Annotated in this window: 30 protein-coding genes and 5 pseudogenes (1 of these 35 running past the window's edge); 16 read left to right on the forward strand and 19 right to left on the reverse strand. The window is 55.3% G+C overall.

Translation table 11 applies throughout. The features are described 5' to 3' along the window. From R8377_RS06850 to R8377_RS06870, 5 genes are all read right to left on the reverse strand, one after another. Positions 1-354: the beginning of an extracellular solute-binding protein gene (locus R8377_RS06850; protein ID WP_317642755.1), read on the reverse strand. It extends 966 nt beyond the left edge of the window; only the first 354 of its 1,320 coding nucleotides appear in the window; it begins with the start codon at positions 352-354; the stop codon falls past the left edge of the window. A 239-nt stretch (positions 355-593) separates the two neighbouring features. Beyond that, positions 594-1,589 carry a glycoside hydrolase family 43 protein gene (locus tag R8377_RS06855; RefSeq protein ID WP_317642756.1) on the reverse strand — a complete coding sequence of 332 codons (996 nt, stop codon included), beginning with the start codon at positions 1,587-1,589 and terminating at the stop codon, positions 594-596. Positions 1,590-1,759: 170 nt separating this feature from the next. Next, on the reverse strand, positions 1,760-5,152 hold the full coding sequence (locus R8377_RS06860) for a family 43 glycosylhydrolase (protein WP_317642757.1): 3,393 nt from the start codon (positions 5,150-5,152) through the stop codon (positions 1,760-1,762). 179 nt (positions 5,153-5,331) lie between these two features. Beyond that, positions 5,332-6,411, reverse strand: coding sequence for a LacI family DNA-binding transcriptional regulator (locus R8377_RS06865; RefSeq protein WP_317642758.1), 1,080 nt, complete (start codon positions 6,409-6,411; stop codon positions 5,332-5,334). Continuing rightward, positions 6,411-8,597: a family 43 glycosylhydrolase gene (locus tag R8377_RS06870; protein ID WP_317642759.1), complete on the reverse strand. Its 2,187-nt coding sequence runs from the start codon at positions 8,595-8,597 to the stop codon at positions 6,411-6,413. Before R8377_RS06870 ends, R8377_RS06865 begins: the two co-directional genes overlap by 1 nt. A 201-nt stretch (positions 8,598-8,798) precedes the next feature. On the opposite strand from R8377_RS06870, the gene R8377_RS06875 reads away from it, so the two are divergent. Both R8377_RS06875 and R8377_RS06880 read left to right on the forward strand, forming a co-directional pair. After that, complete coding sequence (locus tag R8377_RS06875) at positions 8,799-10,406, forward strand: glycoside hydrolase family 43 protein (protein WP_317642760.1); 1,608 nt, start codon at positions 8,799-8,801, stop codon at positions 10,404-10,406. Between the two features lie 59 nt (positions 10,407-10,465). Continuing rightward, the gene (locus tag R8377_RS06880) at positions 10,466-12,142 is read left to right on the forward strand and encodes a family 43 glycosylhydrolase (protein WP_317642761.1); all 1,677 of its coding nucleotides are present in this window, start codon (positions 10,466-10,468) and stop codon (positions 12,140-12,142) included. A gap of 31 nt (positions 12,143-12,173) precedes the next feature. Here the strand turns inward: R8377_RS06880 and R8377_RS06885 are convergent, their stop codons facing one another. Beyond that, a complete protein-coding gene (locus R8377_RS06885; protein ID WP_317642762.1) occupies positions 12,174-12,638 on the reverse strand; it encodes a holo-ACP synthase in 465 nt (154 codons plus the stop codon). Between the two features lie 612 nt (positions 12,639-13,250). Between R8377_RS06885 and R8377_RS06890 the strand changes: the two genes are divergently transcribed. Both R8377_RS06890 and R8377_RS06895 read left to right on the forward strand, forming a co-directional pair. Next, complete coding sequence (locus R8377_RS06890; RefSeq protein WP_317642763.1) at positions 13,251-15,635, forward strand: InlB B-repeat-containing protein; 2,385 nt, start codon at positions 13,251-13,253, stop codon at positions 15,633-15,635. Positions 15,636-15,739: 104 nt separating this feature from the next. Then, on the forward strand, positions 15,740-16,960 hold the full coding sequence (locus R8377_RS06895; RefSeq protein ID WP_317642764.1) for an ATP-binding protein: 1,221 nt from the start codon (positions 15,740-15,742) through the stop codon (positions 16,958-16,960). Positions 16,961-17,019: 59 nt separating this feature from the next. Here the strand turns inward: R8377_RS06895 and R8377_RS06900 are convergent, their stop codons facing one another. The 3 genes from R8377_RS06900 to R8377_RS06910 form a co-directional block, all read right to left on the reverse strand. Then, the gene (locus R8377_RS06900) at positions 17,020-17,898 is read right to left on the reverse strand and encodes an HNH endonuclease (RefSeq protein ID WP_317642765.1); all 879 of its coding nucleotides are present in this window, start codon (positions 17,896-17,898) and stop codon (positions 17,020-17,022) included. Next, positions 17,885-19,444 (reverse strand): ATP-dependent nuclease, encoded by a 1,560-nt coding sequence (locus tag R8377_RS06905; protein ID WP_317642767.1) that lies wholly within the window; start codon positions 19,442-19,444, stop codon positions 17,885-17,887. Before R8377_RS06905 ends, R8377_RS06900 begins: the two co-directional genes overlap by 14 nt. A 94-nt stretch (positions 19,445-19,538) precedes the next feature. After that, a complete protein-coding gene (locus R8377_RS06910) occupies positions 19,539-20,720 on the reverse strand; it encodes an ATP-binding protein (protein WP_317642768.1) in 1,182 nt (393 codons plus the stop codon). 829 nt (positions 20,721-21,549) lie between these two features. On the opposite strand from R8377_RS06910, the gene R8377_RS06915 reads away from it, so the two are divergent. The 3 genes from R8377_RS06915 (at position 21,550) to R8377_RS06925 (ending at position 24,995) form a co-directional block, all read left to right on the forward strand. Then, positions 21,550-23,952 carry a leucine-rich repeat domain-containing protein gene (locus R8377_RS06915; RefSeq protein ID WP_317642769.1) on the forward strand — a complete coding sequence of 801 codons (2,403 nt, stop codon included), beginning with the start codon at positions 21,550-21,552 and terminating at the stop codon, positions 23,950-23,952. Positions 23,953-24,060: 108 nt separating this feature from the next. After that, positions 24,061-24,585 (forward strand): TetR/AcrR family transcriptional regulator, encoded by a 525-nt coding sequence (locus tag R8377_RS06920; protein WP_317642770.1) that lies wholly within the window; start codon positions 24,061-24,063, stop codon positions 24,583-24,585. A gap of 41 nt (positions 24,586-24,626) precedes the next feature. Continuing rightward, positions 24,627-24,995, forward strand: a complete 369-nt coding sequence (locus R8377_RS06925; RefSeq protein WP_317642771.1) for a hypothetical protein — start codon at positions 24,627-24,629, stop codon at positions 24,993-24,995. Positions 24,996-25,355: 360 nt separating this feature from the next. Here the strand turns inward: R8377_RS06925 and R8377_RS06930 are convergent, their stop codons facing one another. After that, positions 25,356-25,565, reverse strand: coding sequence for a hypothetical protein (locus R8377_RS06930; RefSeq protein ID WP_317642772.1), 210 nt, complete (start codon positions 25,563-25,565; stop codon positions 25,356-25,358). 405 nt (positions 25,566-25,970) lie between these two features. Between R8377_RS06930 and R8377_RS06935 the strand changes: the two genes are divergently transcribed. Next, complete coding sequence (locus tag R8377_RS06935; protein WP_317642773.1) at positions 25,971-26,594, forward strand: type II toxin-antitoxin system RelB/DinJ family antitoxin; 624 nt, start codon at positions 25,971-25,973, stop codon at positions 26,592-26,594. 663 nt (positions 26,595-27,257) lie between these two features. Here the strand turns inward: R8377_RS06935 and R8377_RS06940 are convergent. Then, complete coding sequence (locus R8377_RS06940; protein WP_317642774.1) at positions 27,258-27,482, reverse strand: hypothetical protein; 225 nt, start codon at positions 27,480-27,482, stop codon at positions 27,258-27,260. Here R8377_RS06940 and R8377_RS07850 point away from each other — a divergent pair. After that, positions 27,468-27,521 (forward strand): annotated as a pseudogene (locus R8377_RS07850) (hypothetical protein); the annotation flags it as partial. The gene R8377_RS06940 and the pseudogene R8377_RS07850 overlap by 15 nt on opposite strands. A 78-nt stretch (positions 27,522-27,599) precedes the next feature. Next, positions 27,600-29,120, forward strand: a complete 1,521-nt coding sequence (locus R8377_RS06945) for a leucine-rich repeat domain-containing protein (protein WP_317642775.1) — start codon at positions 27,600-27,602, stop codon at positions 29,118-29,120. Between the two features lie 195 nt (positions 29,121-29,315). On the opposite strand, the gene R8377_RS06950 is transcribed toward R8377_RS06945, so the two are convergent. Further along, entirely contained in the window at positions 29,316-29,912 is a 597-nt protein-coding gene (locus R8377_RS06950) for a type IV toxin-antitoxin system AbiEi family antitoxin domain-containing protein (protein ID WP_317642776.1), read from the reverse strand. 400 nt (positions 29,913-30,312) lie between these two features. Between R8377_RS06950 and R8377_RS06955 the strand changes: the two genes are divergently transcribed. After that, complete coding sequence (locus tag R8377_RS06955; protein ID WP_317642777.1) at positions 30,313-31,911, forward strand: InlB B-repeat-containing protein; 1,599 nt, start codon at positions 30,313-30,315, stop codon at positions 31,909-31,911. Between the two features lie 502 nt (positions 31,912-32,413). Continuing rightward, positions 32,414-34,438: a leucine-rich repeat domain-containing protein gene (locus R8377_RS06960; RefSeq protein ID WP_317642778.1), complete on the forward strand. Its 2,025-nt coding sequence runs from the start codon at positions 32,414-32,416 to the stop codon at positions 34,436-34,438. A gap of 99 nt (positions 34,439-34,537) precedes the next feature. Here the strand turns inward: R8377_RS06960 and R8377_RS07855 are convergent. From R8377_RS07855 to R8377_RS06980, 6 genes and pseudogenes are all read right to left on the reverse strand, one after another. After that, positions 34,538-37,549, reverse strand: a pseudogene (locus R8377_RS07855) (beta-ketoacyl synthase N-terminal-like domain-containing protein); the annotation flags it as partial. A gap of 158 nt (positions 37,550-37,707) precedes the next feature. Further along, positions 37,708-38,590 (reverse strand): annotated as a pseudogene (locus R8377_RS07860) (hypothetical protein); the annotation flags it as partial. Between the two features lie 128 nt (positions 38,591-38,718). Further along, positions 38,719-43,984, reverse strand: a pseudogene (locus R8377_RS07865) (fatty acid synthase subunit beta domain-containing protein); the annotation flags it as partial. A 69-nt stretch (positions 43,985-44,053) separates the two neighbouring features. After that, complete coding sequence (locus R8377_RS06970; protein WP_317642780.1) at positions 44,054-45,685, reverse strand: acyl-CoA carboxylase subunit beta; 1,632 nt, start codon at positions 45,683-45,685, stop codon at positions 44,054-44,056. Further along, positions 45,682-47,640, reverse strand: a complete 1,959-nt coding sequence (locus R8377_RS06975) for an acetyl/propionyl/methylcrotonyl-CoA carboxylase subunit alpha (RefSeq protein ID WP_317642781.1) — start codon at positions 47,638-47,640, stop codon at positions 45,682-45,684. Before R8377_RS06975 ends, R8377_RS06970 begins: the two co-directional genes overlap by 4 nt. A 97-nt stretch (positions 47,641-47,737) precedes the next feature. Further along, the gene (locus tag R8377_RS06980) at positions 47,738-48,742 is read right to left on the reverse strand and encodes a biotin--[acetyl-CoA-carboxylase] ligase (protein WP_317642782.1); all 1,005 of its coding nucleotides are present in this window, start codon (positions 48,740-48,742) and stop codon (positions 47,738-47,740) included. 146 nt (positions 48,743-48,888) lie between these two features. Here R8377_RS06980 and R8377_RS06985 point away from each other — a divergent pair, with 146 nt between their 5' ends. The 4 genes and pseudogenes from R8377_RS06985 (at position 48,889) to R8377_RS06995 (ending at position 56,274) form a co-directional block, all read left to right on the forward strand. Beyond that, positions 48,889-50,307: a PucR family transcriptional regulator gene (locus R8377_RS06985; RefSeq protein WP_317642783.1), complete on the forward strand. Its 1,419-nt coding sequence runs from the start codon at positions 48,889-48,891 to the stop codon at positions 50,305-50,307. A gap of 751 nt (positions 50,308-51,058) precedes the next feature. Beyond that, a pseudogene (locus tag R8377_RS07870) lies at positions 51,059-51,169 on the forward strand (leucine-rich repeat domain-containing protein); the annotation flags it as partial. 42 nt (positions 51,170-51,211) lie between these two features. Beyond that, complete coding sequence (locus R8377_RS06990; protein ID WP_317642784.1) at positions 51,212-53,533, forward strand: leucine-rich repeat domain-containing protein; 2,322 nt, start codon at positions 51,212-51,214, stop codon at positions 53,531-53,533. An 80-nt stretch (positions 53,534-53,613) separates the two neighbouring features. Continuing rightward, complete coding sequence (locus R8377_RS06995; RefSeq protein WP_317642785.1) at positions 53,614-56,274, forward strand: leucine-rich repeat domain-containing protein; 2,661 nt, start codon at positions 53,614-53,616, stop codon at positions 56,272-56,274. Between the two features lie 150 nt (positions 56,275-56,424). Here R8377_RS06995 and R8377_RS07000 read toward each other — a convergent pair whose 3' ends face one another. Then, positions 56,425-57,636 (reverse strand): ATP-binding protein, encoded by a 1,212-nt coding sequence (locus R8377_RS07000; protein ID WP_317642786.1) that lies wholly within the window; start codon positions 57,634-57,636, stop codon positions 56,425-56,427. Positions 57,637-57,671 lie beyond the last annotated feature (35 nt).

The raw sequence follows: 57,671 nt of genomic DNA on the forward strand, positions 1-57,671 counted from the left end.
GCACTGGAAGGTGCCGTCAATGGACCAGCCTTGGCCGTTGTCGGCGCCAGTGGTCACAAAGTCGGGGCCGTCGCCGGAGGTAACCTTGGTGACCATAGTCTCGCCAATGGTTGACCAAGGCTGAAGCTGAGCATCAATGTGATACTGCTTCTGCGAAGCGTTAAAGTTGTCTACAATCTTCTTGAGGGTCTTGCCGTCTGCCTCAGAGAAGCCGTGCCACATCGTAATGTTGGTCACGCCGTCTTTAGAGCCAGAATCGCTACCATTCGAGCTACCGCAGCCCGAAAGCCCCACAGTGCCCAGCGTGGCCAGAGCCACAGCTGCAACAGCTGCTTTCTTGAATACCTTCATCATGTTCCTTTCCTCATTGAGAAAGATTCTCGACAGTTCAGCGTCTTGGTTCGGCTGCAATCTTCGCAGTTCAGCCACTCCGCTAAGTCGGCAACATCTGGTTATGCTTCCTCACACGTCCACGCCGCCAACTGTTTCCAGCCGCGAAACATGTTTGCAACGTTGCAAATCAAATATTACCAAGTTCTTCATCGTTGTACAAATTACCTTTTGGGTCGCCGGAAAAATTACGCGCAATGCCGCTACTGGTGGGAGCCGTCGGGCGGTAGGACCTCGCGTGTCGTCGGAGTCCACTGATTATCGGGCTCGGGCACACCAAAGTCCGGCCCCTGCCCGCTCCAGCTCACCACACCCACTCGGGCATGGCGGTTGGGATCAAAGAGCGGATCGCCCTCAATCTCGGTGTAGTTACGGGCATGGTAAATCATCAAGTCCTGGGAATCATCTTCCGAAACCGTAAAGGAATTATGCCCAGGTCCGTACTGGTGGTTGGCCTCGCAAGTCTTAAAGACAGGCTGAGCGCTCTTGGCCCAAGACTTCGGGTCGAGCAAGTCAGCATCTTCCCGAGCCGTAAGCATTCCCACAGCGTAGGGTACGCCGGTGCCCGAGGCCGAATAGGTGAGATATATCATGCCATCGTGGCGCAAAACTGCCGGGCCTTCGTTGACCTTAAAATCAATGCATTCCCAGTCATATTCGGGCTTGGAAAGCATGACCGGCTCGCTGTCGAGCGTCCAAGGATTCTTCATCCGCGCTATATACAGGTTGGAATTACCCTCGATTGCCGGGTCTTTTTGGGCCCAAATCAGGTATTGCACCCCGCCAATTACCGCGGTTGTGGCATCGAGAGAGAAGGAGTCGATAGGCGTCTCAATCTGCCCTTTCTCCACCCAGTTGCTACTCATAGGGTCTTCGTCGGTGTTTTCCAAGACATACATGCGATGCGTAGGCAAATCTTGGGAACCAAAGTCCTCTTGGGCCGCCGCAAAGTAGATATACCAAGCATTGCCCACCCGGTGAATTTCCGGTGCCCAAATATACCGGCTCATAGGGCCGGACTCGTGCTTGCGCCAGAGAGTCTTCTCTTCAGCCTGCTGCAAATCGTTGATACGCTCCGCTTTGCGCAAGATAATACGGTCGTACTCAGGGTGCGATCCAGTGAAATAGTAGGTGTCCTTATACTTCACTACCCACGGATCTGCCCGCTGTAGCACAATCGGATTGTGATATTGCGTCATATTCCATTCCCATCAAGTCATCATTGAACTACTCACAACTTACAACGTTATAAATATACACCATCACCAGCAATCCACCCGCTTCCCCCAACAGAAAAACAAGGGTGCCGCCCAAAAGCGGCGACACCCTTTATAACGTTATACACCGTAAGCGTATAAAACTTACTGCTCTAGCTGCGAGTTGAAAGTGTACGAACGCACAAAGCAAGGCAGACTACAGCCAAGGCCAGCGAAGTTGCTCCCGCAACAACTACTGGCCCAATGAAGGCTCCAGTCTTAGCCAATTCAGGGTCAGCTATTGCGCCAACCTGAGTTTTTGACAAGTTCTGCGGGTCCACGCGAGAAGCCTTGCTCTTGCCCCCCTTCTCAATCTCCGCTTGAGCAGCACTAGCAAGAGCCGGATCAGCCTCGCTATGTTGTGATGGGCCTGCAACTACCTGTGCCGGATGAGACTCTTCTACAATTACACTCGGCGCAGGCGCAGCAGTAGGGGCACCAGGATCATGCGGCAACATACCACCACCATTGTTGTGCTCAACGGGATCTTGGGCTGGGTCAACAGCATCCCCTGGCTGCGCAGGTTTAGGATTGTCACCATCTTCAGTAGGGCAAACAACGAAAGGACTCGACGAATCACCGAGGACCCTCGAGCCCCAAACTGCTACCGCTCCCCCAGCAGCTGGCACATCAGCACCAGCGTTGGTAAAGACATCGCCGCCCACACCGCTAAAAACAAGCCGCTTCTGCCCGTATTCGTCTACCTGAGTGGCCAGCGCAAGCACGTAATGCCCGTGAATCTTACTAGCCGCAGCAGCATGGTTAGCTTGAATCTCTAGGCTAGAACCGTTGAGTTTCCATGTGCCCCTAGCAATTCCGCCCAAACTACCGTCAGCTTTGAGCTCCAATTTCCGCGCCTGATAGACCCCGGCAGCCGTAGCCGCGCCTCCTGTGTAGAAGCTCGTGGGATCATGCACGGCAATCTCATATTCTCCAGGCAAGAGGTCAGCACTCGGCGCAGCCCCCAGCTCTTGCGAATACTCGTAGGGCGAAGAAACCAACCACCCGTCGGCCGTCGTCATCATCTGGTTGACCCGCACCTGATGCTCTTCCAAATTGCCGGAAGTGCGCACAAAGCGAGAGTGGTACACGTTGTAAACCGCACCGTCATCATCGGTCAGTACAGCATTACCGCCCTGAGCCGTCATGGCTTCATGCTGTCCCGGCTGGTTTACTGAACTCATAATCCGCAAGCCCCTATTCACGATTTTGTCATCGGTGAGCTTGCGGGTATATACAGCCGAATTACCATTTTGGTCGAGATAAGGACCCGTTATTGAGCGGGAGCGGAATTCGCGCATCTGATAGCCACCCGTTTGCGTGAGTCCGCCGTAGGAGAGCATCAGATACCACCACTCTCCCTGCTTCACCAAAGCCGAGCCTTCGCCAGAATTGCCGAAGCCGCCAGCCAATTTGTGACCATAGTATGCATCCGACACATTAGCTTGGGTTGGGTAGTTCGTAGAATAGTCACGCAAACCCGTCGCTGGGTCGAGCTTAATCATCCAGATTCCGCCAAACCAAGAGCCGAAGCTCATCCACATATCGCCGTTGTCGTCATACTTTACACAGGCATCTATCATGTTTAGACCCGTATCTTCCAAGCTGGAGTAGCGAGTTAAGTCTGCGTTGGCACCCAAGACGCGCGGCACATCAGTTTGATTCACGTTGGAAGCTTGGAAACCTGAATAAATAACTGGCCCAACGTACGTCCAATCGCCCTCAATGTCGTCGGCAGTCAAGAGCACCATTACAGACTTTTGGTAGGGGAAGCCACCGCCATTGATGCTCATATACATGCACCACTTGCCCATGCTCTTGTTCCAAATCACCTCAGGAGCCCACATATTACCAGCCACATCTGGGTTGGAGGCTTGCTTAGGCCAAGCATTCCAGATAGCAGCGAAGACGTTCTCATAGTCAGTGCTGAGGTTGTTAGTAAAGGGCTCCCAGTGCTTCAAATCTGTGCTGCGTGCCCAAGCCCGGTGAGAGCCAAACACATAGTACTTGCCGTTGGCTTTCACAATTGATGGGTCGTGCGAAGATACGCGGGTGTGACTCGTGTCAGCTCCGGCGGAGAGCGGCTGCACACTAACATTCACTTGCTTAGTCACTGGCCTGGGCAGGTTGGCAGCGCTCACGGTTGCCGTAAGGGCCACACTGATCGCATCGCCACAGTCAGGGCGCTGTACTTTAACTGCCACATTCTGGGAACCAGCAATAGGCCCCTCCACGCTTAGCGCCTTAGAATTGGCTGATTTCCAAGCAATAGTGCCTTCAATTTGGTAGGCAGGCAAGCTCAGAGTAGTCGGCAGCAGGAAGTCGCCGCGCACATCGTTTGCACCATCTATTTGCACAGCATCGGCAACTTTTGCTGCCAGCCCATCGGCATCTACTCGCTGAGGAATCACAATCTCGAAGGTTCGTGTCACAGCTTGAACCGGCTGAGCCATGCCCGCTAGAGGCTGGGCGCTTACAGTCAGCTCTACACGCTGATCCTGGCTTGATTGGTGCACCCGAGCCTGATGCTGGGCAGAGTCAATAGATACTGCAGCCGGGTTTGATGAAGTCCACTGCAACTGAGAAGCAGCTGTAGAAGCAGGCAGGGCGAAATCAGTCTGCGCAGAAGCAGGCAAGCTTAGCTCCTGCAACTGGCTCGCCAACAGTCGACTCACCCCTTCTGCGGGCAGGCTTTCAGCAACCTGCTCGGGAGTGAGAGCCTGGTCAAATACAGCAAACGATTTGACACTTCCATGAAAGAACCCATCGCCAACTCCGGGATAGCGCGACTGCCCGATGACGTTATGGGTATGGTTGCCAAACTGGGCAGGATTCACCGAAGCTCGCGCGGAACCAACCTTACTGCCGTCCAAGTAGAGCGTTACCTCGTTGGTACTGCCGTCAATGGTAGCAGTAAGCGTTTGGTATTCATCGATAGAAAGATTTTGGGAAGCCGAGAAGAAGGTTTCTCCAGCGCCGTTGCCGTGAGAAGTAATCGACGTATAGAGCGAAGTGTGCGTAGAAGTGGCCCAAGAGCCTTGATTTGCCTGCCCAGTGCCGCCAAGAGACCACAAGTAGGTCCAAGGACCAGAGGCGTTAAAGGTATCGTTTTTCACGACAGTCGAGATAGTCACGCTTGAGCGCTGAGCCAAGAGCCCGTCCGGCAACTTTACGTAATAGTCGCCCTGCATAGCCAAAGCCCCATTTTCCAATACTGCCGAAGCCGCCCCATCTTGCGCATTGAGCAAGCGGGCCGAGCCTATTGCCGCCTCAGAACCGGAATTCGCTAAAGTCTGGTCTCCAGCCCGTAAACTCGCAAAATTATAGTCAACTATAGGGGCTGGCAGTGGTTGCCCGGAGCGCGGCGAGGTCTGCGATGCCAAAGCCGACGGGGCCAACATGGCAAAAGCCAGAGCCAGAGCCAAGCAGCTTGCCCAAGCCAGCATCCATGCCGCTTTGAGCTTGCCCGGGCTTATTCCCTTGCGATAGTTACTTATATGCCTCATTACACATCTCCTCCTTGAACATGTGCCGCATACACGGAGACATCTGTGCACCCCCCGTATATGCGGCTGCTCATCACTGAGCACAACTCATGTTACAACGTTATAAAGATGTGATACAAGAAAGGCGCAAATAGAGGCGATTGCCGCTGCCCTCTGCACCTAAGCTGCAGAAAACTCACCTAGTTCCGTTGAGAGGCTGGGAGCTCGCGTGTGGAGTTGCGGATCACTAGCGTTGAAGTTACCTTGCGGAAGACGTGCTCGTCTGGGGCGATGCCGAGGGGCTGAACGCCATCGATGCGGTCTTTTAAGACGCGCACTGAAAGCCGGGCCACAGCCTCCAAGCCCGGCGAAATTGAAGTGAGCGCGGGAGAAAGATACTGCGAATCCTCGGAATTATCGAAGCCAATGACCGAGATGTCGTCGGGCACCTTCAGGCCGCGCATCTGAATCGCATGAAGGGCGCCGGAGGCCAACATGTCATTGAAAGCCACCACTCCATCGGGCACTAGCCCCGAGTCCAGGAGTTCATTCATGGCATTTTCGCCGTCGAGCCGATGCCACATACGGGCCGGCACTGCTAGACGCGGATCAAACTCAATCCCCGCCTCGTCAAGCGCCTCCTTGTAGCCATTGAAGCGCAGGGCAGCAGAGCCCAATTCTTCGCCCGGATGAGTACCTATTACTGCAATCTTGCGGCAGCCGGAGTTAATCAAATACGTAGTGGCATGCTTAGCACCTTCAACATTTTCCGTTGCCACATGGTCGGTATCAGGCGTAAAAATACGCTCACCCAAGAGCACTAGCGGGTAGGGAACATCGAGCTCGCGCACATCGTCCATCCCCAGCTCAAGCGGACTGTAAATCAAGCCATCAATCATGGAATGCTGGGCGCCGTGAAGGGCCTCCAGTTCGCCCTCGCGTGAGTAGAGCGTTGGCTCAACCAGCACGCGCAGTCCTAGCTTCTTGGCCTCTTCGATGACCAAAGACGATAGCTGAGCAAAGTAGGGCAGGGTCAAGTCGGGGATAGCGAGCGCAATCATGCCCGTGTGCCCTAAGCGCAAGTTGCGAGCGGGAACGTTGATAACGTAGCCCAACTCTTGTATAGCCTTGTTGACTTTCTTCCGCGTGGCTTCTGAAACGAACTCGTAGTTGTTTACAACGTTAGAAACGGTTTTAATCGAAACGGCTGCCCGCTTCGCCACGTCTTTCATCGTTGGCATAGAGCTCTGCTCACTACCCATCTCAGAAGCCTTAGGCATCAGACATTCACCTCCACGAGGATCTGCGCGTTCGCAGGATCAAGTTCTTCACTACATTGCATGTCGAGAACCGGCATCCCCTCTTGAGACCAGTGAATGCGCCTGACTTGCGCATCCCGACCACCGTACTCTCCCCCACTATATTCGGCATTGTGGAAAACATATAACTGGTTGCCATCTTCGTCTTGGCTCCACATGCCGTGGCCTGTACCCAACTGCCAGGAGCCATTGTAAATACTAGACTTTTGCGCCGGATAATCCAGTTTGGTCCACGATGTGGGATTACACAAATCTGCGCCCTGCCCTGCCGGAGCAGTCACCAGGCCAGTTGTGTAGTCAATTCCTACGAGCGAGCCGGAATAAATCAAATACAAGAGGCCATCGTGGGCAATGACGTTGGGCCCCTCGGCAATCATGTTATCCCAAGCAAACTCGGGCACGACAATCTGCCTGGGCTCGCTGGTCAAACGCTCGGGTTGAGCTGGGTCGAAGCGCGCAATCCACACCGATCCCACTTGCTGCCAAGCGTAATACCATGTGCCCGAATCCTCGAAGACAGTCATATCCAAACTGATGCGTTGCACCGGGTTGAGGGGCGAGCCGTCTGCCCTAGTAATCGGCCGTGGAGCATCCCAATTGGCAGGTTCGCGCGGGTCCAAGTCTTGCCCAAGCTCATCTTGTTTGAGCTGCATAATATGACAAGATCCCGTCCACATATCTGGCTTGCCAGCACGTTCGTTGGGCATGCCGTCTGGATTGGCAAGGTCGCCGTCAAAGCAGGGCATAAACAGGATTGAGAGTCGCCCGCCGATGATGTGGAGTTCGGGCGCCCAGAAGCAGCCCGTCATGGGCCGGCCTTCACTGTTGAGATCGCCGCGCTTGAGCAGGTCGATTTCGCGCTCACGGCCGCCAGCTTCGTCACAAAGTCCCGCAATGGTTTCGGCCACACGCAAGGGCATGTGGGTGTTCCCGCCGCGAGGATCTACGCAGTTACCGGCCTCATCTTCGGTTGCAATAAAGAGGAAGAGGCGATGACCCCGCCAAGTGTAGGGGAAAACTGAAGGGTCCGCGCGCTCCCTAGCAAAAGGCACCGGGTATGTCTGCTGGCGAATCTTAGCCCGAAGCAAGCGTCGAGAGCCCGACTCTAGTTTTCCGGCAACTAAGTCTGACTCTAGGGCCGCAACTTGCCCTCTATCTACATCGATGTATCGCCGTGCCGTAGACCCGTCACAATAGCTCAGCTGGGCGCGCACATGGGCTAGTTGTTCGCCAATTGATTTCCCTGCACCGGTCTGCAATTGCACCGGTTCCACACTTACTGTCGTATTGTAGATGCGCCCGAATCGTTCTTTGAGCACCGCAGCCTCGCGCTGGCTGATAGCCATTACATTGCTGGGCTCAACGTCTGCAATTGCAAACTGCGAGGGACTCAAATCTTGACTTGGGTCTAGCGCCGCCAGGGCCTCAGTCATACTGAGCATGACTAGCGGATGCTCACCAGCGGCAGCAATCTCGGGCATGGCAGCGCAAGCGAGGGCACCTTTATCGTTGTTAAAAAACACTAAGTAGCGACTGCTGGCACTATCCCACAAGACGCGCGGTTTATATACGCCTTGGGCTCCATCGATGTAGACCTGCCCCAAGCGGTCAAAGGAACGCAAATCGTACGACACTGCCAGAAGGAAGGAATCCCGCTGGGAGCCATCGAGTACCCCTTCGCGGTCTGTGCGGGTGGCAGCAATACCGAAACGACCATCTGCCAAGCGAAAAAGCCAAGGATCGATGAGGCTTTTCAACGTTATATCTATGCCTGGCATGACCGCATCCCACCCAACCGCAGGTGAAACCGAAGCCGACTCAGAAGCAGCTTGGTCGTGACCGGCAAGACCCGGATTCGTAGCAGCTCGAGTTTTGGGCTCAGGCGGGAAGCGGCGGGCGGCAGAGCAGGCAGCCCGGGCCGAATTCGTGACTCCATCAACGGGCACACCGGCCGCGAAGAAGATGCCGTAATTATCGTTAAGCGGGTGCCAAGCGCCATCGAGAGGCGAACGCAAAGCTAAATGCATACTCAATGCCACGTCCGCATTGTTGGCTTCTTCTCGCGAGGTGGGCCGCCTAGTGTAGCACAGCAATGACCAATTTCGAGCTTCTGAGCCCTGCCATCGTGCTTCCTGAGTTGCTTCCATATCGCATTCCTCCCCGTCTACTCTGACACTCGCGGGCTCATCATACTCGCCCAAACGTTTCTAACGTTATAAACTATACAATGATACTGGTGGGTTAGCTTACATAAACGCCGACGCAGAAGGTCCGTTTTTCGCGATTAACAACGTTGTACACCCTCAAGTATTTGGGAGGCTCACGCTGAGCCGGAAAGAGAGGAAGCCTTGTCTTCACTACGCAGAAAACCACTACGCACGGGGTTCGTGGCCCTCGCAGCCAGCGCTGCCCTACTACTCACAGGCGCATTAGCAGGCTGCGGCAGTACTAATGGCACTAGCAGCAGCGAAAGCAGCAAGACCAAGGCAGCCTCAAGCGCCTCCCTCTCAGAGCCCAAGCGCGCCTCCGTCCACGATCCTTCCATAGTCAAGTCCGGCAACGAATACTACGTATTTGGCTCCCACCGCGCCTACGCCAAGTCCTCCGACATGGTCAACTGGACGCCATTTACCAACAATTTGAGCACCGACTACGAAAAAATCTTTGCAGACATTTGGAAGGATTGGCCCAAGCAGTCCTCCAACCCAGATGTCAAGGGCAATATGTGGGCGCCCGACGTGATCTACAACAAGGCCCTCAAGAAGTGGACCATGTACTTGAGCTTGAACGGGGCCGAATGCCGCTCCGTTATCGTGATGCTCACCGCAGACAAGGTCGACGGCGACTGGACTTACGTAGGCCCCGTGGTCTACTCCGGATTCAATCGCGGCAACTTCTCCTCCACCGACGTAGGCGAAGTCTTGGGCGAAGACGCCGACCTCTCCCGCTACCAGTCCACCACCGACACCGGCATCAACGCCATCGATCCCACAGTCAAATACGATGAAAATGGCGACTTGTGGATGACCTTCGGCTCCTGGTTTGGCGGTATTTGGATGCTGAAACTCGATGCCAACACCGGCTTGCGCGACTACGCCACTACTTACCCCACCGAGCCCAACGCTTCCGACAGCTACTACGGCCACAAGATTGCAGGCGGCTTCGGTAACTCCGGCGAAGGCTCCTATCTGATTCGCGACAAGGACTACTGGTATCTCTTCCTCTCCTACGGCCACCTAGAGCAAAAGGGCGGCTACCAGATTCGCATGTTCCGCTCCAAGTCCATCACCGGCCCCTACCTCGACGAAGCGGGACACCCAGCCGTTTCCACCTCGTCTTCGGCCAACAATTGGACCGACACTACCGGCGTAAAGCTCCTCTCCTCCTACCAATGGTCGGGCAACAAGAAGAACGATATCGAAGTTTCTCAGGGCCACAATTCCGCGCTTGTCGACACGGACGGCAGCATCTACCTCGTTTACCACACGCGTTTTAGCGATAAGGGCGAAGAGCACCAGATTCGCGTGCGCCAGCTCATGCCCACTGCCGACGACTGGCTGGTTGCCGCACCCTACGAATACCGCGGAGCTAAAGCCAATCCCAAGGGTTATAAGGCTGCCCAGGAAGCCGGATCCTATGAGCTCTTGACCCATGAGCAAGACAAGTATTTCAAGGGTCCGCGCAAGGCCACGCAGAAGGATTCCATCGATTACCGCGGCGTCAATAAGCCCCAAAAGATTGAACTCAAGGCCGACGGCTCCATTACGGGCGACGTGCACGGCAGCTGGAAAGCCAGCGAAGGCAGCAATCAGGTAGCTATTGAGCTCACCGACGGCGACCATCCCGGCTCCTACCAAGGCGTTTTTGCCAAGCTCCCGCGCGAAAGTGACGGCAAGCAAGTCATGACCTTCTCTGCTATCGGCTCCAACTTGTGCATCTGGGGCTCCCAATACTGAGGCAAGCAGGTAAACGCTATACACATCGACATGTGCACTAAGAAAGAGAGTGAAGCAGCATGGAAGAGCACGCGGCAGCAGAGGGCGGCAGGGCCTACATCCACGATCCAGCCATTACCAAAGAGGGCGAGCGCTACTACATATTCGGCACCCACCGCCGTTTTGCTTCCAGCTCCGACTTAGTGCACTGGGAACCGCTTGAAAACAACATAACGCGCGACTACGAAGCCATGTTTGCTAAGCTCTGGCAGGCCTGGCCCAAACAGGAAAGCAACCCTAGCATTGCCGGTAATATGTGGGCGCCAGATGTGATTTGGAATCCTGTAATGGGCAAGTGGTGCATGTATATGAGCGTGAATGGCGACCAGTATCGCTCGCTCATTGCCCTACTCACTGCCGACCATCTCGACGGCGACTGGGAGCTGGTTGGACCGGTGATTTACTCGGGTTTTGAGCCGACCAACGTAGAGCGCACCGACGTGCCGCGCGTTTTGGGGGCGGGCGCTGATTTGCAACGTTATCAATCGCTGAGCGACACCCGTATTAACGCCATCGACGCGGGTCTAGAGTTCGACGAGCGCGGCCAGCTGTGGATGAACTTCGGCTCTTGGTTTGGCGGCTGCTGGATGATTCGCCTAGACCCTGCAACCGGCCTGCGCGATTACAAGCAAAGCTATGAGAGCGTGCCCGACGTTTCCGACGCTTACTACGGCATCAAACTGGCCGGCGGATATTGGAACTCGGGCGAAGGCACCTATCTTTTGCATTACGGGGATTGGTGGTATCTCTTCCTATCGTATGGCTGGCTGGGGCGCACCGGAGGCTACCAAATTCGCATCTTCCGATCCCGGAGCATCACTGGGCCCTACCTGGATCAAGATGGCAACCCGGCCGTCTCAACCGCAAAAATGGAGGCCAACTGGGCTTCTGCCACCGGCATCCGCCTACTCTCCACCTATCGCTGGGCTGCCGGACCACGCGAGGCGGCGGGCGTCGAAATCTCCCAGGGCCACAACTCGGCTTTCATCGATGAAGACGGCAGCGCATTCATCGTGTACCACACCCGTTTTGCAGGGCTGGGCGAAGATGACTACCGGACTGAAATACGCCAACTCCTCCCCACCGCCGACGGCTGGCTAACCGCAGCTCCCTTCACCTACCAAGGCGTGCGGGCCGGAGTGGAGAGCGATGCTGTCCGCATAAGAGAATCAGATATCGCCGGAGATTGGGAAATCGTTGTACACCGCCCAGAGACCTTCTTTGATGACGGTCGCGATGAGGCCAAGAACCAGCCCGGAGTAGGTCTGGAAGCAGCGCAAGGCATCAATCAGGCGCTCAAGGCTCAGGTAGGCAGCAATGGCAGATTTGTAATCGAAACTGAGCAGGGAAGCGAAGAGGGGCTTTGGCGAGGGGAAAGCGAGAGCACAGTAAACGAGAGCGAGGTAAAAGAGAGCACAGAAGGCAACGCTGAGAGCAAGGCAGCCGGCAACACTGAAAACAAAGCTGAGGACAGCAAAGCAGAGAGCAGCGCTGAAGGCAGCAAGCGCGCCGATTCTGAAAGCACAGAAGGGAGCCCCCGCACGCAAGGGAACATGGCCCAGATTTGCATCAACTTCCGGGGCATCAGCTACCACACCTGCTTAGCCAGCCTTCCTGACGAAGCCAGCGCCCAGCCCCACTTAACGCTCTCAGGCATTGGCAACAACCAATCCCTCTGGGCAGCCAAACTTAGCTGATAGGAGCCTGACCGAAGGTGCTCGCGCGCTCTCAGTCAGGCAGCCCTAATATCACCACGGCCGCAGCGAGCGGGCCATCGTGGGTGAGCGAAAGCATCCATACCGGGGCCTGCTCCAACTCAAGTGAAGTTATGAGCTCCTTCTCAACTTCCTGAGTCAAATAAACGCTAGGTCGGCCCCGCGAATCGTCTAATATTTCAATACCTGCGTAAGGGAAACGCTCTTGAGAGTAGGGGTCAGGTCTGCTTCCCAAGGCGGAGGACCAGGCTTTCAAAACACTTTCTTTGCCAGCCCAGCGTGCCGCCAAGTGAGGAAGCTCCCCGTCAGCCTTGCTCTGCCCCAGCTGGTCGGCCTGCCGCAGCTCCCGCGCCGAAAAGAGCGACCGTATGCGCGTACCCGTTTGCCCTAGCTGCTCCCCAAAGCCCGCCAGCTCCACCAGGTCGTTGCCCACGCCCAAAACCCGGCCCATACCCTCAAAAGACTCACCATGTTCCATACCCTAAGTATGACCCAACCCCCACACCAACTGCCCAAACCCACTTGCTGGCTGCGGTTTGCGCGATTACGGTTTGCACCGATTGGAGCTCGCATGTTTACAGTTTGCATGCTTGTGGTTTTGGTGGAATGCGGCGGGCTGAGCGGGTGGTAGGATAAGTTTTATAAGCATGCACAAAGTGCTCTACCGCTTGAGGCAAAGGTTGGGGAACCTACAAAAACGCAACGCCTCACACGGCAACACGCAGCACACATATATGAGTTTTGACAGGCCGAGCTCTACGCGGTGCTCACAGGCCTTGCAGAGGGGTTATTATGCGAAACGTACGAGCCATCAGCGCTACCGTACTAGCACTATCCTTGACCATCCTGGGGGGGGGGGTCCGCTAGTTTAACGCACCCAACACTTGCTCACGCAACACCACCCGCGCCCATAACCCCGCCAGCACCGCCAGCCTGTAACATCACGACCGACCCCATATCGCAATGCTTCAGCCCCAGCCTTGGGCGAGCGCTTGCCAGCAGATACACATCCGGCAACACCAGCACGCCACTACCCAGCTATGTAACAACTCTTACAAATTTGGAATTCCGCAGCAGCGCCATCACGGATTTGAACGGAATACAACACCTGACTCAACTCACTCGTTTAGATTTGTGGAACGATCCGAACGCCAGGGGAGAAATCCTCGTTTATAACAATAAACTGACTGACGTAACCCCATTGGCCGCCCTGTCTAATCTCACTTATCTTGACTTGCGAACAACCGGCATCGCCAATCTCAACGGCCTACAGAATCTAACCAATCTTACCGATTTATTGCTTGGCAATATCAGCCATATGAGGCCGTCGCCCTTGGCGTTCAGCGACATCAGCCCGCTCGCAGCGCTCACCAATTTAAAGAGTCTCGACCTGAGCGTCACCACGGAAGACACATACATACTTGATACGCCTAGCAGAATCAGCGATCTGTCGCCGCTGAGCAACATGCCGCGGCTACGCACACTCAAGCTCGTCGGACTCGAACTCACCGACGCAAGCTTCGACCAACTTGCCAGCTATCCAAACCTCGCTAACCTCACGGCCATCACGCTCGGCGGCTACAAAACCGGGAACATACCCAGCAATCTCAACCCCATACGCAAGCTCACCAAGCTGCAAGACATCACCCTCCTCAACTGGAGTATGACTGACTTGAGCCCCATAACCTCAATCACAGGACTCACCCAACTGTCCATCACCAACCTAGGAACAACCCGGGCCAACACATTTGAGCAATTAACCCCACTGTCTGGACTCACCAGCCTAACGAGCCTGAGCATCATCAACGAATACGACAAAGACGAGTCAACCAGCGCGGATATTCAAAGCCCCATTACCGACATAAGACCGCTGCGCAATCTCACAAATCTTCAAAGCCTAACCTTGGACGGGCATAAGATTAGCGACATCAGCCCCTTAAGCGGGCTAACTAGCCTAGGCTTTTTGAACCTAGGCCACAACGGCCCAGGAAATCGTATAAGCGACATCACACCCTTGAGCAACCTCAACAATCTGATGGAATTGTACTTATGTAACAATCAGATTAGCGACATACACGCACTTAGCTCTATACCACGAATGAGGATGCTCGACCTAAGCAATAACCTGCCGAACCGAATGCACTCGCGGCCAGAGTTCAACCCCAATCTTCCCCATAATCAGATTGTCGACATCAGCCCTCTAGCCAGCAATCCTTCTTTAACTCAGCTATGGGCTTCAGACAACCACATTCAAGATGTCACCCCACTGGGCAGCATGAATCAAATAGGACTCGTATGGCTCGAGAATAATCAGATTAGCGACTTAAGCCCCATACAGCATTCGAGCTCCATCTATGGGCTCTTTCTAGCTGGCAACCGTCTTACCGACAGCCAGGTCGGCATAATAGCCCAGATGCCCTTTGCCAGCCACCAGGGCGGCATCAACCAGGTGAGCCTCGGCGACGACATCACCGACATAAGTCCTCTCATCGGCACCTACATCATGTCGCTCACCCTCCAGGGCAGTCATCTCGATGCCGACAAACTCACCAGCACCATAAGCAGTCTGTCTACCTTGAGCGGATTGTACACCCTAAGACTGCGAAACAATGGCTTTACCAACGAGCAATTCCGCCAGATCATGGGCCAAACCAACTTCGGTCCTATGAGCTACTTCGCCGTCACCGGCAGCCATGTCACCGACATCACGCCGGTCATGGATAACGCAGCCAGCCTCAACCGCATGAATCAGATGGATCTATCCGGCAACGAGATCCAAGACATCACCCCCCTCACCAAGAACCTAGGAGCTTTAACGAGCATCACCAATCTCGACATCAGCAATCAGAACGTCCGCCTGCCAGCCAAGCCCGACTTCGATCCGAACAATCCCATGCGCCTAGGGCCAGCCACCATCGACTCGACAGCCACGCCAAAACGCTACGCGCCCATCGACCCCACCAAACCAAGCACGCCGGCAGGCAGCAGCTACGACGCCAACACCGCTACCGTCACATGGCCGGCCACCCTACCCGGCGACTATGCATACAGCTTTAATTACGAGGACAGGCTACCTCACGGCGATTTCAAATTCTCCGGTACCATCGCTCAGGAGGTGCCCGGCATCACCGTCAGCTTCGACCCCGACGGCGGCAGCCCCAGGCCAGCTGACCAGTACCTCCACATTGGAGAAAAAATCGGCATGCCCAGCGGCCCCCACAAACCAGGATTCGTTCTCGGCGGCTGGACCGACAGCGGGACCGGCAGCATGTGGGACTTCGCCAACGATACCGTCAGCGCAAACATCACGCTCAAAGCCTACTGGACCACGCCCATGAACCTGCCCAGCGCAGGCAGCATACCCCTCGCACGGCTCAGCGGCCTCACCATACTCCTCAGCTCCGGAGGAGCCCTCGCCCTCTACACCCACATACCCCGCCGCTCACGAGGCAAACACTTATCCAGCAAACAATAAAATACCCACATAAACAGATTCTTGTATGAAAGAAAATCTCCCCTAATCCTAGAGTTTTCTTTTCATACAAGAAAAACTCTGTAAAAGCGAGTATAATTTCTTGTATGGAAGAAACTGACAAGCAGCTGGTTGATCGCCCTCTCTATGTGGACCGTATCATGGAGTTCGCCGATACGGACTTGATTAAGGTGCTAACCGGGTTACGCCGTAGTGGCAAGTCGGACCTGCTCAAACTCGTACGCCGCCGCCTGATTGCGCAAGGTCGGAGCCGCGAGCAGTTCATCTCCCTCAATTTTGAAGACTACGCCCTAAGCCCCTTACGCGATGCCAGCAAGCTCTACGCGCACTTGGAAGAGCGCATCGCCAAGATTTCCGGCAAGCCTTACATTTTCCTCGACGAAATCCAAGAAGTGCCCGGCTTTGAAAAGCTCGTAAACTCCCTGCGCGTCGCCCACCAAGCCGACGTCTACATCACCGGCTCCAACTCCTCCCTACTCTCCGGCGAGCTCGCCACCTACCTAGCTGGGCGCTATGTACAATTCACCGTTTACCCCTTCGGATTCGCAGAATTCCGCGCAGCCCGCCAATCCCTAGGCGCCGATGACTCCTTCAAGGCCTTCTTGCAGATGGGCGGCATGCCATTCGCTGCCAGCGGCAATCTGAGCGAGGAAAGCCAGCGCACCTACCTTACTGACATCTACCATTCAGTCGTTTTGAAAGACATCGTGCAGCGCTACCGTATCCGCGATATCGCCTTGCTGGAGCGCATTGTCCGCTTCGCACTCAGCAACGTGGGCAATGTCATTTCGGCCAACTCCGTCGCCTCATATTTGAAGTCCGAGCGCATCGAGCTCAGCAGCCAGACCGTGCTCAACTACTTGAGCTACTGCCAGCAGTCCTTCCTCTTGGAGCGCCTGGACCGGGTTGACATCATCGGCAAAAAGCAGCTCAAAACCCTGCAAAAATACTACGTGGCCGACCTCGGACTGCGGCAGGCAATCCTCGGCGACGGGCAGACGCAGATTCAAGGGCTGCTGGAGAACGTGGTCGCACTCGAAGGCCTACGCCGCGGCTACCAAGTGAGCGTAGGCACCGCCGGCAGCCAAGAAGTCGACTTCATCTTCCGCAAAGGCGAGCGCAAACACTACATCCAAGTCGCCTACCTACTAGACTCCCCCGAAACCGCCGACCGCGAATTCGGCGCCTTCGCCCCAATCCGCGACTCCTACCCCAAAACCGTCCTAACCCTAGACCCCATCCCCCAACCCCGCAACGGCATCTCCCACCGCCACATCGAAGAGTTCCTCCTCGGTAATGATTGGTGAACAAACCGCAGGTAACTCCATTTCTATATCTTGCCTATAACTAGATGTGTTGATGTTATTTACTGGCTTATCCCCAGCCATTTAGGCATACTTTCATAACAGAACCAGTCGCTCTTTAGCGCTGCTTTCAGAGCCCATTTTTGATAGTAATTTTTATTGCCGTAATCATCACAATACTTATATTTCCTTTTTAAAATCTTTCTTGCAGGATTTTTTTTGTCACGGTATTTATCCCAGAGTTCGCAGAATGAAGTACTCCAAGAATTGCAATCATCAACCCACAGTTCAGAATATTGCTCGGAAATTTTCAGGGTTGAGAAGCTATGTCGTAATCTCTCAAATTTTTCTTTACTCCAACCACTTGGCTTAACCGCTGTGACCGAAAAGATAAAAGCGGGCAGTTTGCCTTTTTCCGTTGGAGTCTCTGCTATAGAAACTGTGAGCCAACGCTCATCATCAAAATCCTCGATATAGGGGTTAAAAAGGACAGTCTCAGCCTGCTGGGCAGTAAATGCTGTAGCTCGTTTTACACCATTACAGCGTTGGCAACATGGGATTAAATTCAAAGGAGTCACCGACAAGTATTGGTAATCAGCTTTGGGAAGGTAATGATCAAGCTGATTCGCATGATTAACGCCACAATACGGACATCGCATATTCCCTTTAATCTGCTCAAATTCTCCAAGCCTGGATCGTTGACGTTGATATAATGCCTTCGCTACGTCATTGTCGTCTTTCGAACTACCAGAAAAAGAGGCTTTGTTTATTTGACATATTGACGATGCTCCATTGCGGACAACATTCTCGTATGTAGCAGAGGCTGAAAGCATGGGTGCTATCAACCGTTCAGCAGATTTTTTATTACTCTTGCTGCTCCTATCTACGCATTTTCTAATGAGATTTTCTGCCGAAAGAGTCGGCTCATCAATCCTCTTCATCAGACAAGTCCGTTTCTTCTTGCTCCATCAAGGTCAGATACGATAAGGCTTCACTCCCCAATTGCCCGGAAAAATCATCCTTGACTTCAGAGTATCCACGCCCCTTATCTGTCTCCTTTTTGAGAAGACTATAAAAACCAGTCTTCGTAGGATCGTATCTGAAAATCTCTCGAGTTAGTACAGCAAGATTTTCCCCGAAAGTCTCTAAATCTGGTTCCCTTACAGAAGTATGGCCTTCTTGTCGTTCAATTATTTTTACAGATGACGCTGGAATCTCTTGAACCACTATCGGAGAATGCGTGGCAATAATTACCGCACCGTTCATTTCGGTCGCCAAATCAGATAAGGCACGGATCCATGCACTAAGCAAAGGAGGATGCAAGAATGACTCCGGCTCATCAAGAAGAAGCAGCGAACCTTCTCTCATATACCGCGCAGCAACAGTCATAGTCAGCAGTATCGCCTTTTCACCTGTACTAAGAATTTCAAATCGATTTTTTAATCTCTCAGTTATGTCGTTTATGTCCAGCTCATGGCTTCCATTATTATCTGTTTCATCTTCCGGATTATATAATTCCATACCAAACAGATTCCCCCAAAACGGTTCCGATATCGTTTCAAGCATATGTTTTAGACGATCCCTCGAGGAAATAACAACTTGGTCTATTTGGTCGGAGAAATCCTTCAAGTTATTGATTTGCGCAAGAGTGAACTGTGTTATTAAATCCTCTCCCCTCTCTTTATTAAGGCGAACAATCATATCCTTCTCCACGAACTCACCATCGAGACTGCTTGAAGAAACGAGCACTAGATTAGGGAATTCATTATCTTCATCATCACCTGTAAAAGTGAGATCCGCATGTGACTCCCCTACCTGCCACTTGTAATACTGCTCAATTATAGTTTTTAAAATACGAGTTTTACCTACTCCATTCTCTCCGATTAAAGCTTGAACGTTTGTTGGTGGTTTTGAATCATGTTTCAAACTAAACGAAACTGATTTCGTGGAACAACCGTTATCTAAATCTTTACCTTTTCGATTAAATGTTACTGAAAACTCGTAATTAACTTTTTCTTCTTTCCCTATCGCTATCCTGTGATATTGACGTTTAACCGTCGCTAGTGGAATAGTGCGCAATAGTGATGTATGCAAAACATCTTCATCTTGGAAACGGTCAATTAGGGGTTTTTCATATGCAATGTCCCTCAGCGCAGTCATCACTTCCTTTGCAATCCCTGCTCCATGCGCATTTAAATTCTTGTAATACTCGATATCTTGCCCCAAAGAGAAGTAGGAGTCATCCAACACTTCAAATTGGTCAGGGAGCCTAGTTACCATGCCTTTACCAAGCCCCATATTAGACATACCCGATCTTCCAATTTTTACATTTGAAATTGCTATAGAACGTTTATGCTCGACAAGATACAGACAAAACATCGTTACATAGTTGTAGTCATTCCATCCGTCCTTCTCAAGCAGACAATAAGGTTCCTCTACTCCAGGTTCAGGACCCGTTTGCTTTCTCTCGCGCACAAAAAATCGCATAACTCAAACACTTCCATTCAACCGTATTCCCGGTTCTCCTTTATCAATATTTTCTAAGACCCCTCAAATAAGAGTATTTAGTATTTTATTTCACCTATTCCCCCTCCACCAACTGGCCTAGGTCGGAGAGGGTTAGGACTTGGCCGTGGCGGGTGGGGAAGGATTCGGGGCCGCCGTAGACTAGGACGCGCTGCTCGGGGGGGATGCCCATGAGGTCGCCCAGGGAGTTGATGGTGGCGAAAGCGTGGGGATTGTAGGTGGCAGAGGCTTTGACTTCTACTAGGTAGCGAATTTGGCCGCCGTGCTCGATAACGAGGTCGACTTCCTTGCGGTTGGAGTCGCGCCAATAGTAGAGCTGGGGCCGTTTGCCCTGATTGTAGTAGTGCTTGAGCAGCTCGGAAACCACCAGATTCTCGAACAAGTGGCCGCGCAGAGGCTGGTTGAGCAGTAGGTCTTCGCTGGAAGTCAGGCCAAGCAAATGGCAGGCTAGGCCCGTGTCGTAAAAGTAGAGCTTGGGCGTTTTGACTAGGCGCTTGCCAAAGTTGCGATAGTAGGGCCGCAAGCGGAAGGCAACGAACGACGCTTCGAGCAGGGAGAGCCAATCCGACGCCGTGGCAGGGCTGATTCGAGCTTCGACCGCCAGCGTTGAACCAGCGAAAAGCTCACCAATTCGGGTGGCACACAGACTCAGGTAACGCTCAAAATCAGCGATTTTTCTTACTCCCAGCTCGTCTCGAATATCGCGCTCCAAGTATGTCTGAATGTACGCCTGGAAGAAGTCGCTAGACGGCACGCCGCTGGCATATAAACGCGGGTAGCCACCCTTGAACATGTAGTCGTCGACTGAGACAGGCACTTGGCCAGACCGGCTCGCTTCGGCGTAGGAGAAGGGCAGCAGGTGCGCAATCCCCACTCGCCCAGCTAAGGACTGCGAAATCGTCTTGAGCAACAGAAAATTCTGCGAGCCCGTCAGCACGAACTGACCTGGCTCGTTAGTTTCATCTACGATTTCTTGCAAGTAGGAGAACAAAGACGGCACGCGCTGGGCTTCATCGAAAATGACATGACTGCGGTATCGGGCAAGAAAAGCGCGCGGATCGTCGAGCGCCAACTGGCGGGCATCCGGATTTTCTAGCGACACATACTCGAAGTCGCTAAACAGCTGTCGGGTCAACGTTGTTTTACCGCTCTGTCTCGGACCAGTTAAGCTCACCACCGGAAACCACTGCATATACTGAGAGAGCACCGGCCCAATAACCCTTGAAACAAAAGCCATCTCAGCCCCTTACTTACAATTCAGCATAATCCCTATTTACAATTTAGCATAACCTCTACTTACAATTTAACATAACCTCTGCTTACAATTTGGCATAGAAACGAAATGGAAATCCAAATACTCAGCAGGCACTCCAGATGCCGCATCTTTCATGTGACCTACTACACAACAGCTGTGTTCAATTGAAACGCTGAAAACAGGGCAGCAAGTTTGGTAGACTGGCTTGTACAGGCTTTAAGCGCTGTATAGCAGGGATTCCGAATTAACGTTTAAGCGTCATGCAATGGCGTCGGCCCCTGCAGGGGTAGGCTGCCGAAAGACGGCCTACCTTTTACATTAAAGACATTGATTTGACCGTTTGCTCTCCCGCATTTTTACAGCACAGACGAACGAGTCCATAGGATTCAGGCACAGGGGTGCAATTCGGTGGTTGTAGGGTTGGGTTTTAGCGGGGTAGCCTGGTGTGAGGTTTAATGTTTGTTGTGGTGCCTTCGGTTGGGGAATCTTTTGGGCACGATAGTTTGTAGCGATGGAACGCTTGGCTCTTGCCCGTTTCAGAAGAAGGGGTGTTGTATGCGCGGGGTTCGTGGGTTTAACGCTATGGTTCTTGCCCTAGCCTTAACTGTCCTGGGGGGGGGGGTCCGCTAGTCTAGCGAACCCAGTAACTGCCCACGCAACACCACCCGCACCCATAACCCCACCAGCACCACCAGCCTGCAACATCACAAGCGACCCCATATCACAATGCTTCAGCCCCAGCTTGGGCCAAGCTCTCGCATATCTTTATACGGGAAGCAACACCGGTGTTCCGCTGCCCGGAGCCAGCTCCATGACCCGTCTTGAACTCCGATCGCAACACGTCACGGATTTAAGCGGCATCCAACATTTGACTAGTCTTACCAATCTTGACTTCAGCAGCATCGGTGGCACAAGTATGGCTGATTACAACGCAATAACCGACATCACACCTTTGGCAGCTCTAACCCATTTAACTTCTCTGAATCTTTCTGGCACCGCAGCCCTCTACCTGACTAATCTGAACGGTCTGCAAAACCTGACCAAACTCAAGACATTGCAACTTGGCAATAGCTCGATTTGGCGTTTACAACCTCTGGCTTTTACCGACATCAGCCCGCTCGCAGCCCTCACCGATTTGGAAACCCTCGATCTCCATAATCGTTCGGTCTATCTTTTAGATACGCCAAGCCGCATTCAGGATTTATCGCCACTTAGCAACCTTACGAAACTAACCACATTAGATCTCATAGGACTTGAGCTAGACGACACCAGCCTCAACCAAATCGTCAGTTATCCAGCCTTGCACAACATAACCACACTGCGTCTAGGCGGTTACCGAAGCGGCAGAATTCCCACCAACCTCAATTTTCTCAACCGTCTTCCGAATCTGAAAGACTTAACCTTCAATAACTGGGGAATTACCGATTTCAGCATACTGAATTCGCTATCAACATTGACCGACTTGTCCATAATTAACTGGGGAACGGTGCGAGCAAACAATTTCAATTCCCTCGATTTCATCTCCAACCTCACCAACTTGAACAGTCTCCTCATCAGCAATGATAGAGATGCGGATCAGCCAGCGAACTTAGACATAAACGGCAACCTCAGCGATATTTCAGCACTGAGCAGCATGCATAACTTACGGAATCTGACCATTACCGGGCAGAAGGTAAGCGACATAACGGCCCTCACCAACCTCACCAGCCTCACCGAGATCAACTTCGGAACGGGAATAATGAGCACTGTCGGCAATCTGGTAAGCGATCTCACACCGCTCGCAGGACTCACAAACCTAACAACATTACAATTAGACAACAACAATATAAGCGACCTAAGTCCACTGGCAGGACTCACAAACCTACAAGCCCTTTACGTCGGGAATACTCAGCCGGGCCACACCCCTTCTCTGCCAGATTACAATCCTGGACTAGCTCACAATCACGTTAGCGACGTAACCCCGTTAGCAGGACTCATACAGCTCGGACAGCTCTGGCTTCCTGACAATCAAATCACCGACATCACCCCTTTATCCGGACTCAATAATATCTACAACCTTTTCTTGCAAAACAATCAAATCCGAGACCTTACACCGATTGGGAATACACCTGCGGCTCAATTCTGGGTATATGGTAATCCCCTAGACAATGCCCAGATGGGTATTGTCTCTCAAATGCCGAACCTTCACTTTTTAGGAGTGGGAGACGATAGCCTCACCGATATCACCCCGCTCACCAGCATGAATCTCACTCAGCTTACTCTTCAAGGCAGCAATCTCGACATCAGCAGACTATCCAGCAACATCAGCCAATTCCGGACCCTCAGAGATCTAGCCTTGCAAAAGAACAAATTCTCCGATCAACAGTTCTCGCAAATAATCAGCCAAGCAAATCTCAACTATATTACTACTCTGTCGGTCACCGGCAGCCACATAACCGACATCACACCCATAACCGACAATGCCGCCAAGTTCAGCAACATGTCATACCTAACTATGAGCGATAACGAAATAGCAGACATCACGCCACTCACCATTCACATGTCTGATCTGCCAGGAACCATTACCATCGACATCAGTAAGCAACGCATCCGATTGCCAGACAAACCCGACTTCGATCTCAACACTCCCATGAGCTTAGGGCCTGCCACCATCGACTCAGCAAGCACGCCCAAACGCTACGCACCAGCGGACTCAAATGATTTATCAACACCGCTAGGCGGAGGATACAGCCCTGCCACTGGCACTATGACATGGCCTGCAACCCTGCCCGGCACTCACAACTTCAACTTCTACTACGCGGAAGCACTTAGTCTAGGAGGAAACCTCACTTTCTCCGGCACCATAACCCAAGGCGTGCCCGGCATCACTGTCAGTTTCGACCCCGACGGAGGCAGCCCACAACCAGCAGTCCAATACCACCATGTAGGCGAAAAAGTTGACCTGCCCATTAGCCCAAGTAAAAACGGAGTCCTCCTCGGCGGATGGACCAATAGTGAAACCGGCAGCATGTGGAACTTCGGCAGCGACACCGTCAGCAAAGACATCACCCTCAAAGCCTACTGGACCACACCAATGACCCTCCCCACCGCAGGAGCAATACCCCTCACCCGGCTCAGCGGACTCACCATACTCCTCACCTCCGGCGGCGCCCTCGCCCTCTACATACTCATGCCAAAGCGCTCACGCGGCAAACACTTGTCACGTAGGCGATAGGCAAAACTCATACTCATTACACCGTTTTTTGCGGGTAGCGAGCAGTACTTGTCTAACTTGATATTCTATTTTGACTATTTAGTCAAATATTGTGCTAGAGTGCTGAGTATGGGAAGACATAGAAGCTTTGATGAAGGGGCGGTGCTCAAGCAGGCGCGGGCGGTGTTTTGGGCGCATGGGTATGAGGGCAGCTCCGTGGACGACTTGGTGGAGGCCACCGGGCTCTTGCGCGGGAGCTTGTACTCCACCTTTGGCAGCAAGCGCGGCATATTCCTGGCGGTTTTGCGGACAAGCTTACTGCCGGGCGAGACCAGCAGCGAATCGCTGGGCATGGCCCTGGTGGCAATGATGGAGCTCTCAGCGAGCGACCACGAAGTCCATGCCCTGCTCACGGATTACCTTGTCTCACTGCCTGAATCCGAGCAACCCGCAGCCGTGGCCAGACTATTAGGTCAACAATTGCTTGAGCGAGCTGACCTGCAAGCAGTTGGCGCCGCGAAACTGAATACGGAGCGGAACGATGTGTCAGAGACTCCAGCAGTAACGGCAAAGCGCTACGGTGAGCACGCACACGTCAGCAAAACAGCGAATCAGCAGACAATACAGCCGCTCGAAAGCAGCACCAAACTCTAGACATCACCAAATAAGTAATCACAAATCACAAGGAGATTGCCATGAGTTACAGCAACGACGTGGAATTGAGCGAGACGACCCTCGTGGTGGAGCCGCGGGGCATCAACAAAGTGCTCGCCCTCAAGGGTCGGCTCGAAATACCGCTGGAGCATATCCTCGGTGCCACGGAAGATCCGGGCATTCTCGACCAGCCCAAGGGCCTACGCGACCCAGGCACGGCGGTGGGCGGCAAGTGGGCCGGCACCTTCGTGCAAGACGACGAAAAATCTTTCTGGAACGTGACCCGCCCCGAGCGCCCGGTCGTCATCCAACTGGTCGGCGAGCGCTACGCCCGCTTGATCTTAGGTGTAGAGCACCCCCGCGAACTGGTGGACCATATCAACGCCCTTCTCGTCAGCAACCAGCAGTAGCAACAGGAGCCAGCAGGAGTGACCGACAACCGCTACAGCAGTCCGGTCACAATGCCTGCTATTCTGCCGATCCTCAACCTCTACTTGCAATTCAACATAAGGTCTACTGATAATTCAACATAGGCCCTACTTACAATTTGGCATACAGGCACGTCGCCAACCGCTCCGCCCCACTGCACCCGGTATGTGTACCTATCCTGCGCCTTCGTCATCTCTCGCCCCTCAATCTGTCAATGGCCGCTAGAACCCGCCGAACCTGGTAAGCGTTCGTGTCCCCATATTCATTCCGAAATCTCAGCGGCGGAGCACTTTCCTTATAAACGCAATACGCTGCCCAGGAGCTCTTCCACATATTTACACTCATGCGCTGTGCAGCACGTCCTTCATCGCTTGCGCACCGCCAGCGTAATGCACCGGCGATGCCTCGGCCTCCTGCATATCGCGGTCAAGACCCGAGACTCTGGCCTGCAATTCTTCCTCGACTATGTTGTCAAAAAAGGCTCGCGTCTGCTCGGGAGCGAGCGAAACGAGGCCATCATCGGGGCTGTCCTCGTCATTCAAATTATGCATACGTACTTACTCCAGCTCAGTCTTCGTCAGCCCCCCACGCCGAAGGCTCACCTCACCATGTTCCAAATCAGGAGAATCCACCGGAACCGTAGAATCCGCCCTCGCAACGGCAGCGACCATAAGAGCCCCTTCCCACGAATTTCCCATCATTTTACCCGACTTCTCTCCGAGCTGCTACGCACAGAGCACACTTCTTGATCCTCGTTCTTCACGACGAGAGTTCGCTTCTTTTCTCAACAGATAAGCAAAAATAAAAATCGATGCTGAAATTCATAAAATCCTGGTTGAAATCGCGTAATTCATAGTGTTTACGCGCACATTCCCAGTTTTGCGGGCGTAGCAAAAAATCCCAAATCTAAGCGGAGCATCAATTTGGACGCATAGAGATGTTGAAAGGAGTTTAAAATGAACCTCACTCTAGACAACATCCTGCAGGATATAATCTGCTTAGCTCTCATCTTCACAGGTGCGCTGATAGACAAGATCTGTGAACATATCATTGAAAGACTGCTGACATGGTTGGAGCAAGCATGGGAAACCCGACTCACAAAAATCAGACAGCATTTTTTTCATGCCAAGCATGCAAAAAAGAGGATCTCATTATCTGCTGCGTCTACAGAAAAACCTATTCATACCGATAATGACAATCTGGCAGCAAACACAGCTCAAATGCCATACGATCGGCATACAATTGATGGCATGGCTACTACTACTATTCGCATGAATGACGAGCTCAAGGCGCGGGCGAGCGCGGTTCTGGAGTCGATGGGGTTGAACTTTAACACGTTTGTCAACATGGCCAGCGTGCAGTTAGTCAACCAAAAGCGCATCCCTTTTGACATCATCGAACCTGGCAGCACCGCCCCCGCCGTGGGTCACACTGCCGCCAATAGCATCCGCTTCGAGTGCACCAGCGACGACGGCTACCCCATAGTTGCTATCCCTAGCGGCCTAGTTTTCGAACCCCGCCGCAGCAAGGACGGCACAGCAGTACTGCCCAAAGAATGGAAGGACGATGCTGAGCAGTGAATATGCGCTGTTTACATTGGTGTGATTGGTAGCAGGCGCGGGCTTTGCTGGGGCGATGCTAGACTAGTGAACAAAAGTAGGGCTTCTAGAGCCCTGTGCGCGCCGGGTTGGGGAATCTGAGGCGCGAGCATAATACGGTTACGAAGATGAGGAATCGGCGCGGATACGCGGGGTTCCGGGTGAATAAGGGGTAACAGATGCGTCGGGTACGCAACATCAGCGCCATGGTCTTAGCGCTAACCTTAACTGTCCTGGGGGGGGGGGTCCGCTAGTTTAGCGCGGCCCACACTAGCCCACGCTGACCAATCAGCACCCATAACACCACCCGCACCACCAGCCTGCAACGTAGCAACCGACCCCATCAGCCAATGTTTCAGCCCAAGCCTGGGTCAAGCCCTCGCCAACCAATACACATCAGGCAACATCAACACCCCACTGCCCAACACCGCACTCATCACCAGCTCCCTGGATTTTAGTGATTGCGGAATCACCGACCTGAGCGGCATCCAATATTTCAGCAATCTTCAAACGCTCTCTTTAACCAATTCCAACTCGTTCTCAGGAGTTGCGCCCAACCTGCTCCGAGACCTTACGCCGCTAAGCGCACTCACCAACCTCACAGGACTCACGGCATGGAACTGCGGCATCCGCAGCCTCAATGGCTTACAAAACCTCACCAAGCTTAAAGCACTCGACCTGCAAACCAATTACATAAAAAATGCACGCGGCTCTCTTACCTATGAGAATTTCAATGACTACACCGACCTCAGCCCCCTCTCGGCGCTCACCCGACTTGAAAAGCTCGATCTTTCCCGCGAAATCGTCATACACGACGGCGACAGCAGGCCTGGCAACCTCTCCAATATTCAGCCCCTGTCCAGCCTTCATTCACTCGTCGAACTCTTCCTCGGCGGCAATCAAATCAGCGACGTGCGCCCGCTCAGCTCCCTAAGCAATCTGAAAACGCTGCACCTCGGCAGCCTATGGCTAACCACCAGCGGCAATATGGTAAGCGATCTCAGCCCCTTAAGCGCTCTGCCGAATCTCATAAGTCTAAACGTGTCAAACAATCAAATCACGGATCTCAGTCCGTTGTCCTCGATCACGAGCTTATCCATCTTGTTCGCAGGCAACTTATCCGGCAACTACATAAGCGGATCTACTACGAATAAGCCAGGCAATCGCATCACCAGCCTGGCGCCACTTGCCAGCCTCACCAACCTCACCAGACTCTGGTTCAGCAACACGGGCGTCGGGTACGACAAGGCCCAGCCCGGCTATGATCCCAACAAGCCAGGCAACCGCATCACCGATCTCAGCCCACTGACCACGCTCGCCAACCTCAGAGAGATCAGCGTTGACGGACAGCAGACCCTCACCGACCTCAGTCCCCTCGCCGCACTCACCAACCTCACAGCCATAGCGGCGGGGTCGAACAACGTCACCAGCATCACATCCCTGGAACACCTCACCAACCTCACAACACTCTTACTGGACAGCAACCATCTGGGAGACGACGTCTTCGCCACCATCCAGAACATGCCCAATATCACAAGTTTAGGTCTGGGTGATCAGATTACCGACATCAGCCCCATCACCAACCTCAATCTCCAATTTCTAACGCTCTCCGGCAATCACGGCATCACCGACTGGAGCCTGCTCGCCCGCAACATCGGACAATTCCCAAGACTCGAAGGGCTCACTCTCGCAGACGACAGCATCGACACCGCAGCATTCAACACCATCGTCCAGGAAGGCAACTTCAGCAAACTTCATTTCCTCAGCATGCCGAGCAATCAGATCAGCGATGTCACGGCGGTGCGCCAGAACACAGCCAAATTCAGCAACCTCTGGGCATTCAACGTCAGCAACCAGAACTTTAGCCTGCCAGACAAGCCCGACTATGACGAGCACACGCCCATGAGCCTGGGAGCGGCCACCATCAACAGCGCCGTCAGCCCGGCCCAATACGCCCAGCCCAACCCAGACATGCCATCCCGGCCCGCCAAAGGCCAGAGCTTCGATGCCAACACCGGCATCATGACATGGGACAAGACCATGCCAGGCGACCACCAGTTCAACTTCTACCACTCCAGCCCGATGGGCTTCGGCAACTTCGTCTACTCCGGCAACTTCTCCCAACGAGTGCCCGGACATCTGGTCAGCTTCGACCCCAACGGCGGCAGCCCCGCCCCCGAAGACCAGGCCCACCACACCGGAAATCTCGTCACACCACCAAGCCGACCTACGAACGGCAACCAGATCATCGAAGGCTGGTACGACACCGCCACCGCCACCAAATGGAACTTCGCCACCGACACCGTAACGGCCGACATCACCCTCCAAGCCCACTGGATACCAGCAATGAACCTCCCCAGCGCAGGAGCCACGCCACTGGCACGACTCAGCGGCGGCGCCCTACTAGCCAGCAGCGCAGGAGCACTAGTCATCTCACTGCTCTTGCCGCAACGCCGACGCCCAGCACCTGCCCGAAAGAACTACAACCAACGAAAGAGCAAACGCTGACAGAAAGAGATACTGCCTGCCCTAGGACGGAGGGCTTATACCCACTGTACAGACTCCATCACGCCTGCTATGGAGCGGCAGACGTCCTCGAACGATATGTCTTGAGCAAACTCGTTGCTCTTACGATAAGCCTGCCAACGTTTGTGCGCTGCTTCGTCGGGGGGGGGGCATGCTGGCAGACATTGGCAAAAGATTTCATAGGAGTGCCTCTAGGTAGGGCCTTATTTTGGTCTCAACTTTGAGCTCTTTAGCATAGCGCACGAGCTTGGGAATGTTCTTGTCTCGCCGCCGCACGTAAGCGCGCAGAGCACTTGCAGTCACATCGACTGCGGCTGGGCGAGGCGGGCGCAGTATGTCGCACAAGGTTCGCTCCAGGTCGTACGCCTTGACTTCGTGGCCAGCCGGGGTTGCAAGGGTTGTAACGCCCAAACTATAGAGCGTTCGGATTTGATGATAAGCCACCACGCCCAGCTCCCCCGCTGACTGCGCGTGCACACCAGCAGGAAAATTCATCTCCAGACTTGCGGGTGTCAGGTCGGTCATATCATGCAAATACAAGGCCGTCTGCCTGCAAAATACGCCACCCGAAAGCCGCAACTGCACCAGCGCAAAATCATCGTCCAACTCGTTGGGATCACCGTAAATACCAGGCCCCAGGCGCTCAACCAGACCCGCTCGCACCATCCGACTTAAGCTCGTATAGGAAGCAGCACCGCTCGCCACCGCTACCTTAGCCGGAATCAAACCCTCATATTCGCGCAAGAGTGCTGCTGCCTGCTCACTTAGACTCATAGCAACCCCCTCGCTTGTTTGATATGAACTATTTCTATAACTTAAATATAGCTCATTTCAAACAAGAACATGGGTGCAAGCAGTCTAAACGAAGTCTGCGAAGCATTGGTGCTACACTAGCTCACATACTAGGGCATAGTATGTGCCTTACGCGCCGGGTTGGGGAATCTTGAGCGCAAGCATAATACGATTACGAAGACGAGGAATCAGCGCGAATACGCTAGGTTCCGGACGAATAAGGGGTAACAGATGCGTCGGGTACGCAACATCAGCGCCATGGTTCTCGCCCTAGCTTTAACTGTCCTGGGGGGGGGGGTCCGCTAGTTTAGCGAACCCGGCACCAGCCCAAGCCAATTCCAGCCAAACCAGCTCACCCCAAGAAAAATCGGATAAGTCTCACATGGCAGGGCAGAAAAATGCCAAGCAGACGATTACCACGCGCGACAGACCCTGCAATCGAGACAGAGACACGATAGCCCAGTGCTTCCCCGATCCTCAACTCGCCAGCTGCATCGCCAGGTCACAGAACACAACCGTTAACGGCTATCTCACTTCGACCAATCCTGGACCAGACCTGTACTGCAGCGGGGTGAGCTCCTTGAAGGGATTGGAAGCATTTTCTCGCATCTCACGCATTGATCTCTCCAATGGAACGATTACCAGTCTGGAGCCGCTCCGCCACGTCTCGATAACTTTCATCACATTCGATAACAATCTCGTCTCAGACATATCACCCTTGGTATCTATTTTAGACGACTCAACAAAAATGGGACTCAATAAAATATCCGGGGTTAACAATTGCATATACGACATGAGCCCTTTCTATGATCATCGCCCATACGACGGGACGCGTCCATGGGAAATGAACTTCCGCAATCAAAAGGTTGTGCTCCCTGACATCGTACTGCCCACAGGTAGGTATACCCTCCCCCGCGCTAAGTACGCCACCTGGAAAACAGCACAGGGTCCGGGCACCCCTCATAAGAAATACTCGTCGTCGTTTTCTTCGCCGCGCCCCAGCAGTCCGAATACAACAACCGATGATGTTCTAGTGTGGAACAATGCTAGAGCAGGCACCTACTCCTACACCTTTGAAAACCACTACGTAATATCCCACGATTATGACATCCACAGCACCCCACACTGGTGCCACTTCACCGGCACCGTCTCCCAAACGCTCTACACTACCTACGAAGTCAAGCTTGACCCCAACGGCGGAAACCCTGGCACACAGACTATGAATGTACGTTCCAACACTGCCATTGGTAGCATCCCCGTCCTGCCTACTCGCGACCATTATGAGGTGACTGGATGGTCGCTAGACAAATACGGACGCTCACCCTGGAATTTGGCCACTAATATCGTCACCCAACCCATCACCCTATACGCCCAATGGAAGGTACGCACCTATACAGTCACCTTCGACCCCAACGGCGGAAGCCCGACCAGCACCCAGCCAGTTGTTTATAACAACACCATCAGCTCAGTAACGCAGCCTCCCAACCGCAACGGAAATTGGAGGCTGACCGGCTGGGCCAAGGATCGAACAGGCAATCAGCCATGGAACTTAGCATCAAACCGAGTGACAGACGATCTCACTCTTTACGCCCAGTGGATTAAACAATACCACGTCAAGTTCGACGTAAACGGCGGGTCGGCCTTGGCACCCGACATAGCTGAGAGCAACGTCGACACCGGATCAGCACTTGTCGCACCAACAACCGTAAAACAGGGATGGCTCGTGGTCGGCTGGTCGCAACAGGCAGACGGCACTGGCCCCATGTGGAACTTCTCAACCAACCGTGTCCGCGCGGACATCACCCTGTATGCAATATGGGAGAAGATGGTGCCCATGAGTCTACCAAAGGCCGGAGTTTTGCCCATACAACGCCTGACTGCTGGCGGTCTGCTGGCGCTCAGCTCATTAGCAGCCCTGATTTACTCAGGCCACACCATAATCCGTCGGCACCGGCACAACAACCACCTGCCACAGCAGTGATTGCCAGAGGAGTTGGAAGGACGATGCCGAGCGAATACATGACTGTTTACATTGTTGTGTTTGGCGGCAGGACCGAGCTTTGCTGGGGCGATGGTAGACTAGTGGGCAGAGTCGGGCTTTTAATGCCCTGTGCACGCTGGGTTGGGGAATCTGAAGCGCGGACATAATACGCTTACGAAGACGAGGAATCAGCGTGGATGCGCTGGGTTCCGGACGAATAAGGGGTAACAGATGCGTCGGGTACGCAATATGAGCACCATGGTTCTAGCGCTAGCCTTAACTGTCTTGGGGGGGGGGGTCCGCTAGTCTAGCGAACCCGGCACTAGCCCACGCCAACCAATCCGCACCCATAACCCCACCAGCCCCACCAGCCTGCAACATAGCAACCGACCCCATCAGCCAATGCTTCAGCCCCAGCCTCGGCCAAGCCATCGCCAAGCACTACACCCTCGACAACAACATCAACACACCACTTCCCACCTATGCACTCTATTCGAAGAGCATGGATCTTAGAACCGAGGGCATTACTGACCTCAACGGCATCCAATACTTCACCGACCTCATCGACCTCAACCTCAGCAATAACCCAAATCCAACCTCTACGACCACGATGAACTCGCTCACTGACCTCACTCCATTGAGCGCTCTCACCCAACTCAAAATTTTCAACGCGCAGAATGCGAACATTCACAGTCTCAACGGACTGCAAAACCTCACTCAACTCAGCAGTCTTGGCCTCGAGAATATAGGGACTGCCAGTAGAAACACCATCACTGATCTCAGCCCACTCACAGGACTCACCCAACTCACCAGTCTCCGACTTACAGGCAACCAGATCAGCAACATCCAACCACTCGCAGGCCTCACCAACCTCACCAACCTCGAACTCGGCAATCGCAGTTCCTCTGTTGGAGGAAGTATTGGAGGAGGTAATCTTGTTACCAGTCTGGCACCCTTAAGCGGTCTTACCCGACTCACTACTCTTGACGTAAGCAATAATCGAGTCAGCGATCTTACACCCTTGCAAGGCCTCACCAACCTCACATCACTCTCCATTGCCAACTCGATGTCTCACCCCAAAACAGGTGAAGTCAACCACGTCACCGATCTCACCCCCATAGCCAATCTCACTAACCTGAGACGATTAAACCTAGCAAACTATAATTGGGGCACCTACGAATCAGCCTTCCCCAACTACGAACCCAACCTACCCGGCAACAGGGCCAGTAACTTAGCTCCACTCGCCAACCTCACCAACTTAACCCACTTATACCTCGACAACAACGGAATCAGCGACATTAGCGTTCTAGCCAACATGACAAACTTAACCGGCCAACTCTGGCTCAGCGACAACAACATTAGCAACATCACACCACTCGCCGGACTACCCCTCAAAGGAGAACTACTCCTCTTCGGCAATCCAGTCGGCTCAGACTCAGACCTAGCCATCATCGCCAGCATGACCGACCTCTGGGGACTCATGATCGGCAACAAAATCACCGACATCACACCGCTCACAGGCCTCAACAAACTCAACGAACTCTTCCTCGTCGGCTGCCACAACCTCGACATTGATAAAACAGCAGCAGCCATACCCCACTTCCCTGCACTCGCTGACTTCGGTCTCACCGATGACAACATCGACAACGCAAAACTCTCCACCATCATCACCAACACCGACCTCAACAAACTCAAAATCCTCAGTTTCACCTACAACAAAATCACCGATGTCACACCCATACTCCAAAACCCCAGCAAACTCACCCACCTCCAACGTCTCGAAGTGAGTACCCAATACATTCGATTGCCAGATAAACACGACTACAACGTACACAACCCCATGAGCCTAGGACCCGCAACCATCAACGACACGATCACACCACATCAAATTGCGACAGAAGACACTATCAAACCGTCAACACCAACCGCAGGTAAAAGTTTCAACGCCACTACTGGAATCATGACATGGGATAAAACCATGCCCGGCGACCACGAATACAACTTCAACTACCAAGCCACCATCGCCACCAGCCCAGTAACCAACTTCAACTTCACATACTCCGGCACCATCGCACAACGAGTACCAGGCATCACCGTCATCTTCGACACCGACGGAGGCACACCACAACCAGACAACCAAGCCCACCACCAAAATGAAAAAGTCACACCACCAATCCAAGTTAACAAACCCAACTGGCACCTCGACGGCTGGTACAACACCACCACGGGGACCAAATGGGACTTCGACAACGACACTGTTACCGCTGACATCACACTCAAAGCCCACTGGAAAGCCTTCGTTCCTATGACCCTACCCATAGCAGGGGCTATTCCGTTGGCTCGATTGGGCGGGATTACGATACTGAGCAGTAGCGCGGGGGCTTTGGCTTTGTTCTTGTTGTTGCCGCAGCGGCGGCGCAGGGAACATGCCCGGCAGAGTTATAGCTTTGGACGGAACACGGGTGAGGTAGCTCTTAGCGAAGCGGGGAGCTCGGTGGACTTTCCCTCGCATAGGAACATTGAATAAGAGGCATCTATAGAGGTGCAAGAGGCCCCCGAATTCGCGCGCTTATGCGAGTTCGGGGGCCTTTCTTTGGCCACGCTAGCGGCTCAGACTACTGGGAGGTTACACCTCGAAGTAGCCGGAGGGGGATAGGCGGGCGTTGGGGTTGAGGAGCATAGACTTTTCGACTTCGTGGGCGCTGTAGGCGGGGGTATCCTCGTGGAAGCGGCGGTTGTCGATGGGCTCGTAGAGGGCGGCCCGGCCCATGCGGCCTTCTTGCAGGCGGCGCTGACCGGCGGCTAGGCGGGCGTTGGCGCGAGTCCTCCACTCCTCCAGGGCCGCTGAGCCTGCGCTCTTGGCTACTGCCGCCTCGAAAGCACCAGGGTTGACGATGGCACCGATGCCGGAGACGTGGCCGAAACCGAGCGAAGTCACCAAACCGGCCTTAACCGTGCCGACGTGGAGGGGCTGCTCCAACCAGACCATGTGGTCGTCTCGGCGCAGGGCTGGGTCCACGCAGTCGAGGGCCGCGTTGGCCGGAATCACGCCAGACCGGAAGAGCTGAGTCAATCCGTTCACCTGGAAGATGCAAGCACCACCCTTGGCGTGGCCGGTCAGCGTCTTCTGGGAGATCACGTAGAGGGGGTTGCCCTCGGCGCGACCAATAGCGCGGGCCAAGCTGTTGTGGAGCTCGGATTCGTTGGGATCATTGGCATTGGTAGACGTATCATGCTTGGAAACCACCGCAATCTCGTCTGGCGCAACGCCGAGAGCGGCCAGCGAGCGCACCAAGTCCGAATCCTTGCCTCCCATGCCAGCAGCCAGCGCACCCAAGCCCGGAGCGGGGATGGAGGTGTGGGCACCGTCGGCGAAGGAGTGAATATATCCCACTACTCCCGCCACAGGCAGACCCATCTTGAGCGCAATGTCGCCGCGAGTCAAGAGAATCGTGCCGCCTCCTTGAGACTCCAGGAAGCCGCCGCGACGCCTGTCGTTGGCCCGGGAGAAGAAGCGCGGAGCAATTCCCTTGGCATACATCTCGCCGGAATTGGCCGTGGCGTTCATGTTGCCGAAGCCAATGACCGATTCCACGCCGATGTCGTCGATAGCGCCGGTGACCACGAAGTCAGCCTTGCCCAGGGCAATCTTGTCGGCGCCCTCTTCCAGCGAAACCGCTGCCGTGGCGCAGGCTGAGACCGGCTGAACCATGTTGCCATAGCCACCGATGTAAGACTGCATCACGTGAGCCGCTACCACGTTGGGCAGGGCCTCTTGGAGGATGTCGGTCGGGATTTCGCGGCCCAAGTAGCGGTCCAAGTAGAGCTTGCGCATGGAGGCCATACCGCCGAAACCGGTGCCCTGAGTGGACGCCACCTTGGAGGGATGCACGGCTTGCAAAATCTCGGCCGGCGTGAAGCCCGCAGACAGGTAAGCGTCGACGGTCGTTACGATATTCCACAGGGCAATCGGGTCTACATCGCCAACCATCGAAGCAGGAATGCCCCACTTGACAGGGTCGAAGCCCTTGGGGAATTGTCCTCCAACCGTGCGGGTCATGGTTGCCCGGCGGGGCACGCGAATCTTGGAACCGGCCTGGCGGGTAACGTTCCACTCGCCCGATTCCTCATCTTGCGCCACGCTCGTATGGTCCGGGTCGAGCTTGACATACTCCTGAGCCATGTCGGCGCTCGGAACAGAGAAGGTCACATCGTGGTCGAGGAAGACATCAACTTCCTCCTCATCGGTGCCGTCCTTGTAATCCGAGCCCATGCCCTCCTCGAAGGGGCGAATGCCGGAGCGGGCCACCACCTCGGCCTGGTAGCGCTCGGCAATATCTTCCTCGGGAACCAGATTGCCGTCGGCATCGTACCAGCCGGGCTTGGGCGAATCCTGCCACTCGATAAGCCCCATATTCCAAGCCAATTCGAGCACGGCAGCCGCGGAAAGGTCCACTTGGCCGCTGGAATCGATGCCCAGCTCGGCCTCGAAGCGGGTGCGGCCGGAGCCCCAGGGTCCCATCTCGCCAATGGAGACAATCACAATCTGGTCTTCGGGGCGGGTGGTGACACCTTCCCAGAGTGCCAAATCTACCTTGGGCTGGGCGGGCACATGCGGGGTGGGCAGGGCCTTCAGGAGGCGCTCGCTGGAGGCCGCGTTCTGGCCAGCCGCGCTCTCTGCCGCACTTTCTACCGCGCTCTGGACTGCACCTTCCACCGAAACGCCAGAAGCCTGAGCACCGGAAGCCTGGGCATTCTCGGCCTCAGCGTCCTGTGCCGCCTGTGCCTTGAGCGCGCGCAGGTCGATAGGAGCCGAGCCCAAGCCGCCGGTCAAATCAGCAGAAATCGGAGCTTTCGCCGCCTGAGAGCGGGCCTGAGCAGAGCACAAGTCCAGAAGCTGGCCAGCCATCTCCTCGGTGGAGTAGGTCCGCACGCCTTGGCTCTCAACGGCTTTGACGAGCGGATCGTTGCCACCCATGAGGCCAGTGCCGCGCACCCAGCCAATCAGCGGGTGAGCGAAGGTGACCCTGCCGGACCAGTCCGTCTCGCTCTGGGCACGGTTGACGATAGCGTCCATAGCGGCCTTAATCTCGCCGTATGCGCCGTCGCCGCCGAAGGTACCGCGGTTGGGCGAGCCGGGTAGGACTACGTGGAGCTTGTGGTCCACGTCGGTGTCTGCGCTAATCTGGCTGAAGCCTGCAATCATGCGCTCCAAGCCCCAGAGCATGAGCCGGGCCTGAGACTCGAAGAGCCTACCCGAATCAGCCATCGTGCCGTGCATGGGAGGCGCGGCGAAGGGCAGCAAAATACTGGGCTCCAGGGCCGGTTTCAAGATAGTGGTGGAGGCACCGGTGGTCTTCTTTTGCACCGAACCGACCCAGTCCACCAGCGCGTCAACATCGCGGAAGCTCGACAGATTCGCAGGCACAATCCACAACTTGGCACCGGCTACGGCATGCTGACGGTAGAGACCCTTAGCCCACTGGACGGTCTTCTGGTTGAAAGTATGGAAGACAGCCACAACGGTTGCGCCGCCTTCCAGGAGCCCTGCAACCAAGGAGCCAGCGATGGAATGAGCCGAAACGCCAGTCACCACAGCCACGTCGGAGGCAAAGCGGGAGGCGGACTGGCTGCTCGCAGCGGATTGTCCAGCCTCGGCAGCAATGCGGTCGTAGGTTTGAGCCAGTTCGGCCTTGCCCTCCGCTTGAGCCTTGCGTTCGTACCAGAGGGCTTGCGCTTGCACATCTGCCCCGGCCCCAAGGAAGTGAGCGGACTTGCTGGCATCGCTCCCCTCAAAGTAGATGCGGGCCAAGTCCTCGCGGGCGGTGGCCCAACGGTCGTCGAAGAGCACAGCCCGGCGCTCGTCGAACTCAGGCTCCACCTGCTGGGGCCAGTCCGAGCCCAACTCAGCGTCGACCGCAGCCACGACCGCAGCATCTTCATCCGAGCCAGGAACCGAGACGGGCGGCTTCAGGCCGAGCTGGTCCAAAACATAGCGGGCAGTAGAGGCCAGCAGGCCCTGCGAACCAGTGACCTTGGCCGCGAAAGCATCGAGAGCCGCCGAATCGACCACCGAACCGCCAGCAGCTCCACCTGCGCTCGGCAGCGCTACAGAAACGCCATGCGCTTGGGCCACATTTTGCACAGCCTGGTCAATCAGAGCCTTAGCTGCGGCAGCGGAGGAGACCGGCTGCGTAGGCAGCTGAGCTAGGTCGCCACCGCGAGCGGAAGCACCTTCGCGGGTGCCCAAAACTAGCTCGGCAACTACAGCTGCAACCCAACCGGGCCCGAGGAGCCAGTCATTGCTGACGCGATCTTCCACCTGCTTGAGCTTCATACCGGCAGGACCAAAGAGAGCCTTGATGCGGTCGCGGACGATGTCGGACAATACAGGACCGAAGGGCTTGTAGGTCGGGGCTACCTTGTTGACCAGAGCGCCCAAGTCGACCATCGAAGCCTCGGCAGCACCGTCGACCGAAGCCACGCCCAGCTCGGAGGAAATATCCATCAAGAGCTGATTGCGGCGGGAAGATACGCCGTTGGTGAGGGTGTCGGTGGTGTCGGTTGCGCCGATTTGGTCGGTTCGCAGCTTGGCAGAGTAGGCCAAAAGCGCAGCGATAGCGTCCGATGCTTTGAAGGGGATATCTGCTACATCAGCGCCCGAAGCAGCACCGGCTGCGGGAGCAGGAGCGGCAGCAACCGGGGCCTGAGCAGCGGCAGGAGCGGACTCTTGAGCGGTTTGGGCAGATTGAGCAGACTGGGCAGACTGCGCTGAATCGGCAGCAGACTCGGTAGCAGCAGCACTATCCGCCTGCTGACCGGCGGGAGCAGACTGCGCGGGCTCGTCATCTTCAATAGCAGCGATGGGGTCAGAATCAGTAAGATAGACCCGCGCTTCGTCGCGACCCAAGTTGTAGACGCTCACCTGCCGCTCGCGGAAGTCGGGCAGAAGCAAGGTCTTCGCAGCCATGTTGGCCAAAGTAGGCGAATGACCCAAACCAACCTCGACCAGCTGCTCAACGCCCAATCCGCCCTGCTCGCGCGAGCCAAACATGAGCGCCTGCGTTTCAATCCAGCGCACCGGAGAAGCGAACTGCCAAGACAGGAGTTCCGTCAAGAGCAAGCGCCCCAACTTCTGTTTATCAGTCGCATACGAATCCCACAGGGCCGGGTCGTCCAGCGCAGCCTTGATGCGCTCAGAGGGCACCACTTCGAGAATGGAGGCCGCAAATTCGCGGGTCATCTCGAAGGGGCGAGCTACCAGATTAGGAATATAGCGCCCTTCTAAGCGGGAGTAGTCGATGTATTCGGGCAGCAAGGCATCGAGCGTATCGCGGAATTCGGGCACGCCCTTGCGCAAGCGCGAGGAGTGGAAGGGCACGTCGATACCGGGCACATACATGAAGGCTGGCTTGCCGCCCGCTTCCTTGGCCCGGCGGTTGGAATCGCGCTTGAGGAACTCCAGGCCTGCGATAGTTCCGGCAACCGCATACTGCTGGCCCGCCAGATTATAGTTGACAATTTCAAGGAATTCGCCGCACTCGGCAGCCACAGAAGCCACATAATCCCTGACTTCAGCGTCGCCCAGCCCAAACTGGTTGGGGCGCAGAGCTCCCATCCGATAGTTGGAACGGCCCTGCTCGTCGCGCTCAATCAGCGAATGCATGGTGGAGCCGCGGTGGAAGACCAGTTCTAGAGTCGTTTCCAAAGGAATTACCCCTGCAAAAGAGCTCAGCGCGTTGTACTCGCCCAAGGAGTGACCGGCGAAGTAGGCGGGCCAGATGTCGGATCCGGACTCGCGCAGGCGGGAGGTCTGAGCGAAAGCCACCGTTGCCAAGGCCACTTGAGTGAACTGCGTTAAGTTGAGCAGGCCTTCGGGGTGGTGGTAGGTAACGCCCTTAGCCGTGAGTGTCTTGGGGTTATCGCGTACGACTGCCAGTATGGAGAAGCCCAGCTTGGCGCGGGTGAGCGCGTCGGCTCGTTCCCAAGTGTCGCGGGCGGCGGCAGACTTGGCACGCTCGTCTAAGACCATACCCTGCTGCTGAATGCCCTGGCCTGGGTACACATAGGCAGCGCGGGGGGCGCGAGCGATGGATGTTCCACGTGAAACTAATTGGCCATCAATGCGGCAGGTGACTTCCAAAACTAGGCCGCCGTGGTTGACTTTGCCCACTCGCTCAACAGAAATCTCCACCTTGTCGCCCAGCTGCACCATGCCATACATGTTGTAAGTCCAACCAGCAATCTCGTAGTGGTTGCCCTTCTCGTCGCTGGCTTGCGCTGCGTGCTGGGCAGTTGCAGAAAGCCACATGCCGTGCACCAACGGGGCCTTGAGGCCTGAGATGGCAGCACCGCGAACCGAGGTGTGAATGGGGTTGAAATCGCCGGAAGTACGGGCGAAAGCAGTCATATCGCTGGGAGCTGTGACCGTGACTTTGCGCAGCAAGCGGCGGGGAGTATCGACTCGGTCGGCCTCAATCCCACCAAAATCGGGGGCAGGAATAGGCAGTTGATCGGAGTAGGCGCGGCCGCGAATGGCGAAGCGCTCTACTTCGTTGGCCAAAACCTTGCCATTTTGCGTTTCGTGGCGCACGTGAATCGTAACCACGCGGCCCGAAGCGGACTCCTGGTAATTCTCGGCCCAAGAGCTGAGCACAATGCGTTCGCCCGTGTGCGCAAGCAGTTCGTCTTCGCTCACTTCCAACTCAATTAAGTGATCAAGGTGGACGGCGTTGAGTAGACCCTCAATAACAGGGAAGCCCTCAACATATACCGAGCCTAAAGCCGTGTAAATCGCTGGCCAAGCTGGGCCAACCAAAGCATCTGGAGCAATTGCAGAAGGCATCAAACTCGGAGGAAGAGCAGCACCAGTGACAGCCTCGTGGTCGAAGCCCAAGTTGGCAGAAAGCGTATAGGCCGCATGCGCCACACCAAAGGGATAGCTGACTTTGTCATCTATTTGTTCGATGGCTGGCATGGCCGTCAACTGGTCGCCTGTAATAGCAGTGTTGCTAATACCAGCAGTCGCAGCCAGCATAGCGTACACATCTTGGGGCAAGCGCTGGCGATCCACCACCGGGAAGGAACCTGGAGTGCTTGGATCCACCGTCAGTGGCACGACGATATGACGAACTGCATGCTTACTGGCCCCACCGTCGGAATCGTTGTCCCAGAAGGTATCCAAGTGAATATCGAGGTCAAAACGCTCCAAGCCCTGCTCTGAACCAGCCGAGCGAATCTCATAATTGCGATCCCCAAGCTCGGTGCCATAGGCAGGATTATCCATCAAATGGCCCACCCAAGAGACGTGAGGACTACGGCGGATGAACTCCTCAGCAGAGCGAGCACAGGCCAGCTGCGAATAGGCCTCAGCAGGAGCACTCCCCGACTCTTGCGCCACCCGGTTGAGAGCCACTTGTTCAAATCTGCCCAAAATAGAAGCCACCGGCTCGTCGACAGTAGTGATGCCAGCTACCGAGATGGGTCCGGGAATAGCGCGGACAGAATCGGCACTATAGCGCGAATCTTCGGACTGCCAGAGCTGGTCCTGCCCCCACCAGCGCAGGAGGTCGTTGTCGATAATCGGTACGAAAGGCATGGGCTTGGGGTATTCGCGCACCAAAACAGGGAACCAAGCCACATCAGCGGGAGTCACCTTGAGATCGCCAGCCTGCGGGTAGGCCTGACTCAAGCGCTGCAAGGCCTGCTCGGGCTCGCGCACATCCTCGCGGCCCACAAACATAGACTCAAACTCGCCCGTCTCCTTACTGCACACACGAGCTTCCACCCGGCGCAGCAAGTGCAGGAAGCGGTCAACGTAGGTATCATCGGCCCAAGGGCAGGCCAACTCAGCAAAGCGCTGGGCCCACTGGAGGTAGGTCATGGATTCCAAATCACCAAAGTAGGGCTTGGCCGTCTTGCTGAGGGCCGTAATAATCTCCGCCCGGCGGGTTTCCAACTCTTCCGGATGCTTCATCACGCGCACCAGCAGACGTCCGCAGGCAGCCGAAGCATTCTCCAACTCGTAAATATCGGCATGCAAGTGACTTAAGCCGGAGCCCACGCCGCCCACCGACTCACCTGAGGGCACCCAACGCTCGCCAATAGGAGCGAAAGGATCAGGGTCTCGCTGAGTCATATCAATACCGGGAGTGGCCACCAGAGCCTGCTTGACTTCCGGGCTGGTGTGAGCCTCCTTAGCGGTCATAGCCGCAGTACCAATCATGACGGCATCGACTGGCATATCTGGCAGACCATAGGCGCGCGACCAGGAGCCGGAAATATAGTCGGCAGCACGCTCAGGAGTACCAATTCCGCCACCCGCAACCAAGATGATGTTCTCACATTCACGCACTTGGGCATAAGTAGTTGAAAGCAGGTCGTCGAGCGATTCCCAAGAGTGGTGACCGCCCGCAGCGCCACCTTCCACCTGCATCATCACAGGCTTGGGAACTACTTTCTTGGCAATCGCCACTACCTGACGAATTTGATCAACCGTGCCCGGCTTGAAAGCCACGTAGGGGAAGCCGTCCGCGTTGAGCTGGGAGATAAGCTCCTGAGCCTCATCGAGTTCGGGAATGCCGGCGGAGACCACCACACCGTCAATGGGAGCGCCGGACTCGCGCTTTTTCGAGACGATGCGCTGGGAACCAAATTGCAGATTCCACAAGTAGCGGTCCATAAACATAGCGTTAAATTCGACTGTGCGGCCTTCTTCGAGCTCATGCTCCAACTCTTGCATGTGCTTGTCGAAAACTTCAGCGGTCACCTGACCACCGCCAGCCAGCTCGGCCCAATAACCAGCGTTAGCAGCAGCAGCCACGATTTGCGGGTCTACCGTGGTGGGCGTCATGCCAGCCAGCAGCACCGGAGGCTTGCCCGTGAGCCTGCTGAAGGCTGTGGAAATCTTCTGCCCCGCAGGCGTATTGATAAGAGCGGGCTTGAAGTTGGCCCAATTCTGGCTGCGCTCGGGCTGGCCTTCGAGAGTAGACAGGGCCGCGCGCTGAGCGTTTGTGCCAGCTTCAACCACGCCCACGCCCGTGCCTTGCGTCAGGTTACCCACCAATTTGCCCAAGGTCTCCCCCGGCCCAAAGTCCACCAACCACAGCTTGCTAGGCTCACTCTGCGCCAAGACCGCACTCACCTGACCGGCCCAATCAACCGGGCGCACCAAGACTTCATCGGCCAAAAGCCGGGCCCGCTCAGCGTCCAAACCGCAGCTGGTAGCCCAAGCCGTGGCCTCTTCAACCGCGTCTTGCATGAGCGGAGAATGGAAGGGCAGGCTGACTTCCAAATATTCGAGCACCGGAGCGAAGGGGGTGCCGCCGCGCACCTTGCTCTCGCGCAATGCGGCCTGACGCTTGGCTTCTTTGCCCGCTTCGATAGCGAAAGCAGCCAAATCTTCCGGATACCCAGAAAGCACCAAATGACGCTGAGAATTGGTAACCGCTACCGAAATCGGGCCCCGCGGCGAGTTTACGCGGCCCACCAAAATCTCCACCTGCTGAGCAGTCGCCCCGCGCACCGAAAGCATGGGAGTGGCCTGGCCTTGGGCATGAATACCGAGGCGGCGCAACTGCCGAGTACCAGCGGCACCAATAAGCATGGCAGTAGCGAGAATCTGGTCAATTTCGCGGCTGGCAGCGCCTAAAGAACCGGCAGTTTGTATGGCCCGAGCCATGTGTACAGGCAGAACTCCCTGAGAGTGGCCCAGTAGCGCCAGCGGGCGAGAATCTGCCAATCGGTATCCCATCTGGTCCATGTCAATGAGGGCACCCAGCTGGGCGAGCGCAATGCCGGGCACCGAAGCGGAAGCGTCTGCCGCAGCACCCAGTTTTGCCGGATTGGCCTGATAGGAGAAGAGGTCGAGCGGGCGGCCGTTGGTGGCCAGCAGGTCCGCAGACACGGCGCTGAGCAGACGTGAAGCCGACTGCGCATGCTCCTTCAAGAGCCCTTCCATGTTCGGATCGCGCACCAAATCAGATAGAGCCGAGGTCCAGGGCGTGGATTGACCAGCGAAGAGTAGGGCGTGGGGCTCCTGAGCGAGTCGGTCAATGAAGAGTGGGTTTGTCATGATTTCCTTTTTTCTCGAATCTAACTGTTCTGGTCTGGTTTGCTAAGCGTTTCTATGGTTTACCAGCCATCACAAGGGCTGATTTCCGTGGTGTTTGTCCACTAATCGCTTCCTGCGCTTGGAGGCGAGGGTGCGCAAAGCGTCGACGATGGACTCGCGGGTCTGGTCGGGGTCGATCATGGCGTCTATCTCGCCCATTTCCAGCGAAAGATTGGCGTTGACGGTACTGCTCTCATAATCGGCCACCAGCTGCGAGCGCAGAGCGTCTACATCTTGGCCTGCCTCCTTGGCTTTTTGCAGGTCGCGCCGGTGGATAATATTGACGGCTCCCTGAGCACCTAGCACGGCAATTTGCGAGGTGGGCCAAGCGAAATTGATGTCTGCGCCAATCGACTTTGACCCCATCACAATGTAGGAACCGCCGAAAGCCTTGCGCAAGACCACCGTCACCAGCGGCACTTGAGCGTTGGCATAGGCGTATATGACCTTGGCTCCGCGGCGAATAATGCCCGCGTGCTCCTGATCCGAACCAGGCTTGTAGCCGGGCGTATCTACCAAAGTGATTACTGGCAGGTTGAAGGCATCGCACAGGCGCACGAACCGGGCCACTTTTTCGGAAGAGTCTACGTCCAAACTGCCCGCATTTACTAGCGGCTGATTGGCTACTATGCCCACCGGATGCCCCTCCAAGCAGGCAAAACCAACCACTGCTGAAGGGGCAAACAGCTCGTGGACTTGCACAAATTCGCCGTAATCGGCAATGTTGCGCACCACGTCGAGCACGTCGTAAGGCTGGCGGTCGCTCTCGGGCACCACGCTCACCAAGCGCTTAGCAGCCTCGCGCTCAGCATGGCCGGAAGCATAGGCGTAAGTGGGCGCATCCTCGTTAGCATTGGCAGGCAAATAAGCCAGCACCGTGCGCGCGTAGTCGATAGCATCAGCCTCGTCCGCGCCCAAATAGTGGGCCACGCCCGAGGTGGAGGAGTGCACTTGGCCGCCGCCCAGCCCGTCCATGCTAATCACCTCGCCTGTTGCCGCCTTCACCACGTCGGGGCCGGTGACGAACATGTTGGAGTTTTCGCGGGTCATAATAATAAGGTCAGTCAGCGCTGGGCAGTAGACCGCTCCCCCGGCGCAAGGCCCTAGAATTAGGGAAATCTGCGGCACAAAGCCTGAGGCTTGGCAGGTTTTGCGGAAGATGTGCCCGTACTGGGTAAGCGCCGCCACGCCCTCTTGAATGCGTGCGCCGCCCGAGTCAATCAGGGCCACTATCGGCACCCTAATCTCCATAGCCAAGTCCATGAGACGGCAGATTTTTTGCCCTTCTGCCTGCCCTAGTGTGCCGCCGCGCACCGAAAAGTCTTGCGCGTAAACGGCCACTTTACGCCCGTAGACCTGCCCGAAACCGGTGATAACCGCCGAACCAGCTTTGCCGCCTGCGATGTCGCCGCCTGCGAAACGGCCGACTTCTTCGAAGGTGTCCGAGTCAAAGAGCAGGTCGAGGCGCTCTCGGGCGGTGTGCTTGCCCTTGGCGTGCTGGCGGTCGCGGGCCCGCTCTTCGGCTTCTTTAGCGAGGCTGGCTGCTCGGGCTATGGCCTGCCGCACGGGCTGCTTGTTCTCGGAAGCAGGCTCAGCTGCGCCCGGCGCTTGCGTCTTGGGAGTAGGGTTAACGGTTCTTACCGCTGCCGCACTTGCTCTCATTGCTGCCCTCCTTGCTGCTCATCATTCGCGCCGGCCTCGCCGCTTTTGCCCGCCTGCGCTTGCTTGCCCGATTCTCTCGATTCAGCCGACTTACCCGACTCTGCGCCCGCACCACGCTCCTTGTTGCCACTGTGCAAGTCGAGCTCCACCAAGGTTTGGCCAGGATCTACACCGTCGGCGACCCCTACGTTTATCTTGCGTACCCGCCCCTTGGCCGGAGCGTACACATAGTTTTCCATCTTCATCGATTCGAGCACCACCAGCAGGTCGCCCTTGTCGACTTCCTGCCCTTGAGCCACCTGAATACGGGTCACGACCGCCTGCATGGTGGCCACAATCACGCCAGAGCGGGCCGCATCCTCACCCTCGTTGCGACTGCGCCTGTCCTTCATTCCCTGCCCACGCAAGGGTTGCTGCAAACGCAAGTTCGCCCTACTGCCGCCGTTTCCGCTGGCTCGCGCCGCCACGCCGACCGCGCCCGCAATCATCGATTGGGGTAGGGTGAGCGTCACGCGCTTGTTATCAACCTCAATATTGAAGGTCTCAACTGGCTCTTCCTCTTCTTCTGCCCCACTCACCGAAGCTGGCTGGCCCGCCTTGACTGCTTGCGGCTCCATAGTGAGATAGTTGCGCTCCACCCATTTGGTTGAAATATCAAAGGAATGGCCGTGCTCGGCAGTAAATTCCGGGTTGGCGAATATCTGTTTGAAAAGGCTAATTGGCGTGGGCACACCCTCCACGCTTATCTCTTTCAAAGCCCGGCGCACGCGAGCCACGGCGGCCTCGCGGGTCTGTGCGCTCACAATGAGCTTGCCCATCATCGAATCGTCTCGCGGAGAGACCGTATTGCCTACGTCCACGCCCGAATCGATGCGAATACCAGGGCCGGAGGGCCAGTGCAGGGCTTCAATCGTGCCCGAGCTGGGAGTCAGATTCGTAGCCGGATCCTCGGAGGTAATACGTAGCTCGAAGGAGTGCCCACGCGGTGCGGGAGCTGGGGTGAGCGGCCCTCCCGAAGCGATGACCAGCTGCTCGCGCACCAAGTCCAGTCCACTCACTTCCTCGCTGACCGTGTGCTCCACTTGCAAGCGCGGGTTGACCTCTAAAAAGTAGATTTTCTCTAGCGGAGTCACCAAAAATTCGCAGGTACCCAATCCCACGTAGCCCACCGCTTCGAAGAGCCTGCGCGAGTACTCCTCCAACTTGGAGGCCACCACATACGACAGATAGGGCGCGGGGGCTTCCTCTACCAGCTTTTGGTTGCGGCGCTGGAGGGAGCAGTCGCGGGTGGAGTAGACCGTGAAGGAGCCGTTGCGGTCGCGGCCAGACTGCGTTTCCACATGCCGGGCCCTATCCACAAACTTCTCGATGAAATAGTCGCCCAAATCCCCGCCCTGCAAGGCATCGTGGTTCATGTAAAAGGTGCGCAGCTCGTCGTCGTCGTGAATGAGCGTAATGCCTCGCCCGCCGCCACCGTCCGCCTTCTTCATCATGACCGGATAGCCCGCGCTCTGAGCAAAGTCGAGCAGGGTACGAATGTCGGTCACGGGCTCGCTAATGCCCGGAACGGTAGGCACTTTGGCGCGCTCAGCCACTTTGCAGGCTTGTATCTTATCGCCCAAATCGACCAAGACTTGAGCCGAAGGCCCCACCCAAGCAATGCCCACTTCGGCTACTTTACGGGCAAAAGAGGGCACTTCGGAGAGGAAACCATAGCCAGGATGGACCGCGTCAGCCCCCGAACGCTTGACAAGGTCGAGGATGGCATCTTCGTTCAAATAGGTCTGATTGTTGGTTTCACCGGGAAGCAGGTATGCCTCGTCGGCCATACGCACGTAGGCAGCGTCGCGGTCCTGATTGGCATAGACGGCAACGGTAGCGATGCCCATTTCTTGGGCCGTACGCACCACGCGCAGCGCAATCTCGCCCCTATTCGCAATAAGCAGCTTCTTCATGGAACCTCCCGCAGTCAACCATTTGTATAACGTTTCTTGGGCTTATTTTTGAGGGTTAACCGCCCACCCCACCCGCGCCGGGATCAAAGCAAGCACCCTACGTTTGCTTCATATCCGAACCTTGGGTAGGCAAACTCGGCAGCACGCCCACATCCGCAGTAGACACCGAGACCCGCTCGCCGCTGCCATCTTCAACCAGCAGCGTGGCATCCGCCGCAATCTGCACGGCCGTACCCTTCAAGTTCGGCCCAGCAACCGGGCGCACTTCCACCGGCTTGCCCAAAGTCCAAGACCGCTCAACCACGCGCTCATGCAAATCGCAAAAGGCCTGCTGCGCCTCATCCCCGCTCTGAGCAAGCGCAGTCAACTCCCGGCTAATATGCTCGCTTACGCTTACTGCCAGCTGGTTTCTTAAGGATTCATACCCAGACAGCGGCCAATAGTGATATTGCAAAGAAGTTGACTCAGCAGTCGGCAGCGAATCGGCAGGAACGAAAAGGTTCAGCCCTACTCCCGCCACAAGTACGGACCACTGCGGCCCCACCGGCAGCGCCTCGCAGAGCACGCCAGCCAGCTTGCGACCCGAGCAGAATAAGTCATTGGGCCACTTCAACCGCAAGGCTTGGTCAAAGCGCTTTCCGGTCAGGTTGCGAGCGCCGCAAGCGGTCAAAGTCTGCTCAAGTCCGCCTGCAACAGCCATGCCCACAGCCATCGGAAGCCAGCCAGCAGTGGGCCCGGTAAGCAAGTCAGTCGGCACCGCAACCGCCCAAGACGCCAGGAAGGACTGCCCAGATTGGTTGTACCAAACGCGGTCTAAGCGCCCCCGGCAGCGAGTCTGCTGGTCAGCAATTGCTAGAGCGAGGGGAAGAACTGGCGGCGCACCTACACCTACTTGGTTGGGCTCTTGCAAGGACTGCCAGCCCGGCTCTAAGCCCAGTTGGCGCAGGCGCTCGCGGGCATCATCGCCCGGCAAAGCAGCAAGCGTGCGCGCAAGGTAAGTATTGGTGGAATCCACGCTTTCCATAAGGCGCAATGAGCTGAGCGCGGGTGTCGATATGCCCCACGCCCCCTCCTGATTCACCTCTTGCGCTTGTTGGTTCACAAGTCACCAACCTAATCAGCTGGAGCGCTGCCCAAAAGCCAGCCAGCTACAAAACCGGCCGGCATGTTTTGTATATTCCCACAAATTCGGTTCCACCTTTTGGTCAATTCTTTACCTCTTCCAGCGAAGGTGGCTATGCTAAGGGCATGGGTAAATCTGGGGCATCACCGAGCCGCTCGAATAGTCGCAAACCGGCTAAGAGCAAGAGCCGGGGCGGTAGCGGTTCTGTGGTCGAGCACAACTTGTGGCATGTCTTGCAATGGCATACTAAGGCCAAAAACAGCACCGCTGACAGTACTAGCATGCTGGGCGAAAGCACCCATCGCAATCTGCCCAAGCGCGATGCCCCCAGCCAGCAGCCCTTGCCCGCTCCGGTCCAGCAGATTTTGCAGCAGGCGCAGGAGCATCTGAGCGAAACCCTGCCTTGGTACCAATCCTTGGCAGACGACGACAAGGCTACGCTCAACGTTGTTATTGAGACGGCAGTAGCGAATTTTGTCTCTTGGCTCGACGAGTTGGAGGCCAACTCGGCCGCCGAAGACGCGCCCCGCCCCTCTCTCGACCACATTTTCTTTATTGCACCGCTCGAATTCACGCAAGTAGTGAGCCTGCGCCAAACCCTCGACGTGACGCGCGTAATTGTGGACCTGCTCGAAGGCAATGTTGCCACCTTCGCCAAGCCGGGCCGCGAGCGCCAAACCCTCGACGCTATCTTGTATTACGCGCGCGAAGTGGCCTTCTCCGCTGCCGCGATTTATGCGGACACCGCCGAGATGCGCGAAAACTGGAACGTGCGCACCGAGACTTTCGCCATGGAGAGCCTGGCTCAGGGCACGGCAGATAGCAAAGTCGCCTCGCAAATGGCAGTTTTAGGATGGCCTAACACATACTCCTGCTTTGCATTAGTGGGCAAACTCAGCCGCAGCGGCAAGCTCAGCTCCTCCGCTATCGCCAGCCGCATCCGCCGCAAGGTGCAGTCTACCGGCGGCCAGTGCTTGGTTTCAGACCACAACGATTTAACTATCGTGCTGGTAAACCCGCGAGATCAAAGCAGCCCCGAAGAAGCAAGCATCGGCCTCCTCCACTTCTTCTCCCAAAGCGCGCCCGTCTGCTTAGGCCCCCTGCGCCAAAATGTGGAAGGAGCAGCCGAAACAATCCAAGCCGCACTCACCACTTACCAAGTGGCACCAGCTGCCGAAGATGCTACTTTCGCCGGTGGAGCGATGCGCCCCCTGCATGCCGACGACGTATTGCCCGAGCGAGCGTTAGTGGGCGACCAGTTCGCCGTTGACCAGCTCTACCGCGAAGCCTACTTGCGCCTCAAGCAGGGCGACCCGCACGGCATCATGCTCGCCACCTTAAGCGCCTTCCTCACCTGCGGCCGCTCCCTAGAACTGACCGCCAACAAGCTGAGCGTGCACCCCAACACCGTGCGCTACCGCCTCAAGCGCTCCATCGAAGTAACCAACTGGGATCCCACCAACCCCCGAGAAGCCTTCACCCTACAAATAGCCCTAAAACTAGGCCAAATCCGAGACATCAGCGGCAGTGACGCAGACGAATAAAAGTCTTGCAATTGCCTTGGTTTGCTTCCCAAAAGTACGGTTTACACCGATCCACAGAACTGCATGGCAACGCCATCAGCTAAGAATCGGAAGCTAAGCAAAGGAAACTACGCATGCGTCAGCTGGGTGTGAGACACGTCGAACGGGCATACTGGGCAACGCTTTTGGGGTATTTGCTGGTTGTGAATTGTGGTGATTTGCACGGTTGTAGTTTTGGGGGGAGGTGGGGGGATGAGCGGATGGTAGGATAAGGTCTTAAAGCGTGCAATGAGTGGTTTTGCGAGTGTGGGTTGGGAAACTTGCAAAAGTGCCGCGCCTTATTGGGCTACGCACAGCGCAAATGTATGAGATTTGATAGGCCGGGCACTACGCAGCGCTCACAGGCCTTGCGGAGGGGTTTTTATGCGTACCGTACAAGCCATTAGTGCTACCGTACTTGGGCTGTCCTTGAGCATCCTGGGGGGGGGGGTACGCTAGTTTAGCGGCTCCCACCCCGGCCTACGCCAACCCCGCATCCGATAACGCTCAACCTGCACCCAGCGAAGACGCTCCCGCACACGATTCACAACCAGCACCAGCACCAACTCCGGCGCCCGCACCAGCTCATTCGGCCCCTCACTTAAGCCCCCGCGGCGGCAACTGCACCATCGACAGCAGCAGCATCGCCACCTGCGTTCCCGACCCTAAGCTCGCCGCAAAAATCGCCACAGCACTCGGCACCACTAGCTCGGCAACGCTCACCAGCACTCTCATCGACAGTCTCACCAACCTCAGCGCATCTCGTGGCGGCATAACAAACATTGAGGGCATACAACACTTCACCAAACTCCAAACACTCACCATAAACAATAACCAAATCACCGACCTCAGCCCAGTCACCGACCTACCCAGCCTCACCAGCATTATGGCAGTCTCCAATCAGATCACGAACGCAGGCAACCTCAACAACCCCAACCTCACGTCGATCAACTTGGGCAGTAATAGCCTCACCAGCGTAACCAGCGTCAACTGGGCTAGCCTCACCAAACTCCAAACACTCACCATAAACAATAACCAAATCACCAATTTCAGCCCAGTCACCGCACTACCCAGCCTCACCAGCATAGATGCATCCAGCAATCAGATCACAAGCGCAGGCGACCTCAACAACCCCAATCTCACCACCCTCAACCTCAGCAGCAATAGCCTCACCAGCGTAACCAGCATCAACTGGGCCAACCTCACCAAACTCCAAACACTCAGCCTCATCAATAATCAAATAACTAACCTCAGCCCGGTCACCGGACTACCCCGCCTCACCAGCTTGACAGCAAGCGCTAATCAGATTACAAACGCAGGCAACCTCAACAACCCCAACCTCACCACCCTCAACCTCAGCAACAATAGCCTCACCAGCATAGGCAGCATCAACTGGCCCGCCCTCACCAAACTCCAAAGTCTCGACCTAGGCACTAATCAAATAACAGACCTCAGCCCCGCCACTGGACTGCCCCGCCTTATCAAATTAGTGGCGGTTAGCAATCAGATCTCAAGCGTGGGCAACCTCAACAACCCCAACCTCACCACCCTCAGCTTAGGCAACAATAATCTCGCCAGCATAGGCAGCATCAACTGGCCCGCCCTCACCAAACTCCAAACACTGACCATCAACGTTAATCAAATAACTGACATCAGCCCCATCACTGAACTACCCAGCCTCACCAGTTTGAACGCTTCCAACAACCAAATCACAAGCGTAGGCAACCTCAACAACCCCAAACTTCTGAATTTGGCTCTGTCTTACAATACAATCCCCAGCATAACCAGCATCAACTGGACCAACCTCACCAAACTCCAAAACCTCAGCCTCAACAACAATCAAATAGGCGATCTCAGCCCAGTCACCGGACTACCCCGCCTCACCAGTTTGAACGCTTCCAACAACCAAATCACCAACGCAGGAAACCTCAACAACCCCAACGTCACAAGCCTCATACTCAACAACAATAACCTCACCAGCATAGCCAGCGTCAACTGGAGCAACCTCACCAAACTCCAAAACCTTAGCCTCAACAACAATCAAATAAGCAATCTCAGCCCGGCAGCAAGACTACCCAGACTCACTCGTTTGAACGCTTCCAACAACCAAATCACCAACGCTGGCAACATCAACAGCCCCGAGCTCGCCTACCTCAGCCTAGATAACAACAGACTTCCCAGTATTTCCAGTATCAGCTGGACTAACCTCCCCAAACTCCGCGAACTCGACTTGCACACCAACAAGATAGGCGACCTCAGCCCAGTCACCGGACTGCCTCGCCTCACGCACTTGAACGCTTCTTATAACCAAATCACCAACGCAGGAAACCTCAACAACCCCAACCTCATATATCTAAATCTGAGCAACAATACAATCGCCAACATAGAAAGCATCAGTTGGAACACCGTCACCAAACTCACTGAGCTCTACCTAGACAGCAACCAGATTACGGATATCAGTAGCATCAACTGGAACAAACTCACTAGCCTCAGGAACTCAAGCAAAGTCAATCTATCCAATCAAAACGTACGTTTACCAGCTCTCCCTAGCTACACCGACACACCCCTTACGCTCGGCCCAGCCATTATCAGCTCAAACCCAAACATCTTCGCCGTGCCAGACATAGATGCCGTAAACAACACCAATAGTCAAACCCCCTGCGGCGGCTATTACAATCCCAGCGACGGCACCTATATTTGGTCATGCTCTTACCCAATAAACCATCGATATGCCTTCAAAGGCAACGTCATCCTGCCTTACATTGCCGACCCCATCGTATTCAGCGGCCTTATTTCCCAAGGCGTATCCGGATACGCAGTAACCTTCGACCCCAACGGCGGCTCCTTGTTCTCCCCCACAATCGTGGCCGTTCCCACTGCCGGAGGCTATATCAGCGAGCCAAGTGACGAACCAACGAAGGGCGCCGCGAATGAATTCCTGGGCTGGTACACAGCAATCGAGGGCGGCCGCAGATGGAATTTCTCTACTATGACGGTGAACAGCAACATGACCCTCTATGCCCGCTGGACTCCAGCCGTCGCTCTTCCACCGGCCGGGAATACCCCGATTCAGCTGTGGAGCGGAGCGGGTTTTCTAACAACTAGCGCACTGGCAGCAGCAGGATACGGGAGTTATGCAATAAAGCAGCGCTCCAAAACCAGCAGCAGGCACGCAGTCAAACGCAATTCATCACCCTTACTGGCATAAAACCGGCGACCGCACATGCACTTTTCCAGCTCTAGCCATTCTTCATTACACGCTCAGATAATCGTCCGTTAGGAGTTACCATGCGAAACACACGAGCCCTCGGCCTTGCGGCATTTACCTTATTCTTAACTCTCCTGGGGGGGGGGGTAGCGGTCAGCACACCAGCCCACGCGCAACCCGCTTCTAGCGGCACTCAACCAGCGCAGCGCATAGATACTTCGGCCCATCATGCCCAACCAGCACCAGCCATTCCGGCCATTCAGCTGAGCCCTCGCGGCAGCAACTGCACTATCAACAGCAGCAGCATCGCCACCTGCGTTCCCGACCCCAAGCTAGCCGCAAAAATCGCCACAGCACTCCGCACATCTACATCTGCAACCCTCACCACCGCCCTCGTCGATAGCCTCGACACTCTTAAAGCGCAAAGTGCAGGAATCGTAAGCGTTGAGGGCATTCAACACTTCACCAAGCTCAGAGAAATCCGTATCGACAACAACCAGATAACCGACATCAGCCCCATCACCGGACTACCCGACCTCAGCACGCTGAGCGCAAACTCTAACCAGATAACAACCGTAGGCGCGCTCGATAACCCCAGCCTCCAAAGTCTCCAATTACAGATAAATAAGATATCGAGCATAGCCAGCATCAACTGGACCAACCTCACCAAACTCCAAAACATCGACCTCGCCAACAACCAGATAACCGACATCAGCCCAGTCACCGGACTACCAAGCCTCACCGGGCTGCGGGCGCAGAATAATCAAATAACAAACCTCGGCAGCTTTGACAATCCCAATATCGAACACCTCTATCTGAAAAACAACAAGATAACGAGCGTAAGCAGTGTCAACTGGAGCAACCTCACCAAACTCCAAAACATCGACCTCGCCAACAACCAGATAACCGACATCAGCCCAGTCACCGGACTACCAAGCCTCACCGGGCTGCGGGCGCAGAATAATCAAATAACAAACCTCGGCAGCTTTGACAATCCCAATATCGAACACCTCTATCTGAAAAACAACAAGATAACGAGCGTAAGCAGTGTCAACTGGAGCAACCTCACCAAACTCCAAAACATCGACCTCGACAACAACCAGATAACCGACATCAGCACCATCACCGGACTACCAAGCCTCACTAGGATAGATGCTAACGTTAATCAGATAACGAACGTGGGTAACTTCAACAACCCAAATATCACAATACTCAACCTATGCCAGAATAAAATATCGAGCATAGCCAGCATCAGCTGGACCAACCTCACCAAACTCCAATCACTCGGCCTCAACAACAACCAGATAACCGACATCAGCACCATCACCGGACTACCAAGCCTCACCCATCTAAACGTAGATGCTAATCAGATAACGAACACCGGCGCCCTCAACAACCCCAACCTCACATACATAATCCTGAGCCATAATAAAATATCGAGCATAGCCGATATCAGCTGGACCAACCTCACCAAACTCCAAACACTCAGCCTCTACAACAACCAGATAACCGACATCAGCACCATCACCGGACTACCCGACCTCAGCACGCTGAGCGCAAACTCTAACCAGATAACAACCGTAGGCGCGCTCGATAACCCCAGCCTCCAAGGTCTCCAATTACAGAGAAATAAGATATCGAGCATAGCCAGCATCAACTGGAGCAACCTCACCAAACTCCAAAGCCTCGACATTAGCAACAATCAAATAACCGACATCAGCCCCATCACCGGGCTACCCAACCTCAGCAGGATAGAAGCATACCGTAATCAGATAACAACCGTAGGCGCTCTCGATAACCCCAGCCTCACTTATGTTATCTTATTTAAGAATAAAATAGCGAGTATAGCTAGCGCCAACTGGAGCAACCTCACCAAGCTTCAAGTTCTCTCTTTGTTTGATAACGAGATATCTGATATTAATTGCGTCAGTTGGAACAGCCTCACTGAATTACAACTAATACAACTACACAACAATCAGATTACTGATATCAGCAGCATCGACTGGAACAGACTCACTAAAATTACCTCATCTGATTTAGTCACACTATCTGGGCAACAGCTGATCCTACCAGATTCGCCCGGCTACACAGACGACCCATTCGTCCTAGGCCCCGCCACCATCAGCCACAATCCGGACACCTACTCGCCTGCAGCTAAAGACGAGCATAACAACGATCGGGTAGGGCCAGCCGGCTACACATACAACGCCAACAATGGCACCTACGAGTGGGAATGCTCCTACCCAGGGCATTATAGCTACACGTTCGGCACCAAGCTCTCCTTGCCCTACGCCTCAGGCACTGTCAGCTTCGACGGAAGCATTGCTCAACAGGTTCCCGGTCTCGCTGCCCTGTTTGACCCCAACGGCGGCACACTAAACACGCCAAAAGGAGTCGCAGTACTCACTGCCGGCAGCACCATAAGCGAACCCAACCCCAAACCCACCAAAAGCGGCCACGTACTCCTCGGCTGGTACACCACCCCCACAACAGGCGGCAGCAAATGGGATTTCGCCGCCATGCCAGTAAACGGCAACATGACCCTCTACGCCCGCTGGGCACCCACCTTCACCCTCCCCCAGTCCGGAGCTATCCCCCTACAACAATGGGGCGGCGGCGGACTACTAGCCACCAGCGCACTAGCCGGACTCACCTACGCCAGCCGCCACATCAGGCACCACAGCACAAAGCGCAAGCAGCCCGCCCCAACCCAAGAATCAAACCAACCAACCACCAACTAACCCGCAATAGTTCCTTGCGCACACTCAACACCAACTACTCATCCCTGACTACGTTGAAAGGTCATAGGCGGAGGAACAGCGGAGGCAATGTAACGGTGACCCCGCCCAGCCCCTTCGCCTACGCCTACGCCTACGCCTACGACACAAACATCAGCCAACCTCACTTAAGAGCCAATCAGCAGCAGTGAGGACTTGGGCTTGACGGGCGGCGAAGGAGTCTTCGACGCGAGAGACTACGAAGCGGCCGCTTTTGCCAACTCCCAGCAACTCACCTAACCGATTCAAGCCCTGTGCCCAGCTATCGCGGTAGGTCTGCCCCGATTTGATCTCAACCAGAGCAGGTTCCTCGGGATTGCTGTAGTCCAGCAAATCTACCTCGTTCTGCTCGGCGTCGCGGTAAAAATACAGCTGAGGCTCCTTACCGCGGTTAAGGTAGGACTTGAGCCGTTCGGCAACAATCAGATTCTCGAACACAGCACCCAAATACGGGCTCAACAGCAGTTGGCGCAAGTTAGAAATACCCAGCAAATAACAGAGCAAACCAGTGTCGTACCAGTACATTTTCGGCGTCTTGACCATGCGCTTGCCCGCATTCGCATAGTATGGCTCAATCGTGAATGCCAAGTAGGAGCTCTCCAAAATCGAGAGCCAGGCCTTTGCCGTGCGCGCGTCAACGTCCGCATCTCGGGCCAGAAGCGAATAGTTCATCAAGCTCCCGGTACGCAGGGCACACAAGCGAAGGAACTTACGAAAACCAGCCAGATTACGCACATCTAAGTAATCGGCAACATCGCGCTCCACGTATGTAGAGAGATAGTTCGAGTAGAACAATTGCGCAGGCAGGAGCTCTCCAGCACTATCGACGCTCGCACACAGGCGCGGATAACCGCCCTTGAGCATGAATTCGTCAGCACTGAGCCCCGGCGTTAAACCTTCCGAACCCTCCGAAGTCAAGGCTCCGCTCGCCTCCCTATAGCTCAATGGCAACAGCTTCAACAGCCCCACCCGCCCGGCAAGAGACTGGGAAATATGCTTGAGCATAAGGAAATTCTGCGAGCCAGACAGCACATATTGCCCCGGTTGATTACGCTCATCCGCAGCAGTTTGAATCATAGAAAATAGCTCGGGAACATATTGAGCTTCGTCGATAATCAGATTGCTCGGGCGGTTACGAATGAACCCAACAGGATCTTGCGCGGCGGCAGTGCGCGTTTGCGGATTTTCCAAATTCACATACTCGTAGTCAGGGAACACAGCCTGCACAAGCGTAGACTTGCCACTTTGCCGAGGCCCAGTAACCGAAAGCACCGGAAACCAGCCCGCCATCTGCTTCAACAAACGCTCTTGCTCCCGAGGAATCATGCCCCGCCCCTTTTCCACAAATCTACACCAACAGT

Origin of the sequence: Bombiscardovia apis (assembly GCF_033095945.1) — a bacterium.
Classification (GTDB): Bacteria; Actinomycetota; Actinomycetes; order Actinomycetales; family Bifidobacteriaceae; genus Bombiscardovia; species Bombiscardovia apis.

What these genes read in the sequence shown, in the direction of transcription:
- R8377_RS06925 (WP_317642771.1), top strand. Translation starts at nt 24,627, where the DNA reads ATGAGTTACAGCAACGACGTGGAATTGAGCGAGACGACCCTCGTGGTG.
- R8377_RS06895 (WP_317642764.1), top strand. Translation starts at nt 15,740, where the DNA reads ATGGAAGAAACTGACAAGCAGCTGGTTGATCGCCCTCTCTATGTGGAC.
- R8377_RS06860 (WP_317642757.1), bottom strand. Translation starts at nt 5,152, where the DNA reads ATGAGGCATATAAGTAACTATCGCAAGGGAATAAGCCCGGGCAAGCTC.
- R8377_RS06930 (WP_317642772.1), bottom strand. Translation starts at nt 25,565, where the DNA reads ATGCATAATTTGAATGACGAGGACAGCCCCGATGATGGCCTCGTTTCG.
- R8377_RS06985 (WP_317642783.1), top strand. Translation starts at nt 48,889, where the DNA reads ATGGGTAAATCTGGGGCATCACCGAGCCGCTCGAATAGTCGCAAACCG.
- R8377_RS06940 (WP_317642774.1), bottom strand. Translation starts at nt 27,482, where the DNA reads ATGAAGGCTGGACAGGGGCTGAATATTGGAGAGGTTGCCAGGCCTGCT.
- R8377_RS06900 (WP_317642765.1), bottom strand. Translation starts at nt 17,898, where the DNA reads ATGAAGAGGATTGATGAGCCGACTCTTTCGGCAGAAAATCTCATTAGA.
- R8377_RS06975 (WP_317642781.1), bottom strand. Translation starts at nt 47,640, where the DNA reads ATGAAGAAGCTGCTTATTGCGAATAGGGGCGAGATTGCGCTGCGCGTG.
- R8377_RS06885 (WP_317642762.1), bottom strand. Translation starts at nt 12,638, where the DNA reads ATGGAACATGGTGAGTCTTTTGAGGGTATGGGCCGGGTTTTGGGCGTG.
- R8377_RS06960 (WP_317642778.1), top strand. Translation starts at nt 32,414, where the DNA reads ATGGATCTTAGAACCGAGGGCATTACTGACCTCAACGGCATCCAATAC.
- R8377_RS06990 (WP_317642784.1), top strand. Translation starts at nt 51,212, where the DNA reads ATGGCAGTCTCCAATCAGATCACGAACGCAGGCAACCTCAACAACCCC.
- R8377_RS06870 (WP_317642759.1), bottom strand. Translation starts at nt 8,597, where the DNA reads ATGGAAGCAACTCAGGAAGCACGATGGCAGGGCTCAGAAGCTCGAAAT.
- R8377_RS06915 (WP_317642769.1), top strand. Translation starts at nt 21,550, where the DNA reads ATGACCCGTCTTGAACTCCGATCGCAACACGTCACGGATTTAAGCGGC.
- R8377_RS06955 (WP_317642777.1), top strand. Translation starts at nt 30,313, where the DNA reads ATGGCAGGGCAGAAAAATGCCAAGCAGACGATTACCACGCGCGACAGA.
- R8377_RS06880 (WP_317642761.1), top strand. Translation starts at nt 10,466, where the DNA reads ATGGAAGAGCACGCGGCAGCAGAGGGCGGCAGGGCCTACATCCACGAT.
- R8377_RS06935 (WP_317642773.1), top strand. Translation starts at nt 25,971, where the DNA reads ATGAACCTCACTCTAGACAACATCCTGCAGGATATAATCTGCTTAGCT.
- R8377_RS06865 (WP_317642758.1), bottom strand. Translation starts at nt 6,411, where the DNA reads ATGCCTAAGGCTTCTGAGATGGGTAGTGAGCAGAGCTCTATGCCAACG.
- R8377_RS06910 (WP_317642768.1), bottom strand. Translation starts at nt 20,720, where the DNA reads ATGGCTTTTGTTTCAAGGGTTATTGGGCCGGTGCTCTCTCAGTATATG.
- R8377_RS06945 (WP_317642775.1), top strand. Translation starts at nt 27,600, where the DNA reads ATGGTAAGCGATCTCAGCCCCTTAAGCGCTCTGCCGAATCTCATAAGT.
- R8377_RS07000 (WP_317642786.1), bottom strand. Translation starts at nt 57,636, where the DNA reads ATGATTCCTCGGGAGCAAGAGCGTTTGTTGAAGCAGATGGCGGGCTGG.
- R8377_RS06995 (WP_317642785.1), top strand. Translation starts at nt 53,614, where the DNA reads ATGCGAAACACACGAGCCCTCGGCCTTGCGGCATTTACCTTATTCTTA.
- R8377_RS06920 (WP_317642770.1), top strand. Translation starts at nt 24,061, where the DNA reads ATGGGAAGACATAGAAGCTTTGATGAAGGGGCGGTGCTCAAGCAGGCG.
- R8377_RS06855 (WP_317642756.1), bottom strand. Translation starts at nt 1,589, where the DNA reads ATGACGCAATATCACAATCCGATTGTGCTACAGCGGGCAGATCCGTGG.
- R8377_RS06950 (WP_317642776.1), bottom strand. Translation starts at nt 29,912, where the DNA reads ATGAGTCTAAGTGAGCAGGCAGCAGCACTCTTGCGCGAATATGAGGGT.
- R8377_RS06905 (WP_317642767.1), bottom strand. Translation starts at nt 19,444, where the DNA reads ATGCGATTTTTTGTGCGCGAGAGAAAGCAAACGGGTCCTGAACCTGGA.
- R8377_RS06970 (WP_317642780.1), bottom strand. Translation starts at nt 45,685, where the DNA reads ATGAGAGCAAGTGCGGCAGCGGTAAGAACCGTTAACCCTACTCCCAAG.